At 64.8% G+C, this 42382-nt stretch carries 43 protein-coding genes, 1 other RNA gene and 1 pseudogene; 19 read left to right on the top strand and 26 right to left on the bottom strand.

Annotated features, from left to right (window positions below; translation table 11 throughout):
- Positions 1-192: 192 nt before the first annotated feature.
- On the top strand, positions 193-492 hold the full coding sequence (locus K940_RS0125360; protein ID WP_028479764.1) for a hypothetical protein: 300 nt from the start codon (positions 193-195) through the stop codon (positions 490-492).
- Between the two features lie 475 nt (positions 493-967).
- Here the strand turns inward: K940_RS0125360 and K940_RS31235 are convergent, their stop codons facing one another.
- The 3 genes from K940_RS31235 to K940_RS0125340 all read right to left on the bottom strand — a co-directional run bounded on the left by K940_RS31235 (position 968) and on the right by K940_RS0125340 (position 4927).
- The gene (locus K940_RS31235) at positions 968-2626 is read right to left on the bottom strand and encodes a DUF6461 domain-containing protein (RefSeq protein WP_051407543.1); all 1659 of its coding nucleotides are present in this window, start codon (positions 2624-2626) and stop codon (positions 968-970) included.
- Between the two features lie 448 nt (positions 2627-3074).
- Positions 3075-3734: a response regulator transcription factor gene (locus K940_RS0125345; protein WP_028479763.1), complete on the bottom strand. Its 660-nt coding sequence runs from the start codon at positions 3732-3734 to the stop codon at positions 3075-3077.
- On the bottom strand, positions 3719-4927 hold the full coding sequence (locus K940_RS0125340; RefSeq protein WP_231390517.1) for a sensor histidine kinase: 1209 nt from the start codon (positions 4925-4927) through the stop codon (positions 3719-3721). The genes K940_RS0125345 and K940_RS0125340 overlap by 16 nt, the downstream gene beginning before the upstream one ends.
- A 448-nt stretch (positions 4928-5375) precedes the next feature.
- Between K940_RS0125340 and K940_RS30390 the strand changes: the two genes are divergently transcribed.
- Positions 5376-6740: an erythromycin esterase family protein gene (locus K940_RS30390; protein WP_051407542.1), complete on the top strand. Its 1365-nt coding sequence runs from the start codon at positions 5376-5378 to the stop codon at positions 6738-6740.
- Positions 6741-6891: 151 nt separating this feature from the next.
- On the opposite strand, the gene K940_RS0125330 is transcribed toward K940_RS30390, so the two are convergent.
- Entirely contained in the window at positions 6892-7263 is a 372-nt protein-coding gene (locus K940_RS0125330) for an acyl carrier protein (protein ID WP_155981123.1), read from the bottom strand.
- A 36-nt stretch (positions 7264-7299) separates the two neighbouring features.
- On the opposite strand from K940_RS0125330, the gene K940_RS31230 reads away from it, so the two are divergent.
- Positions 7300-7953 (top strand): hypothetical protein, encoded by a 654-nt coding sequence (locus K940_RS31230; RefSeq protein WP_196812372.1) that lies wholly within the window; start codon positions 7300-7302, stop codon positions 7951-7953.
- Between the two features lie 235 nt (positions 7954-8188).
- On the opposite strand, the pseudogene K940_RS32100 reads toward K940_RS31230, so the two are convergent.
- Together K940_RS32100 and K940_RS0125315 are read right to left on the bottom strand one after the other, a co-directional pair.
- Positions 8189-8485 (bottom strand): annotated as a pseudogene (locus tag K940_RS32100) (IS701 family transposase); the annotation flags it as partial.
- Positions 8486-8996: 511 nt separating this feature from the next.
- Positions 8997-10157 (bottom strand): helix-turn-helix domain-containing protein, encoded by a 1161-nt coding sequence (locus tag K940_RS0125315; RefSeq protein WP_028479759.1) that lies wholly within the window; start codon positions 10155-10157, stop codon positions 8997-8999.
- A 181-nt stretch (positions 10158-10338) separates the two neighbouring features.
- Here K940_RS0125315 and K940_RS0125310 point away from each other — a divergent pair, with 181 nt between their 5' ends.
- Positions 10339-10638, top strand: a complete 300-nt coding sequence (locus K940_RS0125310) for a hypothetical protein (RefSeq protein WP_028479758.1) — start codon at positions 10339-10341, stop codon at positions 10636-10638.
- A 132-nt stretch (positions 10639-10770) separates the two neighbouring features.
- Here K940_RS0125310 and K940_RS0125300 read toward each other — a convergent pair whose 3' ends face one another.
- From K940_RS0125300 to K940_RS0125270, 8 genes are all read right to left on the bottom strand, one after another.
- Positions 10771-10971 (bottom strand): hypothetical protein, encoded by a 201-nt coding sequence (locus tag K940_RS0125300; RefSeq protein WP_028479757.1) that lies wholly within the window; start codon positions 10969-10971, stop codon positions 10771-10773.
- Between the two features lie 42 nt (positions 10972-11013).
- Positions 11014-11384, bottom strand: a transfer-messenger RNA (tmRNA) gene (gene ssrA, locus K940_RS32095).
- A 129-nt stretch (positions 11385-11513) separates the two neighbouring features.
- Positions 11514-11987 carry an SsrA-binding protein SmpB gene (smpB, locus tag K940_RS0125295; RefSeq protein WP_028479756.1) on the bottom strand — a complete coding sequence of 158 codons (474 nt, stop codon included), beginning with the start codon at positions 11985-11987 and terminating at the stop codon, positions 11514-11516.
- A 196-nt stretch (positions 11988-12183) separates the two neighbouring features.
- The gene (locus tag K940_RS0125290) at positions 12184-12423 is read right to left on the bottom strand and encodes a hypothetical protein (RefSeq protein WP_028479755.1); all 240 of its coding nucleotides are present in this window, start codon (positions 12421-12423) and stop codon (positions 12184-12186) included.
- Positions 12424-12475: 52 nt separating this feature from the next.
- Positions 12476-13558, bottom strand: coding sequence for a metallophosphoesterase (locus tag K940_RS0125285; protein ID WP_028479754.1), 1083 nt, complete (start codon positions 13556-13558; stop codon positions 12476-12478).
- A gap of 65 nt (positions 13559-13623) precedes the next feature.
- Entirely contained in the window at positions 13624-15471 is a 1848-nt protein-coding gene (gene recQ / locus K940_RS0125280; protein WP_036530377.1) for a DNA helicase RecQ, read from the bottom strand.
- 166 nt (positions 15472-15637) lie between these two features.
- Positions 15638-16444, bottom strand: coding sequence for a histidinol-phosphatase (gene hisN, locus K940_RS0125275; protein ID WP_051407558.1), 807 nt, complete (start codon positions 16442-16444; stop codon positions 15638-15640).
- Between the two features lie 114 nt (positions 16445-16558).
- The gene (locus K940_RS0125270; protein ID WP_028479751.1) at positions 16559-17155 is read right to left on the bottom strand and encodes an NADPH-dependent FMN reductase; all 597 of its coding nucleotides are present in this window, start codon (positions 17153-17155) and stop codon (positions 16559-16561) included.
- A 144-nt stretch (positions 17156-17299) separates the two neighbouring features.
- Here K940_RS0125270 and K940_RS0125265 point away from each other — a divergent pair, with 144 nt between their 5' ends.
- Complete coding sequence (locus K940_RS0125265) at positions 17300-18160, top strand: helix-turn-helix transcriptional regulator (RefSeq protein ID WP_028479750.1); 861 nt, start codon at positions 17300-17302, stop codon at positions 18158-18160.
- 50 nt (positions 18161-18210) lie between these two features.
- A complete protein-coding gene (gene prfB / locus K940_RS0125260; protein WP_028479749.1) occupies positions 18211-19326 on the top strand; it encodes a peptide chain release factor 2 in 1116 nt (371 codons plus the stop codon).
- A 75-nt stretch (positions 19327-19401) separates the two neighbouring features.
- Here prfB and K940_RS0125255 read toward each other — a convergent pair whose 3' ends face one another.
- Together K940_RS0125255 and K940_RS0125250 are read right to left on the bottom strand one after the other, a co-directional pair.
- On the bottom strand, positions 19402-19884 hold the full coding sequence (locus tag K940_RS0125255; protein ID WP_196812371.1) for an NUDIX hydrolase: 483 nt from the start codon (positions 19882-19884) through the stop codon (positions 19402-19404).
- A 39-nt stretch (positions 19885-19923) separates the two neighbouring features.
- Positions 19924-20250 (bottom strand): hypothetical protein, encoded by a 327-nt coding sequence (locus K940_RS0125250; RefSeq protein ID WP_028479747.1) that lies wholly within the window; start codon positions 20248-20250, stop codon positions 19924-19926.
- Between the two features lie 505 nt (positions 20251-20755).
- Here K940_RS0125250 and K940_RS30380 point away from each other — a divergent pair.
- The 4 genes from K940_RS30380 (at position 20756) to K940_RS30375 (ending at position 24052) form a co-directional block, all read left to right on the top strand.
- On the top strand, positions 20756-21613 hold the full coding sequence (locus K940_RS30380) for a DUF5919 domain-containing protein (protein ID WP_051407541.1): 858 nt from the start codon (positions 20756-20758) through the stop codon (positions 21611-21613).
- Entirely contained in the window at positions 21610-22404 is a 795-nt protein-coding gene (locus K940_RS0125240; protein WP_028479745.1) for an inositol monophosphatase family protein, read from the top strand. Before K940_RS30380 ends, K940_RS0125240 begins: the two co-directional genes overlap by 4 nt.
- A 131-nt stretch (positions 22405-22535) precedes the next feature.
- Complete coding sequence (locus K940_RS0125235) at positions 22536-23003, top strand: NUDIX hydrolase (protein ID WP_028479744.1); 468 nt, start codon at positions 22536-22538, stop codon at positions 23001-23003.
- Between the two features lie 230 nt (positions 23004-23233).
- Positions 23234-24052: a bifunctional 2-polyprenyl-6-hydroxyphenol methylase/3-demethylubiquinol 3-O-methyltransferase UbiG gene (locus K940_RS30375; protein WP_196812370.1), complete on the top strand. Its 819-nt coding sequence runs from the start codon at positions 23234-23236 to the stop codon at positions 24050-24052.
- Here the strand turns inward: K940_RS30375 and K940_RS33355 are convergent.
- The 4 genes from K940_RS33355 to K940_RS0125200 all read right to left on the bottom strand — a co-directional run bounded on the left by K940_RS33355 (position 24029) and on the right by K940_RS0125200 (position 28232).
- Positions 24029-24208 (bottom strand): hypothetical protein, encoded by a 180-nt coding sequence (locus K940_RS33355; RefSeq protein ID WP_196812369.1) that lies wholly within the window; start codon positions 24206-24208, stop codon positions 24029-24031. The genes K940_RS30375 and K940_RS33355 overlap by 24 nt on opposite strands.
- 386 nt (positions 24209-24594) lie before the next feature.
- Entirely contained in the window at positions 24595-25641 is a 1047-nt protein-coding gene (locus tag K940_RS30370) for a C45 family peptidase (RefSeq protein WP_081706665.1), read from the bottom strand.
- A gap of 576 nt (positions 25642-26217) precedes the next feature.
- Positions 26218-26625, bottom strand: coding sequence for a RidA family protein (locus K940_RS0125205; protein WP_028479741.1), 408 nt, complete (start codon positions 26623-26625; stop codon positions 26218-26220).
- 629 nt (positions 26626-27254) lie between these two features.
- The gene (locus K940_RS0125200; protein WP_028479740.1) at positions 27255-28232 is read right to left on the bottom strand and encodes a YafY family protein; all 978 of its coding nucleotides are present in this window, start codon (positions 28230-28232) and stop codon (positions 27255-27257) included.
- 327 nt (positions 28233-28559) lie between these two features.
- Here K940_RS0125200 and K940_RS32740 point away from each other — a divergent pair, with 327 nt between their 5' ends.
- Positions 28560-28721 (top strand): hypothetical protein, encoded by a 162-nt coding sequence (locus K940_RS32740; RefSeq protein WP_155981122.1) that lies wholly within the window; start codon positions 28560-28562, stop codon positions 28719-28721.
- A 6-nt stretch (positions 28722-28727) separates the two neighbouring features.
- Complete coding sequence (locus K940_RS0125185) at positions 28728-29750, top strand: NADP-dependent oxidoreductase (RefSeq protein ID WP_196812368.1); 1023 nt, start codon at positions 28728-28730, stop codon at positions 29748-29750.
- A 181-nt stretch (positions 29751-29931) separates the two neighbouring features.
- Here the strand turns inward: K940_RS0125185 and K940_RS0125180 are convergent, their stop codons facing one another.
- Positions 29932-30897, bottom strand: a complete 966-nt coding sequence (locus K940_RS0125180) for an alpha/beta hydrolase (protein ID WP_028479738.1) — start codon at positions 30895-30897, stop codon at positions 29932-29934.
- 142 nt (positions 30898-31039) lie between these two features.
- A complete protein-coding gene (locus K940_RS0125175; RefSeq protein WP_028479737.1) occupies positions 31040-32050 on the bottom strand; it encodes an NAD(P)/FAD-dependent oxidoreductase in 1011 nt (336 codons plus the stop codon).
- 89 nt (positions 32051-32139) lie between these two features.
- On the opposite strand from K940_RS0125175, the gene K940_RS0125170 reads away from it, so the two are divergent.
- Positions 32140-32736, top strand: a complete 597-nt coding sequence (locus K940_RS0125170; protein WP_028479736.1) for a helix-turn-helix domain-containing protein — start codon at positions 32140-32142, stop codon at positions 32734-32736.
- A gap of 69 nt (positions 32737-32805) precedes the next feature.
- Here K940_RS0125170 and K940_RS0125165 read toward each other — a convergent pair whose 3' ends face one another.
- A complete protein-coding gene (locus tag K940_RS0125165) occupies positions 32806-33198 on the bottom strand; it encodes a hypothetical protein (protein ID WP_155981121.1) in 393 nt (130 codons plus the stop codon).
- Between the two features lie 259 nt (positions 33199-33457).
- Here K940_RS0125165 and K940_RS0125160 point away from each other — a divergent pair, with 259 nt between their 5' ends.
- The 6 genes from K940_RS0125160 (at position 33458) to K940_RS0125135 (ending at position 39056) form a co-directional block, all read left to right on the top strand.
- Positions 33458-34318: a mechanosensitive ion channel family protein gene (locus K940_RS0125160; RefSeq protein ID WP_028479734.1), complete on the top strand. Its 861-nt coding sequence runs from the start codon at positions 33458-33460 to the stop codon at positions 34316-34318.
- A 16-nt stretch (positions 34319-34334) separates the two neighbouring features.
- Entirely contained in the window at positions 34335-34460 is a 126-nt protein-coding gene (locus K940_RS34010; RefSeq protein WP_255342627.1) for a hypothetical protein, read from the top strand.
- 94 nt (positions 34461-34554) lie between these two features.
- Positions 34555-35244: a cell division ATP-binding protein FtsE gene (ftsE, locus tag K940_RS0125150; RefSeq protein WP_028479733.1), complete on the top strand. Its 690-nt coding sequence runs from the start codon at positions 34555-34557 to the stop codon at positions 35242-35244.
- Positions 35244-36149 (top strand): permease-like cell division protein FtsX, encoded by a 906-nt coding sequence (gene ftsX, locus K940_RS0125145; RefSeq protein WP_028479732.1) that lies wholly within the window; start codon positions 35244-35246, stop codon positions 36147-36149. The genes ftsE and ftsX overlap by 1 nt, the downstream gene beginning before the upstream one ends.
- A 262-nt stretch (positions 36150-36411) precedes the next feature.
- Complete coding sequence (locus K940_RS0125140) at positions 36412-37803, top strand: acyl-CoA dehydrogenase family protein (RefSeq protein ID WP_369797542.1); 1392 nt, start codon at positions 36412-36414, stop codon at positions 37801-37803.
- A gap of 29 nt (positions 37804-37832) precedes the next feature.
- The gene (locus K940_RS0125135) at positions 37833-39056 is read left to right on the top strand and encodes an acyl-CoA dehydrogenase family protein (protein WP_028479730.1); all 1224 of its coding nucleotides are present in this window, start codon (positions 37833-37835) and stop codon (positions 39054-39056) included.
- 93 nt (positions 39057-39149) lie between these two features.
- Here K940_RS0125135 and K940_RS30365 read toward each other — a convergent pair whose 3' ends face one another.
- The 3 genes from K940_RS30365 to K940_RS33350 all read right to left on the bottom strand — a co-directional run.
- Positions 39150-40412 carry a site-specific integrase gene (locus K940_RS30365; protein ID WP_036530318.1) on the bottom strand — a complete coding sequence of 421 codons (1263 nt, stop codon included), beginning with the start codon at positions 40410-40412 and terminating at the stop codon, positions 39150-39152.
- Entirely contained in the window at positions 40412-40600 is a 189-nt protein-coding gene (locus K940_RS0125125; RefSeq protein ID WP_028479729.1) for an AlpA family transcriptional regulator, read from the bottom strand. The genes K940_RS30365 and K940_RS0125125 overlap by 1 nt, the downstream gene beginning before the upstream one ends.
- 53 nt (positions 40601-40653) lie before the next feature.
- Positions 40654-42382, bottom strand: a 1729-nt coding sequence (locus K940_RS33350) for a replication initiator (protein WP_369797541.1), incomplete at its 5' end; no start/stop codon positions are given.

Genomic DNA, 42382 nt, shown 5'->3' with positions numbered 1-42382 from the left:
CGCGCACCTGACTACCGACATAGCGGCCGTCCTCGGGCTGGAAGTCGCTCATATCTCCACTGTTCCACAGCGGAACGGTATGTGACGGTCCCCCTGCCAAGGTTCATTTCGCCCTGCCGCCGGGATGTGCCGAACCCTTCCCGGCTTCCTCGGCGGCGGGTGCACACCAACGAACCGAAGGGGTGAAGTCGAATGAAGCCGGTCGCTCTCGGATGGATCGACTACGACAACAGCGCCGCACCGCAATGGGAGGCTGCGCAAATACACCAGCTTGCGCGGCGGCTCGGGTATCGGCTGGTATGGCCCGAACGGCCCGCACTGCTGCCGTTGGCCGATCAGGTGCGCAACGCTGGGGCCGATGCGGTGATCCTGCCAGCGCCCGACCAGATCAGCGCCTTCGAATTGGACAGGCTCCTGCACAGTGCCGACATCGAAACCGTCTTCCCGCGTATGTCGTTCGCGCGCTGGTCATTCGCCAGGGGCACACAGTGAGCGCGTGGAACCTGGCCGGCCTCGCCATTGCGGGTGGCTTGCCCTTGCTGGTGATCGCGGCGGCAATCTGGTGGCCCGACGACAAAGGCGACGAGTAACTATCCATCGCCTACCTCCACAAGCCGCTCACAGCGGAACGACGGGCCAGCGGTGCCCCGGGGGTAGACGCACGTCGGTGTGACGAGGCGGCCCCTGTGAACTACCAAGGGTCTTTGTCATGCTGCTGTCAGGGGACAGCACAGGATGGGAAGCCATGAGTTCACAGATTGGCGTCGGCCGACGCGTCGCCGAAACGCGGAAGCTGGTCGGGTGGTCGCATCCGCGACTCGCCACGGAAGCACACGTCTCGGCGGGAGAAACGCTAGGAATAAGGCGTCGTCCCGTCGGCCGCTGCGCTGCATACACTCAACGCCGCGCTGGAAGATCTGTTCCGGGGCCGCAAGGAATTCGTCCTGGACCGAGGATCGTGCATGAATCAGTCGCTGGTCAGCTGCTTGCGAAACTCGTGCCGCCAATGGGGGTCCTGACGGCAGACCACGACCAAGCCCAGAGATTCCCGGACCGGCAGGTTGAGCGCGTCGGCCAGTGCGCGGGCGGCCAGTGCGCGGTCCTGCCAGACAGACCGGTCCTTCCAGGCGGCGTATTTCACCTCGGCCTCGGCGTGCACGCGGCGCAGCCGCAGGTCAAGGGCGGAATCGTCGGTAATGCCGGGGTGATGCTCAGCGCTCAGCAGGGACAGTGCGGCAGTGACCTCGGCATAGGTGTCGAGTCCGGTCTCGGCGGCCAGTGACGACATCTGCGCGGCGAGTACGCGGCGCAGGCGAGCGGGTGTCGCGGCGTCGACGAGGGTGGCAAACCGGTCGGGCACGGGTGTCTTGACGTTGTACTCCGGGAGCAGGGGAAGGATCCGCGCGCTGTCGAGTTCCCCGTCCAGACCAGGCGGTGGCAGTGGGATGCCACAGCGTCGAACGACCGCGTCATACACCGCCAGCAGCCGTTCCTGCCACTGCTGTGGCGTGGGTTCCTGACCGGGCAGCGTCGGCAGACCGGGGAATACCTCGAACGGGTCGCGCGCGCCGTGGGGGACGACCGAACCCCAGGTGTCGTACCTCGTCACCAGTTCGCCGTTGTCGAAAAGGGACACCGAGATAGGGCCCCTTTCACCATGATTGCTGACGGACACTACGCGGGTGCCGCGCGACGCACGGCGCAGCACCTCTTCGCGTGTGCCCTCGAAACGATGACGACCTTCCTCGATGCCGAACGCCCAACCGCCGTGGGTTCCCACCCGGACCACCGGCAGCAGCACGCGAGGGTCCGGCCGCTGGTGTGGAACTTCTGCCTTCTCCTCCCTCCACCGTGGGTGCCGGGTCTCGGGCAGCGCGCCGAACCGGCGCAGGAGTTCGGTCTCGTCCAAGGCCTGCGCGAAGGTCAGGCAGAAATTGTCGTACCCGCCGGGCCAGGTCTCGTTCGGCGTGGCGGGGAAAGTCGTCCGGCGTGGTGCGTCGATGACCGCATCGGCGAGCGCGAGGTCGAACAGGGACCGAGGCTCGGCACGCGGTTCGGGAGCGTGCTCCCACAGCAGCATCCCGTCGTCGACGACAGGCACATACGATAGCCCCACCGTCATGACGGTTCCGCCCTCCAGGGCGTCGGCGACCTGTTCAAGGAAGGCGGCGAGGCTTCCCCACTCCCCGAAGCTCACGCCCACGGCCTCCACCTCGTGGCCCACCGCGCCGAACGACGCGCCTCGACGGCAGTCCACGACCAGCCCGTCGGCACTGAAATTGCGGGCGAAGCCTACGAAATCATGGTGCCAGAAGCCCTCCATCAGCGGGTCCCCTTCGTACCTGGCCCACGACTCCTGCCGGCTCCGACCCGAGGAGAGGATCTGGGCGAGGGCGTAGGGCTCGAAACCGGGGAAGGTGAAACCCCCCTCCTCGGGGGAGACTCCGTCGTGGTGCCGCAGATACGCGACCAGATCCGCGGGGAACTCCACCCTCAGCTCGGTAGCTGCGGCGCTGATGGCCTCCTGCGAGGCGGGTGGGCGCAAAGATGCGAAGGTACGCGGCGCATGCGTGGCGAGCCAGGAGTCGATCCGTCGCCAGGACTCTTCAACGGGGCTAACGTGCATCGTCCGATCATCACATCCACCTCTGACACCGAATACCTGCTCCGGAAGCCACCCCGGCCGATACGGGCGACGGTCTCAACCCTGCCAGCGAGCCGACCGCGTTGATCAGCGCGATGCTGGCCGGGGCCGACCACATCGATCGCGCCGACGTCGTGCATGCCGGTCGGGGGACTTTTCTGCAGCATCTCTATGAGTCCGAACCGGGGCCCCACCCGTTAGTAGCACCAGGCTGGCCGGGGCCCAGGGCCGGCGGTTATCGCTCGAGGCGCCGCGGCTGGGAAACCGGAATGCTCACGATCGGTGTCCCACGGCTGCATAGTGAATCGAGAAAGGACAGGAAGACAGGAATTGCCCAAGCACCGGACGCAGGTCGGCGGAGCGGGTTCTCAACCAACCCACAACACTCCAACCCGTACAACGAACACCACCCCAAATGACAGCTCCGGACTCATCGGCTGCCCTGCCCCCGGTCCAGATACGCCAGTACCGCCAGCACCCGCCGGTTGTCGTCGTCCGACACCGGGAGGCCGAGTTTGCAGAAAATGTTCGACGTGTGCTTGGCCACCGCACGGTCGGTGACGAAGAGCTGCGCCGCGATGGCCGCGTTCGACCTGCCCTGTGCCATCAGCTCCATGACCTCCCGCTCGCGCGGTGTCAGCCCGCCCAGCGGCTTGTCCTGGGTCCGGCGCGAGAGGAGTTGGGAGATCACCTGCGGGTCCATCGCCGTACCGCCGGCCGCCACCCGCCGTACCGCGTCGACGAACTGCTCGGCGTCGAACACTCGGTCCTTGAGCAGGTAGCCGATGCCGCCGTTGCCGTCGGCCAGCAGCTCTCGGGCGTACAGCTGCTCCACGTGCTGGGAGAGGACGAGCACCGGCAGCCCCGGCCGGGCGCGGCGGGCCTCCAGTGCGCACTGGAGGCCCTCGTCGGTGTGCGACGGCGGGAGCCGGACGTCGACGACAGCGACGTCCGGCTTCAACTCGGCAAGGGCCCGGGACAGCTCGGGCCCGGTCTCCACGGCGGCCAGGATCTCGAAGCCGAAGGCTTCGAGCATGCGGGCCAGGCCGTCGCGGAGCAGGAAGAGATCTTCGGCTAGGACAATTCGCAAGGGATCTCCATGGTCACCATGGTGGGGCCGCCCGCGGGACTGCTGACGGCCAGGATGCCGTCGAATGTACCGAGTCGGCGTTCGATACCGCTCAGGCCGGACCCGGCTCCGACCGCCGCCCCGCCGTACCCGTTGTCGGTGACGGAGATCCGCAGGATGCCGTCGGTGTGGTGGATGTCGGCGAAGACGCGGTCGGCCTCAGAGTGCTTCACCGCGTTCGTGAGGACCTCGCTCACCGCGAAGTACGCCGCCGACTCGACCGGCGCGTCCGCGCGGCGCGGCAGATCCACCGTGACCTCCGTCTCGATGGGCAGGCGCAGGGCCAAGGCCCGCACCGCATCGCCGAGTCCGCGCTCCGCAAGCACCGGCGGGTGGATTCCGCGCACCAGATCCCGCAGCTCCGTCAGGGCTTCGGCGGACGACTCGCGGGCCATCGCGAGGAGCTTCTTGGCCTGGGCCGGGTCCTTCTCGACGAGCGCCTCGATGGCGCCGAGGTTCATGCCCATGGCGACCAGCCGGGCCTGCGCGCCGTCGTGCAGATCCCGCTCGATGCGGCGCAGTTCGGCGGCCGAGCTGTCTACCGCGTCGTGCCGCGTCTCGGTGAGGTGGTCGACGCGCTGGGCGAGCGTCATTTCGTTGGTGGGGCCGAGCAGCGACTTGGTGAGGGCGAAATGGACGCGCAGCAGGGGCGTGTTGTAGCGCACGGCCAACTGGAAGATCACCAGGCCGAAGGAGACCGCGAGGAGTGCCGTCCCCTGACTGTCGACGGCGACCGGGCCGTACCAGAACGCGCCGCCCTCGGTGAACAGCCGCCACAGCCCCGCCGCCAGCACCAGACTCTCGAACGGGTATACGATGAGCGCGGCGGGCAACAGCGCGGTGACGCAGCCGGCCGTCGTGTCCACCGGCAGCCACAGGATCTCCCGCCAGGTCGCCGGGTCCTTCAGCATCAGCGCACACCGCTTGACCTGCCCGACGAACCCGCCGCGCAGGTCGGCAGGCATCCGGCGGTACGGCGTGAGGATGCGTACGTCCGACCACTTCGCTGCGAGCAGCCGCCGCCGAGCGGTGTAGCCGCGCAGGGCGGTGAGAACGACAGGGGTGGTGAAGAGACCGATCCCGATCGGGATCAGCGCGAGGGAGACCACCGTGATCGTGAACAGGACGACCGAGGCCGTGACCGACATGATCATCAGTGCCAGTCCTCGCACTCCGGCAAGGAAGGCACTGCCTACTTTGGTACCCATCAGTTGGTGTCCAACCCTCTCCTCGACGGCCCGTCCGCCGGGCATGCGCACAGTCTCGTCCGAGCCGCCCGCCAAAGCCATTGGGTCTTACACCCGCGTCGTGGTGTACCTACTACGACCTGTGCCCTGCCCCTACGTCCCCTGGGTCCCGGGTTACAGCATGTGCGGAGCATGACAGACGCCTGGTCGCTCTTACACGCCCTGCGAGCCGCACTCTTCTCGGCAGTGTGTCATGACGATCATCGATCGCCTGAACCAACTACCAGGCCGTAAAGGCCCTCGGCAAGACCGCGGCCGCAGCCGACCGCCGCCGCACCGTCGGGGGTTTGAGTCCACCCCGACGGGGGGCTCAGCCCCATCGGCGGAACTGGCGCGATGCTCGAGAATTGCGCACATGACATTCGATACCTCGTCGCACCGCGTTCTCCGTGACTCCGTCTGGAGCCGCCGGCTCCTCAGCACCGCCGCCCTCGTACTCGTCGCCGGAACGCTCGTCGCAGGTATTGCCCCGGCGAGCGCCGCACCGGACCGCGACAACCCGGTGGATGCCTTGAACCACAGCGCCCAGCCGCTGTCCGACCTGAACGCACTGTGCAGCATGATCGGAAGTGCGCGCGTCGTCGGTCTGGGCGAGGCCAGCCACAGCGCCCATGAGTTCTTTGCGCTCAAGCAGCGCATCTTCCAGCACCTGGTCGCCACCAAGGGGTTCACCACCTTCGCTTTGGAAACCAGCTGGAGCACCGGCCTGCGCCTGGACAACTACGTGGTGAACGGTGTCGGCGACCCGGCGCTGATCATGCGCGAGGAGTTCGTGGGGCAGTACGTCTTCTGGAACACCGACGAGTACCTCAACCTCATCCACTGGATGCGCGACTACAACACCGTCTCCCCTCAACGCGCCAAGCTGCGTTTCGTCGGAAACGACCTCGGATACGCAGGGCCGCAGTCCTTCACCCGGGTCGCCGACTATCTCAGCGCCCACCGACCGGACCTGGCCGACCGTATGAGCGCCCTCTACGCGGGCATCAGGCCGACTGCAGGGACCAGCGCAGGTACGTGGATGAACCAGCAGCTCGCCAAGGACCTGGCGCTGCGCAAGGCCGATATGCAGCGGGCCGACGAGGCTCTTGCCATCCTGCGCGACGAGGGGCAGCCCCACGACGCAAGCCACCGTAGCACCGAGGCCTACGCGTGGGCCCTGCAGAACGCGACTGCCATCGTGCAGAGCTTCACCGGATACGCATTCTCCGACGAGCAGTTCCCCGAGCGGATGCGCTACCGCGACCAGGTGATGGCTGACAACACCGCCTGGTGGCTGGAGCACACGACCGGAAAGACTCTACTCGCCTCGAACAACGGCCATGTCGCCTATACCAGCGACGACCCGGAGATGTTCCCCGTGCCGACAGGCGCGTTCCTGCGCGAGCGGCTCGGCGAGCGCTATGTGAACATAGGCCTGACCTTCAACCAGGGTAGTGTGAACGCACTGCCCGATTTCACTGCGGAACGTCCCAAGACGTACACGGTCGTGCCTGCGCCGCAGGGCCACAACGAGCACACCCTGGACATGGTCCGCTTTCAGGACTACGCCATCGACCTGCGCACCGCCCCTGCCGCAGCCCGCGCGTGGCTCATGACGGCCCGCCCCACCCGTTCCTACGGGCTGTACTGGTCTCCGGAGAGCCCACCGACCAGCCTGGGCCGGTCGTATGACATCCTCGTCCACCTCCACCAGGTCAAGGCCGCTCACCTGCGGTGATATCCACCGTCCAGGGCGGGTGTAGGGCCAGTCGAGGTCCGGTGAAGCCCACCGGGCGCACCGGCCCCTCTTTCCTGGGTGCCCCGCTACGACGCCCGGAGTCAGCTCAGCCTACCCTCCCGTGTCATCGCCCGGCCGCGTTCGCGTACCCCTACGCAGCGCCTGGAGCGACCCTTGGAGATGACGTGCCGCCGCCCAGGCGGTCCGTCAGCGTCTGCAGCCGTCCAGGGAGCTTGTGCCGCTCGATATCCTCGGCCGACAGCGCGGCTAGTGTCACCTCGAGCCGGTCGAGACCGGCCAGTACGGACGTGACCTGTCCGCCGCCGATGTCCGGGCACAACTCGTCGCGAAGGTAGGCGGCCAGTGCCGCCGGGTTGACGTGATCGAAGAAGGGGCGGCCGGGCTCCCGCGCGGCCGGGTTCTTGTGGCCGAGCAGCGCGGCCACATGGGTGCGTACGAGATCCAGCAGCGCCCGGCTCTGCTGGGCGGTCAAAACCGGCTTGGGCGCGTGGGAATTCGACATGGCGATCATTTGCGGTTCGTAACACTTCAGGAGGGGGTGGGCGACAGATCATCTGGATATGCGACCTGTGTCCCGGATAGGAGAGTGATCTTGTTGACCACCAGTGCGGCGCGCCGCGGATTACGCCACACCTCGCTTCGGATCGCGATGCTCGGCGCGCTGATCCTCGCCCCCGCCCTGGCGACGATGCCGGCGTCGGCGCAACCGGGTGACGGCCCGATCACGACGCACTTCGCCCCCATCTCCGATGACTACGACCCCTTCGGCTACGACCCCTTCGGCTACGACCGCGACGGCTACGACCGCGACGGGCGGGACGCCTTCGGGCGCGACCGCGACGGCTACGACCGCGACGGGCGGGACGCCTTCGGGCGCGACCGCGACGGCTACGACCGCGACGGGCGGGACGCCTTCGGGCGCGACCGCGACGGCTACGACCGCGACGGGCGGGACGCCTTCGGGCGCGACCGCGACGGCTACGACCGCGACGGGCGGGACGCCTTTGGGCGCGACCGCGACGGCTACGACCGCGACGGCTATGACCGGTGGGGCCTCAATCGCGAGGGGTACACGTCCCTCGGATGCCACCCCGACGGCAACGACCGGGAGTCGGCAGACCGGGCGGCATGTGACGCTTGGCGGGAGCACTTGGCGCAGCGCTCGGCGACCGGCAGCAGCGGCAGCAGCTGACGCCGAAATACGAACGCCCGCCGACCCGGATTCCCGGGCCGGCGCGCGCCGGATCTCCGGTAATGTCAGGGCGAGCATGGCTTCGGCGGGGTCGCCGAGTCCCCTTTTGCGGCGAGGGTTTTCGAGACAGCCAGCCAGGCCAGGGCGAGCATGGACAGGGTGATATGGGCCTACCAGGCCCGATCGCTGCAGACCTGGTGGTGATCCAGCCCGGCCTCACCCTTGGCCTGCTGAAACGCTTCCTCCACGTGCCATTCGTGCCCTTCTTCAAGAAACCCGTATCGTCGGCTACCACGACCGCGGCCGGGTCACCCAGATGCTCGACCACATACGCCCGCACATCGTCGCGGACCCCGTCGATGTCCCGGTCGGCCTTGCGCAGCAACCGCCGCGTCCCGTCCGGACCCCACCTCACCAGCACGTTCGGCCTGCGTCCAGCCGTTCTTACGCTCCAAACCCGACAGCAGGCCCGACACTCCCGCGCCCGACCCCGAGGCTCGGACCGGGTGAACCGGCCACCGATCCGGGACATCAACGAATCCAACTTCTTGGCGAGAGTTGCTTTGGTGGCGAACTCCACGCTCTCGCGCGCGGTCTCATCAACGCCCCGCAACCCGCGCGATCACATCATCCAGCCCCGCTACCCACGCTGCCTTGGGCATATTCCTGTTCCCTTCTTGGGCGATTCACTCTGCGGCCGTGGCGATTTCGGACACGCCCAGCGGCTGGTAGACGTCGACCTCGAATCGGCCCTCGGCACGGCGTGGCCGATCGGAGTGCGTCGAGCTGCGAAACGCCGCCGCCATCGGGACATGAAAAGGCCCCCGACTTGCTGATACCAAGTCGGGGGCCTCGTGGAGCTGCCGGGAATCGAACCCGGATCAAGCCTCTGACAGGGACGGCAATCCGGGTTCTACCTGCGAAAACACATCTGTAAGTCACGGTGAATCCCCCTCTTTCCCGGCGGATCATGCCCAAAATGTGCCCACATCGAACCGGTCACGCGGGAACGACTCCTACCCGTTGGGCCAGTCCGGCGAGCGCTACAGACTGGCGCCGAGCCAGTTCGCGAACCCGAGCAGACCATCGGACTGGCGACGTTGGGTGGCAGCGATGCCGTACACCGTTTCACGCACAGATGGGTGCAGCCGAGTCTGCTGCGGTGCGGCAGCGCGGGCCTTGTTCAGCGCGGCCAACGCCCGATCCGGCTTGCCGCTCATGAGCCACGCGCGGGCGTTGTCCTGCCAGTGATGCGCGATCCGGGTCGGCGGGGCGTCCCCGCCGTAGGTGAGGCCGGTTCCGTCGATAGCCGCCCGGTTCGGGTCGCCTGCCTCGAGTTCTACCGCGTGCGAGTGGATTTCGACGTTCAGCGGCCCGAACGCGGTCATGTAGAGGTCGGTCTCCCCGGTGCGCGCGGCCAGCTCCCGCGCGGCATCGATATGGCCGACAGCGCTGGAGTAGTCGAGCTGGCGGGCATCGTTGATCGCCCCGGCGAGATGCGAGTACCCGGCCAGGACCATGCCCGCGCGGGTGTCGTCGGCCGCGCCGATCGCCTTCTCGATCAGCTGGGCCGCGACCTCGGACTCACCGTAGTGGGTCAAGATTCGGGCGCGGGCCAGTGCGGCGAACGCCCCGTGATTCGGGTCGTCTCCGTCAGATGCGTAGCTGTCGGCGAGGTCGAGCGCGGGCAACGCCAACATGAGGTGCCCAGTACGGCGAGCCGACCACTCGGCGAGGATGTAGGCCGACGCAAGCAGCGAATAGGCATGAGCCTGTTCGTCACCGCGGAATTCGCGCACCGCGCCGTGCAAGCAGCGGATGACGCCCGGCAGTACCTGGATGGTCTGGCGAGTGCGATCGCTGCGGTAATGATCCTGTGCGGCAGCAAGGTCTGCCTCGAGTTGCGCCAGCTCGCCCGGTTCCTCGGCGCGCGCGTACCGGCCTTCGGCCAGCAGGACGGACAGGCCGTTCACCGCGTCGGCAAGGGGCTTACCGTCATTGAACGGTGCGCCGGTCAACTGCTCGGGTGTGATGCGTAGGGCGCGCGCGACTGCGGACACGAACCCGGGCGAAGCAGGTTCGCGGCCCTGTTCGACTGCCTTGACCATGCTCAGGCTGTACGCGGCGCGGGTAGCCAACTGGCGTTGATTCAGACCGGCGATCTTCCGTTCCGACGCTATTGCCTGGCCTACATGCGTGCCCATGTGTTCGAGCGTACGTGCAGGCGTCCGCCCCTGTCGCGCGCTGACACTGTCCTTTCGCTGTCCCCCGGCCCTCTTGCACGGGGCGACTCTGAATCCCAGGCCCCGCCGCCGGGATGTGCCGCACTCTTCCCGGTTTCCTCGGCGGCGGGCGCATACCAACGGACTGAAGGGGTGTAGTCGAGTGGAACCGGTCGCTCTCGGATGGATCGACTACGACAGCAGTGCCGCACCGCAGTGGGAGGCTGCGCAAGTGCAGCGCCTCGCGCGGCGGCTCGGGTATCGGTTGGTGTGGCCTGAGCGGCCCGCGCTGCTGGCGTTGGCCGATCAGATACGCAACGCCAGGGCTGACGCGGTGATCCTGCCCGCACCCGGTCACGTCGGCGCGCTCGCGTTGGACGGGCTCATGCACGTCGCCGATATCGAAACCGTCTTTCCGCGTATGTCGTTCGCGCGCTGGCTGTTCGCCGCGGATGCGCAGTGAGCGGGTGGAACCTGGCCGGGCTCGCCGTGGCGGGTGGTTTGCCGTTGCTGGTGCTCGTGGCGGCGATCTGGTGGCCCACCGACAAGGGCGACGAGTAACTATCCGTCGCCCTTGTCGGTGGCTCGTGCGGGGCTAGGCGCTCACGGTGGCGATCTTCACGATGCCGAGCGGCTGGCGCACGTCGACCTCGAATCGGCCTTCGACACGGGCGCGAAACTGGTTCTTGGCGAAATCGTCACCGACGTTTTCCGACCATGAGGTGTCGATACCAGCCCCATCGGTCGAGAGCCCGACCGCGGACAAGTCGAGCAGCAGGCCGGTTGTCGTGGGCACTAGGAAAAAGGCTCCTCACCTGTATGCCAGGTGAGGAGCCTCGAGTGGAGCTGCCGGGAATCGAACCCGGGTCCTCCGCCGAATCTTCAGGGCTTCTCCGTGTGCAGTCCGCTGTGCCTCTGCTCGGATCTCCGGGTCCCGCGAACCAGCCCAGATGACGATCCCAGTCGCTGTTCGATGTCCCGTCCTACTCCGCGACCGAGTACAACGGTGAGCCCTCTAGCTGATGCCGGCACCGGAGCCGAGGGCATACCCCGGGCCGACAGAGACGCTCTGCTGATCAGGCAGCGAGAGCGTACTCGCGCTGATGAGAATCGGCGCTTAATTGGTTGCAGCGACGCTTACGGTGGTCTCTTGCCTGCACCGACACGCTTCCCCTAAATCAACGTACGCAGTCGAAACCGTTCAGCCCCGCGCGTCCCGGCACCTTGCCGGGCTGCTCATAGTAACACCGCTCGCACACCGGATCATCCCTATTTTCGGGTGCCCGCTACCGGACACGATCGGTGGCAACGTCTCGGGATGCACGGGTATTGCGCCGGTCAGCGCATACCCTTGATCCGGCGTCCGAGTTCGCGGGTGACCTCTCGCTCAGCAGTGCGGCGGGCCAGGTCCTGACGCTTGTCATAGTCCTGTTTACCTTTGGCGAGCGCCAACTCGATCTTGACCTTGCCGTCGGAGAAGTACATCGACAGTGGAACCAGTGTTTGATTGCCCTCCCGCGACTTTCCGACCAACCGCTCGATCTCCCGCTTGTGCAACAGCAGCTTGCGTACCCGGCGCGGCGAGTGATTGGTCCAGGTCCCGTGGCTGAACTCGGGAATATGCAGCCCGCGTAGCCAGACCTCACCGTTGTCCACAGTCGCGAATGCATCCACCAGCGAGGCCTTACCCTCACGCAGGCTCTTCACCTCCGTGCCGACCAATGCGATTCCGGCCTCGTAGGTGTCCAAGATCGTGTAATTGTGCCGTGCCCGGCGGTTGGTCGCGACGACCTTACGCCCTTTCTCCTTCATGTCCCCTTCTCGATTCCACCCGCCCCGCGGGGCGGCCGACCTACTGGTATCAACCGCTCTCGGTTCCACATTCGTCCCATCCGTACTGCCTTCTCGGCAACCGGCCGCGCAATCGGCCGAATCGATCGGTACGCACGCCATCATCGCGAACCGGGAGCGCTCGACAAGCTTACGGACTCGCGCGGACAGACCCGCGCTAGGCGCCTCGATGGAGCACGACATAGAGCACGAAGACAGCACAGAACGTCACGATGAGCACCACGGTCGACATCCGGGGTGCGCCGACGCGTGCCGAGAGCGTGCGGCGGCGCAACCATAGACCGTCTACCGAAGGATCGGTCTTGCTCCGGAGGTTCGGTGGAGCGTCGGGCGCCTCTCCACCCGGCGAATCGGAATCGAGATCGTCCTCCTCGCCGGGACCCTCACCACCAGCCATGCCCAGCACGGTAGCCGACGTGGGAGCGGAGCGCCGTGCGTGGAACCCGACGTCAGCCGAGGCGACGCGCGAAGGCCTCCGTAGAGGTGCCGTTTGCCAGATCCACCGTGTGAACCCGCAGGTCGACTGCATTCGCGGTCAGGTCGAGCACCATGAACCCGAGTTCGTGGTAGTTCTCGTACAGCGCGGTGTTGCTCGCATCCTCGGTGTTGCGCGCCTCGGAGCCGACCGTCTTCGCGGCCGCGCCGGACACGATCTGCCTGGTGCCCTTGGACGCCGTGGTCGGTTCGAGTACCTGCAGGCTGTGGTCGTGCCCCGACAGAATGAACTGGCACCTCCCCGCTACGTGGTCCTCGATGAAGCTCTTCACGTGCACACCGTTGATCGGCGCGATCGGCACGCCGTCGTAGTGACCGGCGTCCCCATGCGGACCATTGCTCGAGTACGGGTGGTGGGTGCAGGCGATCTTCCAGGTAGCTGTGGATTCGGCCAGGGCGCGGTCCAACCAGGCGCGCTGCTCGTTCATGAATTGTCCGTCGGCGGCCCAGTAGGGCGAGAAAATCGGCGGTAGGTAGGCGGCCAGCGGATTGACGTCCAGGACGAAGAATTCGACCACCGGGTTCTGTTCGGGAACCCGGACCGAGTAGTAGCGGCTCGGCATCCACCAACGCCGCGAGCGCGCGTGGTATTCCACCTCGGCGTTGCCGCGCAACAACCAGCCGCCGTCACCCGGGAAAATGGCACTGTTGTCGTGATTGCCGAGCACCATCAGCCAGGGGAAATCCAGCCCCTCGTTAGGGTTTTCGAACTTGTCGGCGAACTGTCCGTCAGCGGCGTCGTGCGGACCGTTTTCATAGATGTTGTCGCCCAAGCCCAACGCCAGTGAAATCGGCTCGCGGCTGTGGAATGTGCGCATGGCGTCGGCCACTGCCCACTGCGTGCGGGTGCCCGTGCCCGCATCTCCGGTCACCAGCACTCGAACCCGACCCTCGTCCGGGAAGGAGAACTTCGCGACACCGTCCGCAACCGGAACCGCCTGCGCCGGGGTGCGGCCGACCAAGGTCGCTCCGGCCGCCAGCGCGGCCGCGCCGACCACGAACTCACGGCGCCCGATCGTGTCGCTGTCACTCACCATGTCCTCCACAGTCGTGTGCGGCCCCAGTCGGCGACCGCCCCCGCCCACCGGTGCACGGTAGCGGATCACATCTCGGCGAGCACCTCGAGTACCGGTTGCCCGTATTTCGCGAGCTTGTTCTCGCCGACTCCGCTGACCTCCCCGAGTTGGGCCATGCTCACGGGTTTGCGCGCCGCGATCTCGCGCAGAGTCGCGTCGTGGAAGACGATGTAGGCGGGTACGCCCTGCTCTTTGGCGGTGGCCGCGCGCCATTCGCGCAGCTTCTCGAACACTGGCAGGTCGGCCGAAGCCAGATCGGGCGCCGTTGGTTTGCCCATGGGCGCGGTACGGGAGCGCTTGGACGCACGTTCCGGTTCCCGGCGCAACGGCACCCGACGGCCATCGAACAGCACCTCGGCGCTGGCGTCGGTCAGCGTCAGCACGCCGTAGTCACCGCGGACGGCCAACAAACCGCTGGCCAGCAGTTGCCGAACCACCCCACGCCACTCGGTATCGCTCAGATCGTTGCCGACGCCGAACACCGTGAGCTCGTGATGGTCGTGTTGCAGTACCTTCGGGTTCTGCTTGCCACGCAGAATGTCCACGATGTGACCGGCGCCGAAACTCTGGCCGCGTTCGCGATCGAGCCGAAGCACGGCCGACAGCATCTTCTGCGCAGCCACCGTGCCGTCCCAGGACTCCGGCGGTGACAGGCAGGTATCGCAGTTGCCGCAGGGTGGGCCGGACTCCGCGAAGTAGGCCAGTAGTCCGGTCCGACGGCAACTCACCGTCTCGCACAGTGCGAGCATCGCGTCCAGATGGAGCTGGAGTCGACGGCGATGCGCGGCGTCGCCGTCGGACATGTCGATCAGCTTGCGTTGCTGCACCACGTCACTGAGCCCGTAGACCATCCACGCGGTGGCCGGCGCCCCGTCCCTGCCCGCTCGACCGGTTTCCTGGTAGTAGCCCTCGACGGACTTGGGGAGATCGAGATGGGCGACGAAGCGCACATCCGGCTTGTCGATACCCATGCCGAACGCGATGGTTGCCACGACGATCAGCCCGTCTTCCCGCAGAAACCGCGATTGGTGAGCCGCTCGGGTGCGATTGTCCAAACCCGCGTGGTAGGGCACCGCGGTGATACCGTTCTCGGTGAGGAAGGCGGCGGTCTTCTCCACCGAGTTGCGCGAGAGGCAGTAGACGATGCCGGCATCGTCGGGATGTTCGGTGCGGATGAATTCCAGCAGTTGCCGCTCGGGCCGGTTCTTCGGCTCGATTCGGTATTGGATGTTGGGTCGGTCGAAGCTCGACACGAAGCGGCGGGCCGAATCGAGACCCAGGCGCTGGATGATGTCGTCTCGGGTCTTCTCCGTCGCGGTGGCGGTCAATGCGATGCGCGGAATGTGCGGCCACTGCTCGTGCAACAAGGAAAGCCCCAGGTAGTCGGGCCGGAAATCGTGCCCCCACTGCGAGACGCAGTGCGCTTCGTCGATCGCGAACAGCGCGACCTCGCCCCGCTCCAGCAACCGCATGGTCGACTCCATACGTAGCCGCTCGGGAGCCAGATACAACAGGTCGAGTTCACCGGCGACGAATTGCGCCTCCACGGTCCGTCGCTCGTCGGGATACTGGGTCGAGTTGAGAAAGCCCGCGCGCACACCGAGATCGTTGAGCGCGTCCACCTGGTCTTGCATCAAAGCGATCAGGGGCGAGATCACCACTCCGACGCCAGGCCGCACCAAGGCAGGAATCTGGTAGCACAGCGACTTGCCACCGCCGGTCGGCATGAGTACCAGCGCGTCGCCGCCATCGATCACGTGCTCGACGATCGCGCTCTGGTCGCCCCGGAAGCTGCTGTAACCGAAAACACGGCGTAGGACCTGTTGCGCCGCACTCGTTTCGGCGCCCTCCCCCGATGTACGGCCGGTCCCCACAGTCGCGAAATCATCGGAGGCTGACACCCGGACCATCCTAAACGTGCCCGAGCAAGGGTGCAGTCACCGCGATGCGGCGTTCGCGCTGCTCACGATTGCGTTCCACACATGTGGACACCTTGATGTGAGGTCGGTCACGCCTCACGCCCGACTCGTCGAGCGTGGATCAGCTGCGCAGCCGACGCACCACCTCGTCATGGAGCAGCCCGTTGGTGGCGAGCGCATCTCCCCCATGGGGACCGGGTGTACCGTCCAAGGCGGAGAAACGGCCACCGGCTTCCCGGACCAGGATGTCGAGCGGGGCCAGGTCCCACAGCGACACTTCCGGTTCGGCGGCGATGTCGACGGCGCCCTCGGCGAGTAGGCAGTAGCTGAAGAAATCACCATAGCCGCGCACCCGCCACACATCGTCGGTGAGCGCAACGAACCGATCGCGCAGGCCGCGTTCGCGCCAGCCCGACAGACTGGAGAACGCCAGGCTGGCCGAGCCCAGTTCGCCGACTGCGGAGACCGAAATCGTGGCGGCGGGTCGCGTATCGACGCGCGCCCACGCCCCGGCACCGGCAGCAGCCCACCACCGCCGGACCAATGCCGGCGCGCTCACCACACCGACCACCGGTTGCCCGTCCACCAGCAATGCGACCAGCGTCGCCCAGATCGGTACACCGCGCACGAAATTCTTGGTGCCGTCGATCGGGTCGAGGACCCATTGCCGACCACGGAATTCGGCAGCCCCCCCGAATTCCTCACCGAGAACCGAGTCGTCCGGCCTGACGTCGGCCAACACGCGCCGAATCGCCTGCTCCACCGCTAGATCGGCATCCGATACCGGCGTGAGATCCGGCTTCGCTTCGACCGTCAAGTCCAGCGCCCCGAATCGAGCCCGGGTGATGGCGTCGGCCACATCGGCCAGGTGCAGCCCGAGTTCGAGGTCGGAGGAGTACGCAGACGCGGAATACGGAGACTCAGCCACACTGCGCACCCTATCGGCAGCACCGACGGGTCCACCGGCATCCCCGATCGGGGGCGGCCGGAGGCCGCGACGCGCGGGAGAGCACCGCCCGCAACGCCACGGCCCACCCGTCGCTCACCCCACCGGCTGCGGTGACCTGGCAGCCGCCAATGCGCTTGCCCACCAGTGCAACTGATCGAGCATCGCTGTCGCCGCGGCCGCGGGTCCGTCGGGTTCGTGCAAGCGACCCTCGGCATCGAAGAGTTCGAAGAAGCGGGGAAACGATACGTAGTTGCGCACCGTGTGCGCATTGAGTTCGTTGAAGATCTGCCGCAAGTGCTCGATGGCCAGCAGACCACCGCTGGCGCCGCTGTAGCCGACGAAGCCGATCGTCTTCGCGTCCCACTGCGAGAAGTGCCAGTCGATCGCCGCCTTCAGTGACGCGGGAATGCTGCGGTTGTAATCGGGGGTGACGATGACGTATGCGTCGGCCACAGCGAGCCGTCGAGTGAGCTCGGCCATACTGGCAGGGCGCTGCATATTCGGGTCGAGCGCAGGAGGCGTGGACGGCAATTCCAGAGGCAGCGGCACCTCGGCCAGATCGATGACGTCCACCTCGAACGACCTGTGTCGTCGCGCCTGCTCGGCGAACCATGCACTCACGACGGGGCCGAAACGTCCCTCCCGGACGCTGGCGATGATCACCGCGAGCTGCAAAGTGGTGCTGGACATGTGATACCTCCTCGGAATACCCCCTGACCCGGACGGGTCACGGTCCAACCACTGTGCTGCCTACCGTCCCATACATGTAGGCCGTGGCGAGGGTGGTAGCAGCAGGGACACCCTGTTACCGCCTCGACTTGCTAGGTTCCACAGGTGAGCGACAACGAGCTCGGATTGTTCCTGCGCACCCGCCGCGAGGCGGTGACACCCGCCCAGGTCGGCCTGCCGACCGGCCCGCGACGCCGCACTCCCGGTCTGCGCCGAGCCGAACTGGCGATGCTGGCCGGTGTGAGCGTGGAGTATGTGACCCGCCTCGAGCAGGGGCGCGACCGCCGCCCCTCCCCGGCGGTGCTGTCCGCTCTGGCGGACGCATTGCAGCTGAGTCCCGCCGAGCGCGTCCACCTGGCCGTGCTGAGCAAATGGGCACACGGCGGGGCCAATTGCCTGGGAAACGCACAGCCGCTACGCGAGGTTCGGCCCACGGTCCGTGCGATCCTGGATCACCTCGAACCAGCGCCAGCAGTCGTGATCAACCACGTGACCGAGGTGCTCGCCTACACCGACGGCTACCGCCGCCTCATGGCGCCCGCGGGCCTGTTCGCCGGACCCGATACGCCGGCCGATCTGGCGCGCTTCGTGTTCTGCCACCCCGAAGCCCCCACCTTCTACATGGACTGGGAATTCGTCGCCGACCAGATGGTCGCTCGACTGAAGGACGGCCCCTTCCGAGCCGACGCCCACATCGCGGCGCTCGCAGACGAACTGACCGTGTGTGTCGGCGCCGCGTTCGACCAGCGTTTGGACACCGTGCCCAGTCTGGCCGCAGCATCCGGGATCACCCGGCTGGCTCACCCCGAGGCCGGTCCGCTGCGCTTGGCCTACGAAGTGTTCGACCTGTCCGTCGACGACGGCCAGCAGCTCATCGTTCACCTCCCGGCAGACGACGCGACCGCCGCGGCGCTGGACACACTCGCCGGCCGCCGCTCCGGCTCCCTGCGCGCGGTCCCGAGCTGACCACGCACTCCTGTGCCGAGCCCATTCCGGGGCCGCTAGGCTTGACTATCGTGCATCCTGACGTTTCCGCTGATCTCGCCGAACTCGAGGCAACCCTGAAGACGGTCGAATCGGTCCTCGACATCGACGAGCTGCGTCGCCGTATCGACGAGCTCGAGCACCGAGCCGCGGACCCGGACCTGTGGAACGACCAGGATCACGCGCAGCGCGTCACCAGCGAGCTCTCCCACATCCAAGGCGAGCTGCGGCGGATCGAAGAGCTCCGCCAGCGGCTCGACGACCTGCCGGTACTCTACGAACTCGCAGAGGAAGAAGACGGAGAGGCCAAGCTCACAGCGCTCGCCGAGGCCGATGCGGAGCGCGCCGCGCTACACGGTGACGTGGAGGCGATGGAGGTCCGCACACTGCTGTCGGGTGAATACGACAAGCGTGACGCCTTGGTGAACATTCGCTCCGGCGCGGGTGGCGTGGATGCTGCCGACTGGGCCGAGATGCTGATGCGGATGTACATCCGCTGGGCGGATCGGCACAAGTATCCGGTCGAGATCTACGACACCTCCTATGCCGAAGAAGCAGGCATCAAGAGCACAACCTTCGCGGTGAAGACGCCCTACGCCTACGGCACATTGTCGATCGAGATGGGTACGCATCGCCTGGTGCGGATCAGCCCATTCGACAACCAAGGACGCCGCCAGACCTCGTTCGCCGAGGTCGAGGTGCTGCCGGTGGTCGAGACCACCGACCATATCGAGGTCCCCGAATCCGATATCCGCGTCGACGTCTACCGGTCGTCGGGACCTGGTGGCCAAAGTGTCAACACCACCGATTCCGCGGTGCGCATCACCCACCTACCGACCGGCATCGTGGTCACCTGCCAGAACGAGAAATCCCAGCTGCAGAACAAGATTTCGGCCATGCGGGTGCTGCAGGCAAAGCTGTTGGAACGCAAGCGGCAGCAGGAGCGCGCCGAGATGGACGCGCTGAAGACCAACGAGGGCGCGTCGTGGGGCAATCAGATGCGCTCCTACGTCCTGCACCCGTATCAGATGGTGAAGGACCTGCGGACCAACCACGAGGTCAACAACCCGTCCGCGGTCCTCGACGGCGACATCGACGGGTTCATCGAGTCCGGCATCCGCTGGCGCATGTCCACACTTCCGCAATAGCCGCGCCGCCTCGGCCACGCCGGACACACCCGTATCCGGGGCCGACTCGTATTCTGATCGACGCCTCCCCTGGAGTCATACGACGGCGAAGCCATCCTCCAAGTACGCAGTCGCACGCTGAGCCCGAGCCCGGCGAGCTGCCGCCACGCGGCGACCCAACGCACCCGGAAGGCGCTTTGCAGCCTCTCCGTCATCAGACCATGCCCAGCATCGAAGCTCTTGCGCCCGAAGAGTTATCTCCGCCGTCCGGTCGACGCTCAGCAATCCGCCGTCGTAGATCAGCTTCACCCCATCGCTGGGATAGCGACCGGGGGGAACCCAGTCCACCACGAGGAGTCGCCCGATGGGCACCACAAGGTCCAGCTCCTCCCGGATCTCCCGGACAGCCGCAGCATAGGGAGACTCACCAGCCTCCACAACGCCGCCCGGCAGTTCCCAATGATCCTTGTATGTCGGCTCTACCAGCAACACCCGGTCCAACTCATCGACGAACAGCGCCCCAGCCCCCATTCGCTTACCAGGCAGCTGGGCAACGAATTCGGCTTGCTCGGAGTCCATTCGACAGACACTATCGGCGATGGGGCGAGGAGGTCTGTTTCAAGCGTCGAACGGGTTCGGAAGCTTCCGCTGATAGGTGCGTTGCGGAGTCACGGTGATGACATCAGCGAGTTCGACCAGCTCATAGGGAACGTGTGAGTCGAAGTGCCAGAGGCTGGGCACAACCACGGCAGCAGCTTCGACAGCCCAGACTGCGTTCATCAAGCGTATGACCGGAGCATCGGTGCGTGGCCCGAACACGATTGTCTTCGCCAGGTCGTAGCCGAGCCTTTTGGCGAGGCTGCGGATCTGGATTTCGTGCCAGTCCTGAGAGATGCCGGAAATGTCGCGGCGCAGGTAGCCCAGAGCGGTAGGTTTTACTGGCATGGCCGCTTGCCCGTCATTGGGGTCTCCAATTCTCCGCCACGGTCGGTGGTACCACGAGTTCTGCCACCAGGTGGACAAGCATTTGCACTGTGCCACGGTCTGGTATCCATGTAGCCAGCTTCTCGCCCATGGCAAGCCGCGCAGAAGTTGCCCATGTCGAGCATGTTTGTGCGCCAAACCGCCAGGAAATCGAGTCATGGCGAATTCCATGACTGTTCCAATTCTTGAATGTCTTCACGCTGATATCGGTCGATGTGGCCATGTTGCTGAGGTCGGATATCCTGCAGGGCATGGCAATTGGCGCCGGTGAGCTCACAAACAATTTGTATCGCTCCTTGTGTGAGATAGTCGGAAGGCTCGATATTCAGAATATTTTCAGCGGCGTATCATGTCGATGCTGTTCCGTTCTCTCTCAGAACATCTGTGCCTCAACAGGTTTCTTCCATGTCTCATATGCAGTAGATTGGTACATGCTGATCATTGAACGATCGAAGACAGGGGCGTGATGAGCACGGTTCTGAAGGCACTGTTGCAACAGCGACACCTGCAGACGGTCTCAGCATTCAACAAGGAGTACGACCGGCTCGCGCGACGGGTGGATCCCGACCTCGTCGGCTGCGGACCGAAGAAAGCGCAGTTCTACAGATGGCTTTCGGGGACCATCACCGGACTTCCTTATCCTCATCACTGCCAGATTCTTCAGGCGATGTTCCCCGATCGCTCGGTACAAGAACTCTTCGCACCACACACGGGGTCTATCGAAGACCTAGGAAGCGAACCTCGTCTCCAGGCGCAAGCGGGACACCCAACTTGCTCCCATCGAACAGCCGATGTCGAAGCTGTCTATACTGATAGAACAATTTTCGTTCATGCGATGCCACCACAAGCTATGTTCAGCAGTGCGCGATCGATAGATCTAGTCGGTATCTCACTCAATATCTTGTGCCAGCAGTATTCAGACAAAGATATTTTTAGACTTCTGAAGTCTGGTACTGCGATTCGCTGCCTGTTTCTTGATCCAGCAGGTGGGAGCATCGAGCACCGTGAGCAAGAAGAGGGACATCCACCCGGGACATTATCGAGCCTCACCGAACTCAACATCCGTGCGCTTCAACGTGTTCAGCGCCAGGCAATGCTCGAGACGACTGGATCGATTCAAATTCGAATTTATGACGAGCCGGTTCGTTTCAACGTTACGATTGTAGACGACCAGCTCTGCGTGATGCAGCCTTATCTTCCACGAGCACGCGGGGTCGAGTCGCCTGCCTTCGTAGCCCGAAGGTCCTCGAACGAAGGTATCTTCAACACATTCAAAAGCGTTTTCGACAGCATGTGGGCAAGCGGAATAGAGGCGGACCAGTGAGCGCAACCAGCAAGTTCCTGACCATCGCGCGGAATGCCGTCGCGGAAGGTGCAGATCTGTTGACCAACTCGGACGTCGGCCACATCCACGAAAAGATTGAACGCGACTTCGTTACCGAATTGGACCTACGTATCCAGGATACGATGCAGCAGCGCCTGATGACGGAGACACCGACGATACGCTTCCTGGGGGAGGAGACTTCGGGATCTCTGTTCGACGACCGAGGCACAGGGAACGTATGGACTCTCGACCCGATCGATGGAACCTCCAACGTCATTCACGGTCTGCCCTTCTGCGGTGTCTCGCTAGCCTTGGTGCGCGACGGAACGCCGATCGTTGGGGTGATTTCCGCTCCCTTTCTAGGACTCGAGTACTACGCGGAAGAGCACGGAGGAGCATTCTGCAATGAGTCACCGATCCGAGCCGGGAAGGCAGAATCCCTTCGCGGCGCGGTCATCTCACTCGGAGACTACGCCGTCGGCCCCGACTCAGCGCGTCGGAACCGGCAACGATTCGCCATCACCGAAGCAATCGTGAACAGGGCCGAGCGAGTGCGGATGTTCGGTTCTGCGGCACTGGATCTGGCATGGGTTGCCGAAGGAAGAACGGACGGCTGCGTAATCATGTCGAACAAACAATGGGACGTGGCAGCTGGCGTGCTGATCGCACGCGAGGGCGGAGCGACTGTGACCGACTCCGATGGAAGCCCTCACTCGCAGCACTCGCAGCATACAGTGGCAGCGAATCCGACTATCGCAAACGAGCTGGTGCGCCTCATTGCCGATACGTGACATGGCTTCATCCCCTGCGGCGGCGTGGGGCTTTCGGAAATGACTTTGGTTGGATGCTCTCCGGGTATCGAAACCGGCATCGATAGAAGAACTATTGCCCCGTGGAGGCAACATTTGGGAGGAAGCGCACGATGCGTCGACATGACTACGAAGGTGATCCGAACGCACCGACGCCCAACAGCTTGGTGCCTGCGGCGTCCGTGGTCGTAGTGAACGACCGAGGCCAAGTGTTGTTGCAGCGCCGAGTCGACAACGGCATGTGGGCTCTTCCCGGTGGAAGGATGGAACTCGGCGAATCGCTTGCCGGTTGCGGTATCCGTGAAACCAAGGAAGAGACCGGTGTCGACATCGTCATCACCGGGATAGTCGGAACGTACACCAATCCGGGACACGTCTTCGCGTACGATGATGGTGAAGTGCGGCAAGAGTTCTCGATTTGCCTTCTGGGCAGGCCGACAGGTGGAGAACTCGCCGTATCGGATGAATCCCACGAAGTAGCTTGGTTCGATCCACGAGAGGTTGATTCGCTGCCGATGGTGGAGGGTATCCGCCGTCGTGTGAACGACTGGCGATCGGGACAGTATCCAGTCGTCCGATAGACGGACTATTCATGGCCGCATCTGTAACAGGCGATGCAGCATGGACAAAAGCGATAAGCGCTCGGAGACAACCTCAACGATCACCTGCTTCTGAGCGGGTGAACTACGCTTGGCCGAGATCCGCCAAAAGTTCGACCAGTGCGGCTACATTGCAGCATCACGCCGAACAACGCGCCCGCAGTCAAGAAACGCCTTGCACGCACAGCTCGCACTGTGCTCGTGTCGTTGCCATGACAGATACTGCCGACAGTGCCGAGCTGGTCGATGACAATCGACGACACTGGGACGAACGTGTTCCAATCCATGCTGCAAGCTCGTTCTATGACCTCGACGTCTTCCGCGCCGGTGACGATGGTCTCGACCGATTCCAGCTCGACGAGGTCGGAGATGTCGACGGCCTCGACCTGGTCCACCTGCAATGCCACATCGGTCTGGACACACTGTCTTGGGCGCGCCACGGGGCGCGCGTCAGCGGCGTGGACTTCTCCGCGGCAGCCATCGACGCTGCCTCGGGTCTCGCTGAGGAGATCGGCATCGCACACAAGACACGCTTCGTCACCGCGGATGTCTACGATGCCGCGAAAGCGGAATTGCTGCGTCCCGGCGGGCGGCTCTACCTGGTCGAATTCCATCCGATCACAGACACTCTCGATGACGCCACGGGGGCCGCAGTGGTGGAGGACTATTTTGCTCGTGGGCCACGTACCTACCACTCGCCGGGCACCTACGCCGATTGGGAAACCACGACTACGCACAACTCCGCCACCGAATGGCACCACACTGTCGGTGACGTCGTCAGCACGATCGCGGCCGCCGGGCTGCGCATCGAGTTCCTCCACGAGCACGACACGATCCCATTCCAGCGCTATCGCGCTCTGGTCACCGACGGGAGTAACTTTCGCTATCCCGACCGAACCCCCCGTATGCCGCTGATGTACTCCCTTGCCGCCACCACTCGAATGAAGCCGGCAACGGGCCCCGCAGACGCAGAAGATTCTTCGAAGATTCGACTTCGGACGCGACAGTCAGCAGTTGAACGGGAAGCATGACTTCGGCGGGGCAATCGGCTGCTCGGGCGCGAGAGTCGACGACACCACGACGGTGTCGGCCGGCCTCTCCGGAGATCCCATGTGGGTAATGGTCAGCACCACCAGCACGAGAACCGGGATGCCCACGAGCGCGCCGAGGCCCCATAGGATCGGCATCGGCGACGCGCTGCGGTATCCGTGAAAGTACGGTGACCGGTAACGCCCTGGCCGTTGAGGTGCGCGCCGGTCGGTGAATCGGACCGACCCCCTCACGTAACTCCCGCCTATCCGCCCCCTGCGCGAATGCCCCCGCACGGCTTCATACCCCATGACATCAGTATGGCGCGAGGAACCGACACGACCAGTGAACTATGCGTTCGGATCTTCTGATCCGCACCGGTGGTGCGGACAACCGTGCGCCCCCGATGGCGGGGTCTGGCGGGCGCACGGCATCGAGGAGGTGAGGTTGCTACGTGTGTTTCCCCACTACGCGCCCACGGTGCAAAAGGTGTGTCGGCATTTCGTTCTGGATCAACGGAGCCACCGTCAGGCGACAAAGATCATCAGGCCGTCCTGGTGACGTTGCGATCTGATTCGAAACTATCGCTCCGTTCCTTGCCGATTCCCCACGCCAGCCTGCCGTCGCGTTTGAACTTCGTCCTGGCGGGATTCCCTTCGGCTATCTCGTTGTGCAGATCGCTCAGCCGGTAGGCTACAGACCAAAGCGTGTCGAAATTTTCCCCTCTCCCGTACTGGCACATGAACCCTCTTTTTCCACTCAGAATGTCTTTCACAGAGTCCAAATCGAAACCGATGTCGCCCAGGGAACTCTGGATGGTGGCGAATCGTTCTTCGGACCTGTGCCAGTTTTCTTCGGGGTTTGCGTGTTCACCGAACATCGCATCGATAGTGAAATGATTGGTTGCAATGACGGAACTTCCGCCTCTCGTGACCTCGACTCGGTTCGCGCTGCACTCGACGACGGCCAGGTCTCCATTCTGATCCGCCAGAACGATATTCTGGCACGAAGATATCGGGACAGCCCGGATGAAGTCGATCGCTTCGGATGTGGTGCGGCACTCCTCCAGGATGGCCCGGACCAGGAACCCTGCATTCAGCCCCGGCTTCACCGACTTGGGCATCATGAAGGTCATACCAGCCGCCAGGCCGTGCTCGTTCAGGCCGTCTTCCAGCAAGATCATGGAAGTCGAATGCCCGATGAATACGTTCCTGCCGGTGGGTCTGTACAGCACACTTTCCGAGGTCGCCTTGAGCTCGGGAAACATGTCGCTGTTTCTACCGAAATATACTTCTCCACCCATGTTGACAGCGAAGCAGCTGCAACCGTGGATATCTCCGGAGCAGTATGTCGACAACAGCCAGGACGCCACCCTCGCGTATTCGATTTTCAATCCATCCGCGAGCCCTCTGACCTCCCGCATGATATCGGGAATGATCCCCTCTGCGATCCCGAGAGAAGCCTCCCCGAATTCGATCTGCTGATCCGACAACCGGATCACACCCCCCAGAGGGACACCCTTGCTTTCGAGGAGACTTCCGTACCGAAACCCCATATCATAGTGATCCCCAGCCAGTCTCGGATGATACATCTACCGACAACCTCCATTTTCTATTGGTCCAGAACACAGGCACAGTCATCGAGCCGCCCGGTCAGAATGCACACCGTAATTCATAAAATGGCCATTTTCAAGTGGGAAATATTTTATTTCGCACGACTATGGCGAGCCCGGCGCGTCATGAACCGCAACAGTCAGCGAGCCCATGGTGGCAGAGCCACCACTGAGCGTCGGGCCTGGAGTGTTGTCGTTGGTACTCCAGGCCCAGCAGGATCGGGACGGCATCGAAGCCTGAGGTTCGGATGATCGGGATCAGGTCGGCCAGATCACGCCATCTCGTGGGGAGCCGGCACTCTTCGTCGTGATGCGCGCACATCGCGGCGAGTTTGCCGGTGATCGGGTCAGCCGGGGTAGCACGCACGTTCCGGCAAGGATCGGACATCGGGAATCTCGATGGTCGGTGTCGGCGCGAAGCGACCGATCTGCTGTTTCATTCGGTCAGCGGCCAAACGTGGCGTTGGGGACACTGCCTCGGCAACGTGATCGGTGACCGGTCGGCGCGCGGCTGATGCGCCGACCGGTCGGCCCTTCGTTGGTCCAGGACAGGGGTCAATCGATGACGGCAGTGGCTTCGACCTCGACCATGATGTCCGGTTCGCCGAGCGCTGCCACGCCGAGCATGGTGATGGGTTTGACTGGATCGACGCCGAGTTGGGCAGCAGCCCTGGCCACACCCTCGCCGAAGAGCGGATACTTGTCCTCGCTCCAGTCGACGACGTAGATGGTCAGTTTCGCGATGTCATCGAATGAGCCACCGATCTCGGTGAGAGCGCGGCCGATGTTCACGTAGGCCTGCTCGACCTGAGCGGCGAAATCGCCCTGGCCGACAGGCTTTCCGTCGGCGTCCCGTGCTACCTGTCCGGCCAGAAAGACCAGCTTCGAGCCCTGAGCTATCGACAGCTGACGGTAGACCTCAGGTTTTGGCAGGCATTCGGGGTTGACGAGCTGCACGACCATGAAGGGTCCCTCCTTCGTTGGGCGCGGCCATCGCGCCGCACGACCCGACATAGCAACTGCCCAGCATCTGCGCGTTGCAGCTGCCCCATCTCCCGACTCGCGTCCGATTCACTCAATGTGTCTGGTAACCAACCGTATTGATCTGCTTGGAGTAGTCCGCTATCGACGTCGAGGAGTCGCGACTCGTCCGATTTGGTAGCCCGCGCGTAACGCACCGCGATCGCCTTCGTCGCAACCTGGAGTCGACCAGGTAGTCAGCTCCGAATCGGCGAGGCGCTCGATGATCCTGACCTCTCCCTCAATGCTGCGTTCCTCAAAAATTACGTATCTTCTTGTTGGTCCGGATGTAGTGGGGTGGGTCCTGCGAAGGTTCCGGTCGCGAGGGCTGGGCGATCGTACTCCGCTGGGTCCCGTCTCGCCCCGCACTTTCGGCCCCTCAGCGGGTCGATCGATGTGCGCCGGATCGAGGCGCCCCTGGAATATACGCGAGGTCCGGACTCTACCGGCGACATCCATGTCATCTCAGCCACAACAGATCCTCCGCTGGTTACGCGGTGCTGGAACGAGCGATAGCATTTCGGTCGAATCTTTCACAGCCGTATACGAATCGCGCATCCGGTCATCGGAAATCAGGGTGCGCTATCCTCTCTGGTCTCGTGGCCGACTCGGGCGAACAACTCACTCACGGTCCGGAGATAGTCCCGAAGCTCGGGCGGCTGGAGAACTTCGAAATCGGCGCCGACCGATGCCAGCACCAGTGTCGGCCACTCCATGGAGTCCACCTCCATCCGCAGCAGGCACGAGTGATCATCGAGTGTTTCGACGCGGCCCCACGGTACGACGGCTTCTTCCACCGCGGTGGTTGTCGCCGACACCCGGACCACGACCTGGTATCGCGGTGGTGTGCGGGCGGCGCGCCCGTGGACGAGGGCGGCCGCATCGCCTCCGGGCAGTTCACGTGGATGGAACTCGATGCCCGTGATCTGCGGGTCGGACAGCCGGTCGACCCGGAACGAACGCCAATCACGACGATCGGCGTCCCAGGCGACGAGATACCAACGCCGCCCATGCAAGACGAGGCGGTGCGGCTCGACCAGTCGCGTCGTGCGTGCGCCGTCTGCTGCGGTGTAGCCGAACCGCAACCGCTCGTCGTCGCGGCAGGCCTGCGCGATCGTCGTGAGGGTGAACGTGTCGATCGTGGGACCGCGATCGACCACGACCGGCACCGTGTAGGTCTGTAGCGCTTCGACACGCCTGCGCAGCCTCGGCGGCATCACCTTGACCAGCTTGGTCAGCGCCTGAACTGATGTCTCCTCGATACCGTCCACGACACCCGTGGCGGCGGCGCGCAGCCCAACGACGATCGCCACCGCTTCCTCGTCGCTGAGCAGCAAGGGAGGCATGGCGCTACCGGGCCGCAATTGATATCCACCCGCGACGCCCGGGTTCGCGGCTACCTGATATCCCAAGTCGCGCAGGCGGTCGATATCGCGTCGCAGGGTACGCTCACTCACTTCCAGTCGTGCGGCCAGCGCGACTCCGGGCCAGAACCGGTTGGTCTGCAACAGGGACAGCAACCGCAGCATCCGCGCACTGGTATTCACCATGATTCAGGGTTCCCCTAATTGCGGACATAGAGTGACCGGAATTAGACCTAGCCTAGCTGGCATGGAAGGCATGCTGATCAGAGCGCGTGGATTGGCCAAACGCTTCACCATGAAGAAGCACACCGTGGAGGCGGTGCGGTCCCTCGATCTGAATGTCGAAGTTGGCGCCATGGTCGCCCTCCGGGGACAGCGCTGGCAAGAGCACGACGATCCGGATGCTCACCACGCTTCTGCCACCGAGTTCAGGCACAGCCGAGGTGGCTGGCTACGACGTAAGAACCCAGCAGCGGGGTGTGCGCAGACACATCGGCTATATCGGCCGAGGCAATGGCGGACGACGCGGGACTCGAAGTGGCCGGACTCGAAGTCGGCACACCCACTCTCGACGACGTCTTTCTCAATCTGACCGGCAGGTCACTGCGCGAGGGCGGCGGCCCCGAGGCAGTCACCGCTGCGACACAAAGCCAGATGATTCATCTCGATCAGTAAGGAGAAATGATGGACAACCCCGCGATTCCCGCACATGCGAAGGAGATACTGCTGGTGTCCCGGCCGGAGGGCGCCATGACGCTGGAGCAGTTCAAAGAGGTCGAAGTGCGGGTGAACGAGCCTACCGACGGCGAGATCCTTGTCCGCAACGAATGGATGCTGTTGTCGGTGGTCCTGCGCGAGTTGATGGGGGCAGAGCCCAATCCCGACCTGCCGATGCCGTCCTACGAAATCGGCGAGCCGCCCTGGACCCCGACGGTCGGGACGGTCGTCCGCTCCAAGAGCCCCGACTACGCGGTGGGAGATCTCGTCTACCACACCTGCGGCTTCCGGGAGTACGCCATCTGCAGCACTACCGGCTGGGGTCTGGCCAAGCTCGACCGGGACGCGCTGCCCGGCTCCGCCTACCACCTGTTCCGGGCTCCCGGAATGACCGCTTGGCGCGGAATGGTCTCCATCGCCAACGTGGGCAAAGGCGACACCGTCTTCGTGGCCGGCGCGACATCCGGTGTCGGTTCGCTGGCCGGGCAGATCGCCAAGTGCCGCGGTGCCGCCAAGGTCATCGGGAGCACGGGCAGCAAGGACAAGATCCCCTATCTGGTCGACGACCTCGGCTTCGACGGGGCTTTCGACTACCACGACGGGCCCATCGCCGAACGTCTCGCGGAACTGGCCCCCGACGGCATCGACGTATTCTTCGACAACGTCGGAGGTGAACAGTTCGAGGCTGCCCTGTCGGTGGCGGCGTCCAAAGCACGCTTTGCGCTCTGCGGCGCGCTGTCCGGCGAGTATCCGACATTGGACATCGAAACCGTGGTTCTCAAGGATGTGACGATCCGGGGGTTCATCACCGACTACAACTCGAACGATCTCGATGAATACAACATGAACTTCAACGCCTGGGTGCGAGACGGAGTTTTCACGTTCGCACCGACGATCATCGAGGGGGGCATCACCGCCGTTCCGCAGGCACTCGTGGACCAGATCGATCGAAAGTCCCAGGGCGTGCCGCTCGTCAAGCTCAGCTGAGCGACGGCGGCTCAGCGTCGATTCTCCTTCGAGCACTGCGCTAGTTACGTTCCAGCACTGCGCTGATCAAGGGAACCGGCAAATCCGGCCACCGCAGCAGCCACCACCCGGCAGTCCCGTCCCTGCAGTGATTCGCGTGCTGGTCGGTAATACGGGCGGTGGCCGATCGCGGTCGTCGGCGTCAGACGGTGGCGAGCGCAGTACGCAGGGTCGCGATCGCCTGGCTGATGGCAGCCTGCGCGGCCTGGGTCTCACGCAGGGCGTTGAGCATGACGAAATCGTGGATGACGCCCTGGTAGCGAACAGCCGTGACGGGCACCCCCGCAGCACGCAGCTTGTCGGCGTAGGCCTCGCCCTCGTCACACAGGACATCGGCCTCAGCGGTGATGACCAGCGCTGGAGGCAGGCCGGTGAGCTGTTCGGTGGTGGCGCGCAGGGGCGAAGCGGTGATCTGAGCGCGCTCGGACTCGTCGGTGGTGTACTGGTCCCAGAACCAGAACATTGCGTCGCGACGCAAGAAGTACCCCTCCGCGAACCGGTGATAGGAGGGGGTATCGAATGCGGCGTCGGTAACCGGATAGAACAGCACCTGCTGACGCAGTTCGAGCCCGCCGCGTTCCTTGGCCATCAAAGTGAGCGCGGCACTCATGTTGCCGCCGACGGAGTCGCCCGCGACCGCGATTCGGGTGGCGTCGAGACCTTTGGTGGCGCCGTCGGTGACGATCCAGCGAGCCACGGTCCAGTTCTGCTCGATGGCGACCGGATAGCGGTGCTCCGGGGAGCGGTCGTATTCGGGAAAGACGACGGCCGCGCTGGTCCCGACGGCGAGTTCACGGACGAGGCGGTCATGGGTGTGCGCATTGCCGAATACCCAACCCGCGCCGTGGATGTAGATGATGACCGGTAGGGCGCCAGTGGCGCCTGCTGGGCGGACGATCCGGGCGCGGACCTCGCCAGTGGGGCCGCCGGGGACGGTCACCCACTCCTCGTCCACTTCCGGCTTGGCGATCTCGCCGGACTGTACCTCGTCGACCGCGGCGCGACCTTCGGCCGGCGGGATCTGGAAGAGGTACGGCGGCTCGGCGGTGGCCTCGGCGAAGGCTGCCGCGGCAGGTTCCAGCACCGGCCCGGCGGTCGTCTCGATCATGTAGAGCTCCTCGGAAAGGTATTCGGGGCGCCGAAGGCAGATGGCCCACGACGGTTGTCATGTCCCTTGTCGGTCAGAAGGCACAGTGGTCAGCGGGTGCGGTCGCGACCCAGGCCTGATCCGCCTGCCACTGGCCGCTGGCTTACACCTCGGCCGAGAGGCGATCTCTACCGGCCTCCACCGCACGGCGGGTGTCCTCGGCAACGAGGTCGGCGTTGATCGCTGCCGCAGCAGTTGCACCAGCGGCAGCCGATGCGAGCACGTTCGCGGACGGGTCGGTGAGATTGCCTGCGGCCCACACGCCCGGTACCGAGGTGAGGCCGGTCTTGTCCGCTGTGATGTAGGCGCCGACCCCCATCGGATGTTCGGTGGCTTCCAGACCGAGCGAATCCAAGACCTCCGCGCGCGGGACAGCGAGGGGCGCGAGGACGAGCGCCTGCAGTGGGATCGACTCACCGCTGCGCAGCCGGACCCCGCTGAGGCGATCGTCGTCGACCTCCACACCGGTCACCTCGCCGGGCACGACCCTGATCCCTCGTGCGGCCAGCTGTTCGGCCTGCTCCGGATCGGGGTGGGGGCCGATGTGCGGTAGATAGATGAGCCGGTCGGTCCACTGGCGAAACAGCAAGGCTTGGTGCACGCTCATCGGGCTGATGCCCAGAACACCGATCGGCTGGTCGCGAACCTCCCAACCGTGGCAGTAGGGGCAATGCAACACGTCGCGCCCCCACCGCTGTCGCAGACCCGGAATGGCTGGCAGTTCGTCGGTGATCCCGGTGGTGACCAGCAACCGCCGCGCCCCCACGGTCCAACCGGTCTCGAGTTCCACGGCGAATCCGCCTTCGGACTCCGTCCGGTCGGGTCCCGCGCCGTCGCGCGCTGCAGATCGTGCACGACCGGCTATGACCTGCACGCCGTAGCGAGCCACCTCCTGCCGTCCCATCTCCAACAGCTGGCCGGGCGGAAGGCCCTCACGAGAGAGGAAGCCATGCATGTGGGCCGCTGGCGCGTTGCGGGGCTCGCCGCCATCGATCACCACTACCGATCGCCGAGCACGTCCGAGGGTGAGCGCCGCGCTGAGGCCCGCTGCACCGCCACCGACGATCACCACGTCGTACAGATCACCATTGCCGGGTTGGGGTCGTTGAGTCATTGTGATCACCTCCGCGGCCACGATGCTTCGCTGTCGCCGTTTTGACAAAGTTCTTTGCCAGATCCGCAAAGTGTGGGCACAGTGGACCCATGAGCGATGAGTTGGACCCCGTGCTCGCCGCGTTCGGACCACGGCTGCGTGAGCTACGCCGCCACCGGGGCTCGACCCTGACCGCACTCTCGCAGACCACCGACATTCCGATCAGCACCTTGTCTCGATTGGAATCCGGGCACCGCAAACCGAGCCTGGAGCACCTGTTGTCCCTGGCCAAGGCCTACCAGATGCCGCTGGACGAACTCGTGGGCGCCTCGACTCGTCTCGACCCCCGGGTGTATCCGCAACCGATCACTCGCAACGGCAAGACCTTCGTTCCGCTCACCCGCAAACCTGGTGGGTTGCAGACCTTCAAGCAGATACTCCACGCCGGCCAGGCCGATCGCGAACCCGATCCCCGCTCACACGAGGGGTACCACTGGCTGTATGTCCTGAGTGGACGACTACGCCTCGTGCTCGGTGACCAAGACCTGGTCCTCACCACCGGCGAGGTCGCCGAGTTCGATACCCGACTTCCCCACTGGTTCGGCAACGCCGACGCCCGAGCAGTCGAATTCCTGACCATCCTCGGCCCCCAGGGCGAACGCTTTCACATCAAGGCTCGCTACCGCCCCGATGCCCCCAGCCCGTGAACGGATGAGTCATCGGGACGACTACGTATGTGAGCGGCACTGCCCGGCTGGGTGACCGGCAGCCGGACTTCACCGATCGGACTCGTCGGTACCCCGAGTTCGTCTCTGCTGCCCAGCTGTGCTGGCATCCTGGCCGGCCCGATCGCGATCCGGATGGGTGTCGCGCGCGGGATCGGTCGAGCTTCGACGCACGTGAAGGACGCCGCGGTCGGTGTCGAGGGACCACGGTGACCCGTCGGCGCTGTGGGTGAGTCGCGTTGTCTGCAGTCGGTGCTGCTCCTCGACCGCATGCCTGGTGGATGGCGTGATCAGTTCTTGTGCGGCGTTGAACAATCCTGCGCCGCCGCTTCCTCCACCCGCACGGCGCCAGTTGATCCAACCACGCTTCTCCGCCCGCACGGCCACCCGATCGAGCGCCACGAAAAAGACGACGATGCCAGCCATACCCCATAGAAAGCTCATAGCTTCTCCCTCCCTGCCGACCCCATGCACTCATTGTTCGGTCCACCATCTCCAGTGCGGATTTCCGCCTCCTCCACCGGTTCGGCCGGGCAATATCGCCAGGAGTCCGCGCAACACCTGTCATCCTGGCGATAGCGCACGGAGCCGTTAGGCTCATGGGGCTATGAGATCGCAGAGCCTCGACACCCACACCTCATGGGTAACTGTCGTTTTCGGTTGTGACATGATCCGCCTACGGATTCGAGAGTAGGCGAGTTGGATGGATGTCACCGAAGTGCAGGTGATCACTTCCACTGGTTTCACCACGTGGCTGCGCGGTCCGGGCCTGGAAATCGTGCTACTCGTCCTCGGCGCGGTGCTGTTCAGTCGGTTCACCACATTCGTGCGAGACCGGGTCACCCGCAAGATCGACGCCGGATTCCGCAGCAGTGACGCGCTGGTGCGGACCGAGGCGGCCAAACACCGCCACGCGCTGGCCCAGGTGATCACCGGAGTGGTGCTGGCCATTGTCTACGTGCTGATCACCATGGAGGTGTTGCGCCGGCTCGGGTTCGCCGTCACCGGGTTGATCGCGCCTGCTGCGGTGCTCGGCGCTGCACTCGGCTTCGGCGCCCAACGCATCGTGCAGGACATTCTGGCCGGGTTCTTCTTGATCACCGAGCGGCAGTACGGATTCGGGGACGTGGTCCGGATCGCGGTGGCCGGCGCTGCAGGAAACGCCGAGGGCACAGTCGAAGACGTCACTTTACGGATCACCACCTTGCGCAATGCGGATGGCGAGGTGATCACCGTACCCAACGGGCAGATCGTCAAAGTCACCAATCTGTCGAAGGATTGGGCTCGTGCCGCGATCGACGTTCCGGTGTCGGCCGGTGCCGACATCACCAGCGTCAACGAGATCTTGCACGAAGTCGGCAGAAAGGCCTACCAAGATGCTCGCCTCGAGCCGTTGCTGCTCGACGAGCCCACCGTGATGGGCGTGGAAGATCTCGCCGTCGACCAGATGAACATCCGTATGGTCGCCCGCACCCTGCCCGGCAAACAGTTCGAAGTCGGGCGTGAACTTCGCGTCCGAGTAGCCGCCGCATTGCGGCAGGAGGGTATCAGTGCGGCCACGTAGATCTACGGCGATTCTGATGGCAACCTGGGGCGCGACGTTCGTGTTGTACGCCTTCGTCAAGCCGGACACGACAGTGCGCGGGCCGGCCGCCACCCTGGTCAACGCAATTCCCGCCGTGACGGCCGAGTCGTCGCCGCAGTAGCGACCCGCCCGCTGCGCCCACGCCCGGGTGTACAGCGCGCAGGCCATCCGCGGCAGCGCTGGCCATATACGATCGCTGGCTACACTGGCACCCCGTGATCACCATGCGGAACGTGACCAAGTCGTATCCGACCTCGGCGCGACCCGCGCTGGAGGACATCACCGTCGATGTGGGCAAGGGCGAGTTCGTCTTCGTCATCGGACCATCCGGCTCGGGCAAGTCGACCTTCATGCGGCTGCTCCTCAAAGAGGAGGTGCCGACCGCCGGCGAGATCACCGTTGCCGACTTCCAGGTGGATCGGCTACCCAGCCGCAAGGTACCCAAGCTACGGCAGCGTATCGGGTGCGTCTTCCAGGACTTCCGGCTGCTGCGACAGAAAACGGTGTACCAGAATGTCGCATTCGCGCTGGAGGTGATCGGCAAGCGGCGTCAGTTCATCGACCGCACCGTCCCGGAAGTGCTCGACATGGTGGGTCTCGGCGGTAAGGCCGATCGGCTGCCGACCGAATTGTCCGGCGGTGAACAGCAGCGCGTGGCCATCGCCCGAGCGTCGGTGAACCGGCCGTTGGTGCTCCTGGCCGACGAACCGACCGGCAACCTCGATCCGGATACCAGCGCCGACATCATGCTGCTGTTGGAACGCATCAACCGCATCGGCACCACCGTGGTGATGGCCACCCACGACAATCACATCGTCGACGCGATGCGCAGGCGCGTGGTGGAGCTCGACCACGGCCGTATGGTGCGCGACGAGGCGACCGGCGTCTACGGGGTGGGGCGGTAATGCGCGCGAGTTTCCTGCTCGGTGAGGTCGTCGCGGGACTACGCCGCAACGTCACGATGACGGTCGCGATGATCTTGACCACCGCGGTCTCGCTCACCATGCTGGGTGGCGGACTCCTGGCGGTACGAATCGCGGACAAGACCGAGCAATACTTCCTCGACCGACTCGAGGTCCGGCTGTATTTGACCGAAGAGGTCTCGGCCACCGACCAGGACTGCTCACAGGACCCGTGCCGTGCGCTCATGGCCGACCTGAAGGCGAACGACGGAGTGCAGGCGGTCCAATTCATCAATCGAGACGAGGCGGTCCGAGAAGCCAAGGAAAAGACGTTCAAAGACCAGCCCGAGCTGGCGAAATACGTCAGCGAGACGCCGTTGCCCGCGTCGCTGCGCGTGAAGATGGAAGACGCTCAGTTGTATCCGACGATCTACGCGACCTTCGCCGATCGGCCAGGTGTCGGCGTGGTACGCAACGACAAGGACATCGTCGACCGTCTGGTCAGCTTGTTCGACGGGCTGCGTAATGCGGCCTTCGGATTGGCCGTGCTGCAAGCATTGGCCGCGCTGCTGCTGATCGCGAACATGGTGCAGATCGCGGCCTTCACCCGGCGAACCGAAGTCGGCATCATGCGATTGGTCGGCGCGACCCGCTGGTACACCCAGTTGCCGTTCCTGCTCGAAGCAGTGACCGCGGCATTGGCCGGTTCGGTGCTTGCGGGGCTCGGGCTGCTCGCCGCGCGCCCACTGGTGATCGACCGCGCGCTCGGCGACTTGTTCACCAGCAAGGTCTTCCCCCGCATCACCGGCGAGGACATCGCGATGACCGCGCTGATCATCGCGCCGGTCGGTATTGCGTTCGCTGCCGTCACCGCATATGGGACGCTGCGGTACTACGTTCGCGAGTGACGCTCGAGTGTCGTTTCTCGGCGATGCTGCCTTGTGATCCGTGCTGGCGCCCGCTGCGATACCCCGGCAACCGATCCCCAGCCGGCGCTCGCACGACACGTCGGTCCGTTCGCCGATGTCCGGGTCGAGGTAGCGGAGACCACAGGGCGACGCTGCGCGATCCGATCCGATGCCACGTGTACCGGGCGTGATGTGCCTCGACGCTTTTCTTACTCTGGAGTAAGATAGCTGGCGATCGACCGCACCAACATCCGAGAAATAGGTGATGATGAGTACTCGAGACAGCGCAACGCAGCGACGTCCGGACACGTCCGCTGTCGGGCTGACCCAAACCAAGCGGGACTGGATGGGCGCGGCGATGCGGGTCATGACGACCTTCGCTGGATCCGAACTCGCCGAGAAGTACAACCTGCGCAAGCCGATCGAGCGCGTCACCTATGAGGGCACCAAGACCGGCTTCCGTACGCTCGGCGCCGCGACCCGCGCATTCGCCAAGGTCACCGGCACCGGCGCGCCGAAGCGCCTGGCTCCCGCATCGGCGAACAAGGGCTACTTCGACCTGACGCCGACCGACGAACAGCAGATGATCGTCGAGACGGTGCGGGACTTTGCCGCCGAGATCCTGCGCCCCGCCGCCTACGAGGCCGACAACGCCGCCAAGGCCCCGCTCGACCTGCTCGAACGGGCTGCCGAACTCGGTATCACCCTGATCAACGTTCCCGAAGAACTCGAGGGCGCAGCAACCGAGCGCGGGGCGGTCACCAACTCGTTGGTCGCCGAAGCACTGGCCCACGGCGACATGGGTCTGGCCCTGCCCATCCTGGCGCCCAGCGGGGTCGCGGTCGCTCTGTCGCAATGGGGCAGCGACGCGCAACAGAAGACCTACTTGCCATCCTTCACCGGCGAGAACGTGCCACAGGCCTCGGTGGTGATCAGTGAGCCGCGCGCCCTGTTCGACCCGTTCGCGCTGCAGACGAAAGCAACGCGCTCGCCGAGCGGCTATCGCCTCTCCGGGGTGAAGACCCTGGTGCCCGCGGCGGCCGATGCCGAACTGTTCCTCGTGGCCGCGGAGCTCGACGGACGACCCGCACTGTTCATCGTCGAGTCGGATGCCTCCGGCCTGATCGTCGAAGCCGACCCGAGCATGGGCCTACGCGCTGCGGGTCTGGGCCGACTGATCCTCGACAATGTGGCCGTCGGCGCCGGGGCGATTCTCGGTGACGGCGACGCCGACACCCGCGCCGCGGACTACGCCGACGCCGTGCGGCTGGCACGTCTCGGGTGGGCCTCGCTGGCCGTGGGCACCGGCCAGGCCACGCTGGACTACGTGACCCCGTATGTGAACGAGCGGGAAGCGTTCGGCGAACCCATCTCGCATCGCCAGGCGGTGGCTTTCATGGTCGCCAATATCGCGATCGAACTCGACGGCCTGCGGCTGGTGACCTTGCGTGGCGCCGCTCGCGCAGACCAGGGCTTGTCCTTCGGCCGTGAAGCGGCCTTGGCCCGAAAGCTCGCAACCGACAAAGGCATGCAGATCGGCCTCGACGGCGTCCAACTTCTCGGTGGCCACGGCTTCACCAAGGAACACCCGGTCGAACGCTGGTACCGCGACCTGCGAGCCATCGGCGTCGCCGAAGGCGTCGTGCTCATCTGACCGGCCGTTCTGTATCCAGGAGACACCCCATGATCAATCTCGAACTCCCCAAGAAGCTGCGGACCAGCGCGAACCAGGCGCACCAGGTCGCGCAGGAGATCTTCCGCCCGATTTCGCGCAAGTACGATCTCGCCGAGCACGCCTACCCGGTGGAGCTGGACACGATGGCCGCGATGATCGACGGATTGTCGGACTCCGGCACCCAGCAGATCGGCGGCGCGTCCGGTGGCCGCTCGAGCGACAGCGACAGCCATGCCACCGAGCTGCTCGGAAACTCCAATGGCGGCAATATGTCCGCCCTGATGAATGCCCTGGAAACCTCCTGGGGCGACGTCGGTCTGATGCTGTCGATCCCGTATCAGGGTTTGGGCAACGCGGCCATTGCTGCCGTGTCCACCGACGAGCAGATCGAGCGATTCGGCAAGGTGTGGGCCTCGATGGCGATCACCGAGCCGTCCTTCGGGTCCGATTCCGCCGCCGTGTCCACCACTGCCGTGCTCGATGGTGACGAGTGGGTGCTCAACGGCGAGAAGATCTTCGTCACCGCGGGCCAGCGCTCGACCCACGTGGTGGTGTGGGCAACGGTCGACAAGAACCTCGGTCGTGCAGCGATCAAGTCGTTCGTCGTGCCGCGCGACGCGCCCGGTCTCTCGGTGGCGCGGCTCGAGCACAAGCTCGGGATCAAGGCCTCCGACACGGCCGTGCTGCTGCTGCAGGACTGCCGGATTCCGAAGGACAACATCCTCGGCAGCCCAGAGGTCAATGTGGAGAAGGGTTTTGCCGGGGTCATGCAGACCTTCGACAACACCCGTCCCATGGTCGCCGCGATGGCGGTCGGTGTTGCCCGCGCCGCACTCGAGGAGCTGCGCGCGATCTTGACCGCGGCCGGTATCGAGGTCTCCTACGACACCCCGGCGAACAATCAGCACGCCGCTGCCGCCGAATTCCTCCGGATGGAAGCCGATTACGAGGCCGCATACCTACTCGCTCTGCGCGCGGCATGGATGGCCGACAACAAGAAGCCGAACTCACTCGAAGCGTCCATGGCCAAGGCGAAGGCCGGTCGCACCGGAACCGACGTCACCCTCAAAGCAGTCGAGTTGGCGGGACCCGAGGGGTACTCCCAGCGCGAACTCCTGGAGAAGTGGGGCCGGGACTCGAAGATTCTCGACATCTTCGAAGGCACCCAACAGATCCAGCAACTCATCGTCGCCCGCCGCATCCTCGGCAAGACCAGCGCCGAACTGAAATAGGCAGGTCAGGCACGCAAAACCGGTCTGAGTCGCTTCAGTGACCCGGACCGGTTTCATGCTTCCAGCGAGAGCGTTCGACGGCCGCATCAGCTCTCAGGCCGTCCGCAGGCCGTCATCGGCAGGGAGTTCCCATATGCCGGCGGCATCGTCGACGGCCTGGCGCGCCCGCTCATGACTGGACGGAAGCAGGTGGGTATAGACCCGGAGCGTGAATCCCGGATCGTCGTGACCCAGGTAGTCGGCCAGCTCCTTGACGCTCACCCCGCGCCCGAGCAGCTTGGAGGCGTAGAGATGCCGCATCGCATGCATCCCATCGGACCGATTCCGGTAGGCCAAATCCGCTTTGCCGAATGCCGGTTTCCAGACGATCTTGTTGAACAGGTCACCGCTCAACGCCACACCGTCAGCCTTGACGATCAGCAGGCGAACGGCCACCAGCTCGCCAGTTGCCGAACCCCAAGGCAGAGTGACCGGCCGAGCCGGAAACCGCTTCAAGTGGCCATCGATCACGTCGAGAAGTGTCCGCGATAACGGGGCGTACCTGGTCTTTTCGCGCTTCGGTAGAGCGAACATCAGCGTGCCCTTGACGTACTTCACCTGCCGCCGGACATGCACCGTCATCGCCTCACGGTCGATATCGTCCGGCGAAAGCCCGAGCAACTCGCCCTGCCGAAGACCCAATCCGACACCGATCGGCACAACCACCGAGTACCGATCACCGACCACGGAGACACCGTGGCGAACCAGTGCGACACGCTCATCAGGCCAGATCTCGACCTTGGGGCTCCGACGAACCGGCCGGCGAACCGTTTTCGCGCGGCACGGATTATCCCGGATCAGCCGATCATCAACCGCCGTCTCCAGCACACCGGCCACGATGTCGAACAGCACCGCCTTGTAGTTGTCGGCGTACTTCCGTTCCTCGAGAGCACTGACCCAATCGCGAATGGTCGATGCCGCGATACGGCCGATCGGAAGATCCCCGAACACCGGATAGATGCGCGATTCGAGCCGACCATGCAGCGCCGCCCGTGTAGCCGGGTCGGCCGATTGAGCGCGAACCCAGCTCTCGGCCTGTTGCCGGAAGGTCTTCTTGGACGACTGCGGATCGATGTATTTGCCCTCGCGCTTGTCGGACTCGACCTCTATCAGGAAGTCATCGGCGCGTTTGCGTTGCCGATCCGGAAACGACTTGGACCGCTCCACTCCGGCCGGATCGATGTAGCGCACCCGGTACCGCATCCCACGGCCGTACAGCTCGGTGCGCTCCATCACCGGCTTGCCACGACTGTTCAGGACGAGGGTGTCGTTCTCATCCCGTTTCGGCCGCTGCCAGCGATCCTCGACGTGCCCCATCAGGCCACCTGTGCTTCCGGTTCAGCCCACGCCCGCACCGCCGAGGGGTTGTAGCGCAGGTGCCGGCCCAACTTCCGGACCGGCGGCCCCTCCCCCAGCCACTTCCACTGGTACAACGTCTTCACCGGCACATTCAGGAAGTAGGCGGTTTCCTCGACCGTCCACAGCCGGTTGTCTGGCAAGTCCATTTCGATCTTCCTATTGGTCGAGTCCGGCAATGTAGTCGGCTACGGCCTGCTTCTCATGCCGCCATCAGGCTCGGCGGGTTCTGCTGTGCGCTGGGTGCGATGTGCCCACCTGGCGGTCCTTGCGCGGTGGCGAGGCGGGCGTTGGTGTATTGGGCGCGTTGGGTGATCCGGGCCGAGACCAGCGCCATCACCAGATGCGAGCGTGGAGGCGCGTCCCGGTCACCAGGACCGACCGGGGTGATCCGTAGGTGGGAGGTATCGGGTGGGATGATGCCGATCGCGGCGAGTTCGTTGCGGACGAAGTCCAGGCGTTCGGCCTTGTGGTCAGGGATGGTCTTGCCGCTCCACTTCGTGGAGGACACACACCGTTTACCGGGGACACCGAGCAGGTCCCGGCGATGGTTACGGCCCCGGCAGCGGCCCGGTTGGGTTTTGTCGGTGGCGCCTTTGGGCACGATGCCGTAGCGCAGCCACACCGCACACGTCGGTGAACACGGCGTGCGCTGAAGTTCGGCGTGCAAACGCTCGTAGTGACGGTTGACGCGGGGACTGTCGGAGTCGAGAACTTCAGCGACGGACTTGGTGAGGTACTTGGTCAGATACCCGACCTTGCGATCCATTTCCGGGGTGCCCGCGATGATCTGAATCGGCTTGGATTGACCACCGAACCGCAGCGTGTGCGCAGGCTCGATATCGTCGACAGAATCGATCACCTCCAGCGCGTCATCCCAGTAGGTCAGTGGCTGTCTGGTGTTCGGGTCCACGAACGTGGCGGCGCTGTGGTCCCACACCGGCATCCGGTCGCCGGTGTAGACCTCCCGATCGTGGTGTGGCCACCAGATGTTGCGGTAGGTCGCCGCGGTCACCGCGTACAGCAGCTTCTTCGGGATCGAACCCCGGATCGCGAGGTGGATGTGGGGGGCGCCGCGTTTCTGTGGTTCGACCGAGCCCCAGTACTGCACGTTCCAGCCCACCGCACGCCGCAAGTTCTGCATCCACCGGTCGAACAACGCTTTGACGTGCATGATGTCGCGGGCCGCTCGCGCGTAGTCGTAGGAGTCCGGGTCGCGTGGTGAACCATCCGATACCCACGCCCCGCGCTTGTCCTTACCGCCCTCGAGATCCCAGACCTGGTTGATCCCGCCGTAGGAATCGACGGTCAGGGTGTGGAACGTCGAGGGCCGATATTTGCCGCCTGCGTAGGCGGTGCCGATCGTGGTGCGCGCGACCTTCCTGCGCGGTAGGTCTGGTAGGTCGTCACGGCGCCGGGTCGACTTCGCCCCACGCTTGGGGTTTCGTTCGAGGGCCGGTAGGCGGCCACGAACCCCGAGTTCACGCAGCTCGACATCGAGATCAGCCACCAAATCTTTGATGCCGTCGGCCAGGACGTGATCACCATCGCGGCGGGCATCGTGATACCGACTGAACTGATCGGCCCGCGCCGCCAGCACCTGTTGCTGCGCGTCGGTGACGACCGGTTGCGGTTGTACCGGTTCGTGGTCGGCGCACCAACCCTCTTTGAGCTGGGTCACTCGCACGAACTTGTTCGCCTTCGCGCACGCCGGGCACGTCGAGGCGACAGTGGCCTTGCACGGGGCACCGACGTAGGAGACACGGCCGGTGTTCGGGTCGTGTGCGCGCATCGGCACCACCCGCGCACACACGCCATGCTGCTCGGCGACGGTTTCGGCGATATCCCGAAGATCGGGCATCGCGCGTCGTTCGGCGGCGGTCATCCGCTGCGGGGCCACACCAGCAACCGGAGCGGACGCCGCGGTCTGC

Origin of the sequence: Nocardia sp. CNY236 (assembly GCF_000482385.1) — a bacterium.
Taxonomy (GTDB): Bacteria; Actinomycetota; Actinomycetes; order Mycobacteriales; family Mycobacteriaceae; genus Nocardia.
Note: the sequence above shows the minus strand (reverse complement) of the source record. Positions and strands in the feature narration are given on the sequence as shown.

Excerpts from the sequence above, each read along its gene's own strand:
- K940_RS0125360 (WP_028479764.1), top strand. The coding sequence starts at position 193 with ATGAAGCCGGTCGCTCTCGGATGGATCGACTACGACAACAGCGCCGCA.
- K940_RS31235 (WP_051407543.1), bottom strand. The coding sequence starts at position 2,626 with ATGCACGTTAGCCCCGTTGAAGAGTCCTGGCGACGGATCGACTCCTGG.
- K940_RS0125340 (WP_231390517.1), bottom strand. The coding sequence starts at position 4,927 with ATGATCATGTCGGTCACGGCCTCGGTCGTCCTGTTCACGATCACGGTG.
- K940_RS30390 (WP_051407542.1), top strand. The coding sequence starts at position 5,376 with ATGACATTCGATACCTCGTCGCACCGCGTTCTCCGTGACTCCGTCTGG.
- K940_RS0125330 (WP_155981123.1), bottom strand. The coding sequence starts at position 7,263 with ATGTCGAATTCCCACGCGCCCAAGCCGGTTTTGACCGCCCAGCAGAGC.
- K940_RS0125315 (WP_028479759.1), bottom strand. The coding sequence starts at position 10,157 with ATGGGCACGCATGTAGGCCAGGCAATAGCGTCGGAACGGAAGATCGCC.
- smpB (WP_028479756.1), bottom strand. The coding sequence starts at position 11,987 with ATGAAGGAGAAAGGGCGTAAGGTCGTCGCGACCAACCGCCGGGCACGG.
- K940_RS0125290 (WP_028479755.1), bottom strand. The coding sequence starts at position 12,423 with ATGGCTGGTGGTGAGGGTCCCGGCGAGGAGGACGATCTCGATTCCGAT.
- K940_RS0125285 (WP_028479754.1), bottom strand. The coding sequence starts at position 13,558 with ATGGTGAGTGACAGCGACACGATCGGGCGCCGTGAGTTCGTGGTCGGC.
- K940_RS0125270 (WP_028479751.1), bottom strand. The coding sequence starts at position 17,155 with ATGTCCAGCACCACTTTGCAGCTCGCGGTGATCATCGCCAGCGTCCGG.
- K940_RS0125255 (WP_196812371.1), bottom strand. The coding sequence starts at position 19,884 with ATGGACTCCGAGCAAGCCGAATTCGTTGCCCAGCTGCCTGGTAAGCGA.
- K940_RS0125250 (WP_028479747.1), bottom strand. The coding sequence starts at position 20,250 with ATGCCAGTAAAACCTACCGCTCTGGGCTACCTGCGCCGCGACATTTCC.
- K940_RS30380 (WP_051407541.1), top strand. The coding sequence starts at position 20,756 with ATGAGCACGGTTCTGAAGGCACTGTTGCAACAGCGACACCTGCAGACG.
- K940_RS0125235 (WP_028479744.1), top strand. The coding sequence starts at position 22,536 with ATGCGTCGACATGACTACGAAGGTGATCCGAACGCACCGACGCCCAAC.
- K940_RS30375 (WP_196812370.1), top strand. The coding sequence starts at position 23,234 with ATGACAGATACTGCCGACAGTGCCGAGCTGGTCGATGACAATCGACGA.
- K940_RS33355 (WP_196812369.1), bottom strand. The coding sequence starts at position 24,208 with ATGCCGATCCTATGGGGCCTCGGCGCGCTCGTGGGCATCCCGGTTCTC.
- K940_RS30370 (WP_081706665.1), bottom strand. The coding sequence starts at position 25,641 with ATGTATCATCCGAGACTGGCTGGGGATCACTATGATATGGGGTTTCGG.
- K940_RS0125205 (WP_028479741.1), bottom strand. The coding sequence starts at position 26,625 with ATGGTCGTGCAGCTCGTCAACCCCGAATGCCTGCCAAAACCTGAGGTC.
- K940_RS0125200 (WP_028479740.1), bottom strand. The coding sequence starts at position 28,232 with ATGGTGAATACCAGTGCGCGGATGCTGCGGTTGCTGTCCCTGTTGCAG.
- K940_RS32740 (WP_155981122.1), top strand. The coding sequence starts at position 28,560 with ATGGCGGACGACGCGGGACTCGAAGTGGCCGGACTCGAAGTCGGCACA.
- K940_RS0125185 (WP_196812368.1), top strand. The coding sequence starts at position 28,728 with ATGATGGACAACCCCGCGATTCCCGCACATGCGAAGGAGATACTGCTG.
- K940_RS0125180 (WP_028479738.1), bottom strand. The coding sequence starts at position 30,897 with ATGATCGAGACGACCGCCGGGCCGGTGCTGGAACCTGCCGCGGCAGCC.
- K940_RS0125175 (WP_028479737.1), bottom strand. The coding sequence starts at position 32,050 with ATGACTCAACGACCCCAACCCGGCAATGGTGATCTGTACGACGTGGTG.
- K940_RS0125170 (WP_028479736.1), top strand. The coding sequence starts at position 32,140 with ATGAGCGATGAGTTGGACCCCGTGCTCGCCGCGTTCGGACCACGGCTG.
- K940_RS0125165 (WP_155981121.1), bottom strand. The coding sequence starts at position 33,198 with ATGAGCTTTCTATGGGGTATGGCTGGCATCGTCGTCTTTTTCGTGGCG.
- K940_RS0125160 (WP_028479734.1), top strand. The coding sequence starts at position 33,458 with ATGGATGTCACCGAAGTGCAGGTGATCACTTCCACTGGTTTCACCACG.
- K940_RS34010 (WP_255342627.1), top strand. The coding sequence starts at position 34,335 with ATGGCAACCTGGGGCGCGACGTTCGTGTTGTACGCCTTCGTCAAGCCG.
- ftsX (WP_028479732.1), top strand. The coding sequence starts at position 35,244 with ATGCGCGCGAGTTTCCTGCTCGGTGAGGTCGTCGCGGGACTACGCCGC.
- K940_RS0125135 (WP_028479730.1), top strand. The coding sequence starts at position 37,833 with ATGATCAATCTCGAACTCCCCAAGAAGCTGCGGACCAGCGCGAACCAG.
- K940_RS30365 (WP_036530318.1), bottom strand. The coding sequence starts at position 40,412 with ATGGGGCACGTCGAGGATCGCTGGCAGCGGCCGAAACGGGATGAGAAC.
- K940_RS0125125 (WP_028479729.1), bottom strand. The coding sequence starts at position 40,600 with ATGGACTTGCCAGACAACCGGCTGTGGACGGTCGAGGAAACCGCCTAC.